The 55258-nt window shown below is 69.4% G+C and carries 55 protein-coding genes and 1 pseudogene (2 of these 56 only partly in view); 29 read left to right on the top strand and 27 right to left on the bottom strand.

Going from position 1 to position 55258, the window contains the following annotated elements; translation table 11 throughout:
- From motB to msrB, 3 genes are all read right to left on the bottom strand, one after another.
- On the bottom strand, nucleotides 1-475 hold the start of the coding sequence (gene motB / locus CQ393_RS08620; protein WP_153191151.1) for a flagellar motor protein MotB. Its footprint begins 488 nt before the window's first position; the window shows 475 of its 963 coding nt (coding positions 1-475); the start codon lies at nucleotides 473-475; its stop codon lies beyond the left edge, outside the window.
- Nucleotides 476-478: 3 nt separating this feature from the next.
- Nucleotides 479-1333 (bottom strand): flagellar motor stator protein MotA, encoded by an 855-nt coding sequence (gene motA, locus CQ393_RS08625; RefSeq protein WP_153191152.1) that lies wholly within the window; start codon nucleotides 1331-1333, stop codon nucleotides 479-481.
- A 71-nt stretch (nucleotides 1334-1404) separates the two neighbouring features.
- The gene (msrB, locus tag CQ393_RS08630; RefSeq protein WP_153191153.1) at nucleotides 1405-1872 is read right to left on the bottom strand and encodes a peptide-methionine (R)-S-oxide reductase MsrB; all 468 of its coding nucleotides are present in this window, start codon (nucleotides 1870-1872) and stop codon (nucleotides 1405-1407) included.
- A 125-nt stretch (nucleotides 1873-1997) separates the two neighbouring features.
- Between msrB and CQ393_RS08635 the strand changes: the two genes are divergently transcribed.
- Nucleotides 1998-2372, top strand: a complete 375-nt coding sequence (locus CQ393_RS08635) for a classical arabinogalactan protein 4 (protein WP_153191154.1) — start codon at nucleotides 1998-2000, stop codon at nucleotides 2370-2372.
- Nucleotides 2373-2524: 152 nt separating this feature from the next.
- Nucleotides 2525-2695, top strand: a complete 171-nt coding sequence (locus CQ393_RS08640) for a hypothetical protein (RefSeq protein ID WP_153191155.1) — start codon at nucleotides 2525-2527, stop codon at nucleotides 2693-2695.
- 66 nt (nucleotides 2696-2761) lie between these two features.
- Here CQ393_RS08640 and CQ393_RS08645 read toward each other — a convergent pair whose 3' ends face one another.
- Nucleotides 2762-3241: a winged helix-turn-helix transcriptional regulator gene (locus CQ393_RS08645; RefSeq protein WP_153191156.1), complete on the bottom strand. Its 480-nt coding sequence runs from the start codon at nucleotides 3239-3241 to the stop codon at nucleotides 2762-2764.
- Nucleotides 3242-3439: 198 nt separating this feature from the next.
- Between CQ393_RS08645 and CQ393_RS08650 the strand changes: the two genes are divergently transcribed.
- Nucleotides 3440-4708, top strand: coding sequence for a D-amino acid dehydrogenase (locus tag CQ393_RS08650; protein WP_153191157.1), 1269 nt, complete (start codon nucleotides 3440-3442; stop codon nucleotides 4706-4708).
- Nucleotides 4708-5784: an alanine racemase gene (gene alr / locus CQ393_RS08655; RefSeq protein WP_153191158.1), complete on the top strand. Its 1077-nt coding sequence runs from the start codon at nucleotides 4708-4710 to the stop codon at nucleotides 5782-5784. Before CQ393_RS08650 ends, alr begins: the two co-directional genes overlap by 1 nt.
- A gap of 70 nt (nucleotides 5785-5854) precedes the next feature.
- Here the strand turns inward: alr and CQ393_RS08660 are convergent, their stop codons facing one another.
- Nucleotides 5855-6424, bottom strand: coding sequence for a DUF3016 domain-containing protein (locus CQ393_RS08660; RefSeq protein ID WP_153191159.1), 570 nt, complete (start codon nucleotides 6422-6424; stop codon nucleotides 5855-5857).
- A gap of 181 nt (nucleotides 6425-6605) precedes the next feature.
- Here CQ393_RS08660 and CQ393_RS08665 point away from each other — a divergent pair, with 181 nt between their 5' ends.
- The 4 genes from CQ393_RS08665 to CQ393_RS08680 all read left to right on the top strand — a co-directional run bounded on the left by CQ393_RS08665 (nucleotide 6606) and on the right by CQ393_RS08680 (nucleotide 11135).
- On the top strand, nucleotides 6606-8624 hold the full coding sequence (locus tag CQ393_RS08665) for an ATP-binding protein (protein WP_153191214.1): 2019 nt from the start codon (nucleotides 6606-6608) through the stop codon (nucleotides 8622-8624).
- A 77-nt stretch (nucleotides 8625-8701) separates the two neighbouring features.
- The gene (locus CQ393_RS08670) at nucleotides 8702-9754 is read left to right on the top strand and encodes a class I SAM-dependent methyltransferase (RefSeq protein ID WP_153191160.1); all 1053 of its coding nucleotides are present in this window, start codon (nucleotides 8702-8704) and stop codon (nucleotides 9752-9754) included.
- Nucleotides 9751-10458: a pseudouridine synthase gene (locus CQ393_RS08675; RefSeq protein ID WP_153191161.1), complete on the top strand. Its 708-nt coding sequence runs from the start codon at nucleotides 9751-9753 to the stop codon at nucleotides 10456-10458. Before CQ393_RS08670 ends, CQ393_RS08675 begins: the two co-directional genes overlap by 4 nt.
- On the top strand, nucleotides 10455-11135 hold the full coding sequence (locus CQ393_RS08680) for an HAD family phosphatase (protein ID WP_343199898.1): 681 nt from the start codon (nucleotides 10455-10457) through the stop codon (nucleotides 11133-11135). Before CQ393_RS08675 ends, CQ393_RS08680 begins: the two co-directional genes overlap by 4 nt.
- A gap of 238 nt (nucleotides 11136-11373) precedes the next feature.
- Here CQ393_RS08680 and CQ393_RS08685 read toward each other — a convergent pair whose 3' ends face one another.
- From CQ393_RS08685 to CQ393_RS08700, 4 genes are all read right to left on the bottom strand, one after another.
- Nucleotides 11374-11781, bottom strand: a complete 408-nt coding sequence (locus CQ393_RS08685) for a DUF1801 domain-containing protein (protein WP_153191162.1) — start codon at nucleotides 11779-11781, stop codon at nucleotides 11374-11376.
- Nucleotides 11782-11810: 29 nt separating this feature from the next.
- Entirely contained in the window at nucleotides 11811-12359 is a 549-nt protein-coding gene (locus CQ393_RS08690) for a DUF1415 domain-containing protein (RefSeq protein WP_153191163.1), read from the bottom strand.
- Nucleotides 12360-12532: 173 nt separating this feature from the next.
- Nucleotides 12533-13018 (bottom strand): YajQ family cyclic di-GMP-binding protein, encoded by a 486-nt coding sequence (locus tag CQ393_RS08695; RefSeq protein WP_153191164.1) that lies wholly within the window; start codon nucleotides 13016-13018, stop codon nucleotides 12533-12535.
- Between the two features lie 60 nt (nucleotides 13019-13078).
- Nucleotides 13079-14179, bottom strand: a complete 1101-nt coding sequence (locus CQ393_RS08700; RefSeq protein WP_194269624.1) for a serine hydrolase domain-containing protein — start codon at nucleotides 14177-14179, stop codon at nucleotides 13079-13081.
- A gap of 78 nt (nucleotides 14180-14257) precedes the next feature.
- Here CQ393_RS08700 and CQ393_RS08705 point away from each other — a divergent pair, with 78 nt between their 5' ends.
- From CQ393_RS08705 to CQ393_RS08725, 5 genes are all read left to right on the top strand, one after another.
- Nucleotides 14258-15169, top strand: coding sequence for a DMT family transporter (locus tag CQ393_RS08705; protein ID WP_153191166.1), 912 nt, complete (start codon nucleotides 14258-14260; stop codon nucleotides 15167-15169).
- A gap of 118 nt (nucleotides 15170-15287) precedes the next feature.
- The gene (locus CQ393_RS08710; protein WP_343199899.1) at nucleotides 15288-16295 is read left to right on the top strand and encodes a methionine ABC transporter ATP-binding protein; all 1008 of its coding nucleotides are present in this window, start codon (nucleotides 15288-15290) and stop codon (nucleotides 16293-16295) included.
- Nucleotides 16292-16981, top strand: coding sequence for a methionine ABC transporter permease (locus CQ393_RS08715; protein WP_153191168.1), 690 nt, complete (start codon nucleotides 16292-16294; stop codon nucleotides 16979-16981). The genes CQ393_RS08710 and CQ393_RS08715 overlap by 4 nt, the downstream gene beginning before the upstream one ends.
- A 107-nt stretch (nucleotides 16982-17088) precedes the next feature.
- A complete protein-coding gene (locus CQ393_RS08720; RefSeq protein ID WP_153191169.1) occupies nucleotides 17089-17889 on the top strand; it encodes a MetQ/NlpA family ABC transporter substrate-binding protein in 801 nt (266 codons plus the stop codon).
- 248 nt (nucleotides 17890-18137) lie between these two features.
- A complete protein-coding gene (locus tag CQ393_RS08725; protein ID WP_153191170.1) occupies nucleotides 18138-18899 on the top strand; it encodes a YiiX/YebB-like N1pC/P60 family cysteine hydrolase in 762 nt (253 codons plus the stop codon).
- A gap of 204 nt (nucleotides 18900-19103) precedes the next feature.
- Here the strand turns inward: CQ393_RS08725 and CQ393_RS08730 are convergent, their stop codons facing one another.
- Complete coding sequence (locus CQ393_RS08730; RefSeq protein WP_153191171.1) at nucleotides 19104-19751, bottom strand: OmpW family outer membrane protein; 648 nt, start codon at nucleotides 19749-19751, stop codon at nucleotides 19104-19106.
- 198 nt (nucleotides 19752-19949) lie between these two features.
- Here CQ393_RS08730 and CQ393_RS08735 point away from each other — a divergent pair, with 198 nt between their 5' ends.
- The 4 genes from CQ393_RS08735 to CQ393_RS08750 all read left to right on the top strand — a co-directional run bounded on the left by CQ393_RS08735 (nucleotide 19950) and on the right by CQ393_RS08750 (nucleotide 24999).
- Nucleotides 19950-20489 (top strand): DNA-deoxyinosine glycosylase, encoded by a 540-nt coding sequence (locus tag CQ393_RS08735; RefSeq protein WP_343199900.1) that lies wholly within the window; start codon nucleotides 19950-19952, stop codon nucleotides 20487-20489.
- 196 nt (nucleotides 20490-20685) lie between these two features.
- Nucleotides 20686-22059 (top strand): dihydrolipoyllysine-residue acetyltransferase, encoded by a 1374-nt coding sequence (locus CQ393_RS08740; protein ID WP_153191172.1) that lies wholly within the window; start codon nucleotides 20686-20688, stop codon nucleotides 22057-22059.
- A gap of 16 nt (nucleotides 22060-22075) precedes the next feature.
- Entirely contained in the window at nucleotides 22076-24232 is a 2157-nt protein-coding gene (gene lpdA / locus CQ393_RS08745) for a dihydrolipoyl dehydrogenase (protein ID WP_153191173.1), read from the top strand.
- A 59-nt stretch (nucleotides 24233-24291) separates the two neighbouring features.
- Nucleotides 24292-24999 (top strand): DUF6624 domain-containing protein, encoded by a 708-nt coding sequence (locus tag CQ393_RS08750; protein ID WP_153191174.1) that lies wholly within the window; start codon nucleotides 24292-24294, stop codon nucleotides 24997-24999.
- A 193-nt stretch (nucleotides 25000-25192) separates the two neighbouring features.
- Here the strand turns inward: CQ393_RS08750 and CQ393_RS08755 are convergent, their stop codons facing one another.
- Complete coding sequence (locus tag CQ393_RS08755; protein WP_194269627.1) at nucleotides 25193-25996, bottom strand: hypothetical protein; 804 nt, start codon at nucleotides 25994-25996, stop codon at nucleotides 25193-25195.
- Between the two features lie 433 nt (nucleotides 25997-26429).
- Between CQ393_RS08755 and CQ393_RS08760 the strand changes: the two genes are divergently transcribed.
- The 9 genes from CQ393_RS08760 (at nucleotide 26430) to CQ393_RS08800 (ending at nucleotide 33639) form a co-directional block, all read left to right on the top strand.
- Entirely contained in the window at nucleotides 26430-26795 is a 366-nt protein-coding gene (locus CQ393_RS08760; RefSeq protein WP_343199901.1) for a hypothetical protein, read from the top strand.
- Nucleotides 26796-26821: 26 nt separating this feature from the next.
- Nucleotides 26822-27619, top strand: coding sequence for a F0F1 ATP synthase subunit A (gene atpB, locus CQ393_RS08765; protein ID WP_153191176.1), 798 nt, complete (start codon nucleotides 26822-26824; stop codon nucleotides 27617-27619).
- A 74-nt stretch (nucleotides 27620-27693) separates the two neighbouring features.
- Nucleotides 27694-27996 (top strand): F0F1 ATP synthase subunit C, encoded by a 303-nt coding sequence (atpE, locus tag CQ393_RS08770; protein WP_054661978.1) that lies wholly within the window; start codon nucleotides 27694-27696, stop codon nucleotides 27994-27996.
- A gap of 111 nt (nucleotides 27997-28107) precedes the next feature.
- On the top strand, nucleotides 28108-28578 hold the full coding sequence (locus CQ393_RS08775; protein WP_153191177.1) for a F0F1 ATP synthase subunit B: 471 nt from the start codon (nucleotides 28108-28110) through the stop codon (nucleotides 28576-28578).
- 3 nt (nucleotides 28579-28581) lie between these two features.
- On the top strand, nucleotides 28582-29109 hold the full coding sequence (locus CQ393_RS08780; RefSeq protein ID WP_153191178.1) for a F0F1 ATP synthase subunit delta: 528 nt from the start codon (nucleotides 28582-28584) through the stop codon (nucleotides 29107-29109).
- A gap of 44 nt (nucleotides 29110-29153) precedes the next feature.
- Nucleotides 29154-30701: a F0F1 ATP synthase subunit alpha gene (gene atpA / locus CQ393_RS08785; RefSeq protein ID WP_153191179.1), complete on the top strand. Its 1548-nt coding sequence runs from the start codon at nucleotides 29154-29156 to the stop codon at nucleotides 30699-30701.
- Nucleotides 30702-30779: 78 nt separating this feature from the next.
- Nucleotides 30780-31643, top strand: a complete 864-nt coding sequence (atpG, locus tag CQ393_RS08790) for a F0F1 ATP synthase subunit gamma (RefSeq protein ID WP_055770518.1) — start codon at nucleotides 30780-30782, stop codon at nucleotides 31641-31643.
- A gap of 37 nt (nucleotides 31644-31680) precedes the next feature.
- Entirely contained in the window at nucleotides 31681-33087 is a 1407-nt protein-coding gene (atpD, locus tag CQ393_RS08795) for a F0F1 ATP synthase subunit beta (RefSeq protein ID WP_153191180.1), read from the top strand.
- Between the two features lie 129 nt (nucleotides 33088-33216).
- Nucleotides 33217-33639, top strand: coding sequence for a F0F1 ATP synthase subunit epsilon (locus CQ393_RS08800; RefSeq protein WP_132865768.1), 423 nt, complete (start codon nucleotides 33217-33219; stop codon nucleotides 33637-33639).
- Between the two features lie 228 nt (nucleotides 33640-33867).
- Here the strand turns inward: CQ393_RS08800 and CQ393_RS08805 are convergent, their stop codons facing one another.
- Complete coding sequence (locus CQ393_RS08805; protein ID WP_153191181.1) at nucleotides 33868-34251, bottom strand: GtrA family protein; 384 nt, start codon at nucleotides 34249-34251, stop codon at nucleotides 33868-33870.
- A gap of 337 nt (nucleotides 34252-34588) precedes the next feature.
- Between CQ393_RS08805 and glmU the strand changes: the two genes are divergently transcribed.
- Together glmU and CQ393_RS08815 are read left to right on the top strand one after the other, a co-directional pair.
- The gene (gene glmU, locus CQ393_RS08810) at nucleotides 34589-35956 is read left to right on the top strand and encodes a bifunctional UDP-N-acetylglucosamine diphosphorylase/glucosamine-1-phosphate N-acetyltransferase GlmU (RefSeq protein WP_153191182.1); all 1368 of its coding nucleotides are present in this window, start codon (nucleotides 34589-34591) and stop codon (nucleotides 35954-35956) included.
- A gap of 24 nt (nucleotides 35957-35980) precedes the next feature.
- On the top strand, nucleotides 35981-36499 hold the full coding sequence (locus CQ393_RS08815) for a hypothetical protein (protein ID WP_153191183.1): 519 nt from the start codon (nucleotides 35981-35983) through the stop codon (nucleotides 36497-36499).
- 28 nt (nucleotides 36500-36527) lie between these two features.
- On the opposite strand, the gene CQ393_RS08820 is transcribed toward CQ393_RS08815, so the two are convergent.
- The 14 genes and pseudogenes from CQ393_RS08820 to CQ393_RS08880 form a co-directional block, all read right to left on the bottom strand.
- Nucleotides 36528-37874 (bottom strand): HAMP domain-containing sensor histidine kinase, encoded by a 1347-nt coding sequence (locus CQ393_RS08820; RefSeq protein WP_153191218.1) that lies wholly within the window; start codon nucleotides 37872-37874, stop codon nucleotides 36528-36530.
- Entirely contained in the window at nucleotides 37871-38149 is a 279-nt protein-coding gene (locus tag CQ393_RS18360; protein ID WP_265588084.1) for a hypothetical protein, read from the bottom strand. Before CQ393_RS18360 ends, CQ393_RS08820 begins: the two co-directional genes overlap by 4 nt.
- Nucleotides 38150-38310: 161 nt before the next feature.
- Nucleotides 38311-39225: pseudogene (locus CQ393_RS08825) on the bottom strand (sigma 54-interacting transcriptional regulator); the annotation flags it as partial.
- A gap of 112 nt (nucleotides 39226-39337) precedes the next feature.
- Entirely contained in the window at nucleotides 39338-40606 is a 1269-nt protein-coding gene (locus CQ393_RS08830; protein WP_153191185.1) for an FtsX-like permease family protein, read from the bottom strand.
- Between the two features lie 11 nt (nucleotides 40607-40617).
- Nucleotides 40618-41949: an ABC transporter permease gene (locus tag CQ393_RS08835; RefSeq protein WP_343199902.1), complete on the bottom strand. Its 1332-nt coding sequence runs from the start codon at nucleotides 41947-41949 to the stop codon at nucleotides 40618-40620.
- Nucleotides 41946-42437 carry a nuclear transport factor 2 family protein gene (locus tag CQ393_RS08840; RefSeq protein WP_153191186.1) on the bottom strand — a complete coding sequence of 164 codons (492 nt, stop codon included), beginning with the start codon at nucleotides 42435-42437 and terminating at the stop codon, nucleotides 41946-41948. Before CQ393_RS08840 ends, CQ393_RS08835 begins: the two co-directional genes overlap by 4 nt.
- A gap of 18 nt (nucleotides 42438-42455) precedes the next feature.
- The gene (locus tag CQ393_RS08845) at nucleotides 42456-43673 is read right to left on the bottom strand and encodes an FtsX-like permease family protein (RefSeq protein WP_153191187.1); all 1218 of its coding nucleotides are present in this window, start codon (nucleotides 43671-43673) and stop codon (nucleotides 42456-42458) included.
- Between the two features lie 13 nt (nucleotides 43674-43686).
- Nucleotides 43687-45000 carry an ABC transporter permease gene (locus CQ393_RS08850; RefSeq protein WP_153191188.1) on the bottom strand — a complete coding sequence of 438 codons (1314 nt, stop codon included), beginning with the start codon at nucleotides 44998-45000 and terminating at the stop codon, nucleotides 43687-43689.
- Between the two features lie 169 nt (nucleotides 45001-45169).
- Entirely contained in the window at nucleotides 45170-46393 is a 1224-nt protein-coding gene (locus CQ393_RS08855; protein WP_153191189.1) for an FtsX-like permease family protein, read from the bottom strand.
- A 95-nt stretch (nucleotides 46394-46488) separates the two neighbouring features.
- Complete coding sequence (locus tag CQ393_RS08860; RefSeq protein ID WP_153191190.1) at nucleotides 46489-47793, bottom strand: ABC transporter permease; 1305 nt, start codon at nucleotides 47791-47793, stop codon at nucleotides 46489-46491.
- A 20-nt stretch (nucleotides 47794-47813) separates the two neighbouring features.
- Nucleotides 47814-49031 carry an FtsX-like permease family protein gene (locus CQ393_RS08865; RefSeq protein ID WP_153191191.1) on the bottom strand — a complete coding sequence of 406 codons (1218 nt, stop codon included), beginning with the start codon at nucleotides 49029-49031 and terminating at the stop codon, nucleotides 47814-47816.
- Nucleotides 49032-49039: 8 nt separating this feature from the next.
- The gene (locus CQ393_RS08870; RefSeq protein ID WP_153191220.1) at nucleotides 49040-50362 is read right to left on the bottom strand and encodes an ABC transporter permease; all 1323 of its coding nucleotides are present in this window, start codon (nucleotides 50360-50362) and stop codon (nucleotides 49040-49042) included.
- A gap of 18 nt (nucleotides 50363-50380) precedes the next feature.
- Entirely contained in the window at nucleotides 50381-51103 is a 723-nt protein-coding gene (locus CQ393_RS08875; RefSeq protein WP_153191192.1) for an ABC transporter ATP-binding protein, read from the bottom strand.
- Between the two features lie 175 nt (nucleotides 51104-51278).
- Nucleotides 51279-52547 (bottom strand): efflux RND transporter periplasmic adaptor subunit, encoded by a 1269-nt coding sequence (locus CQ393_RS08880; protein ID WP_153191193.1) that lies wholly within the window; start codon nucleotides 52545-52547, stop codon nucleotides 51279-51281.
- Between the two features lie 218 nt (nucleotides 52548-52765).
- On the opposite strand from CQ393_RS08880, the gene glmS reads away from it, so the two are divergent.
- On the top strand, nucleotides 52766-54598 hold the full coding sequence (gene glmS, locus CQ393_RS08885; protein ID WP_153191194.1) for a glutamine--fructose-6-phosphate transaminase (isomerizing): 1833 nt from the start codon (nucleotides 52766-52768) through the stop codon (nucleotides 54596-54598).
- A gap of 333 nt (nucleotides 54599-54931) precedes the next feature.
- Here the strand turns inward: glmS and CQ393_RS08890 are convergent, their stop codons facing one another.
- A protein-coding gene (locus CQ393_RS08890) for a winged helix-turn-helix domain-containing protein (protein WP_153191195.1) crosses the window boundary here: on the bottom strand, nucleotides 54932-55258 show its 3' end. The gene runs 1914 nt beyond the window's last position; 327 of the gene's 2241 nt are visible here — the last part of the coding sequence; the start codon falls outside the window, past its right edge — the gene reads right to left on this strand; the stop codon is at nucleotides 54932-54934.

The raw sequence follows: 55258 nt of genomic DNA on the forward strand, positions 1-55258 counted from the left end.
TGATGTCCAGCAGCAGCTGGTCCTTGAACGGTTCCAGCGCCTGGCTCTTGCTGATGGCTTCCTCCAGCTCCTGCTTCAGCGCCTCCAGCTGCTTCTTCTCGCGCTCGCGTTCGTCCACCGGCGTGGGGATGGACTCGCGCTGGTTCTGGAAGGGGTCGTTGCTGTCGCCGCGGGAGATGTCCGTGGCGCCGCCCAGCTTGATCATCGAGGTGCTGGCGCCGCCGGGGCCGGCCATGCCCGGCGCCGGGGTGCTGCTGGTGCCGCTGAGCGGGCTCGGGTTGCGGAAGTACTCGGAAATGGCCGCCCGCTCGGGCTTGGTGGTGGCGGCCATCAGCCACATCACCAGGAAGAAGGCCATCATCGCGGTGACGAAGTCGGCATAGGCCACCTTCCACGAACCGCCGTGGTGGCCGCCGCCCTGGATCTTCTTCACCCGCCGCACGATCACAGTGGGCTTGGCATCGTTGCTGGCCATGGCTTATTTGACCGACTTCAGGTGCTGCTCGAACTCGCTGAACCCCGGGCGCAGCGCCGACGGCACGGTCTTGCGCGCGAACTCCAGGGCGATCTTCGGGTTGTAGCCGCGCAGGCAGGCCAGCAGGGCGGTCTTGACCGATTCGTAGATGCGCGAGTCCTGTTCGGCGCGCGCTTCCACCGCGGCCGCCAGCGGGCCGATGAAGCCGTAGCCGAGCAGGATGCCGAGGAAGGTGCCGACCAGCGCGCCGGCCACGTGCGCGCCGACTTCCTTGATGTCGCCGCCGATCGAGCCCATGGTGACGACGATGCCCAGCACCGCCGCGACGATGCCGAAACCGGGCAGGCCGTCGGCGACCTTGGTCAGCACATGCGCCGGCTCCATCGCCTCGTGGTGGTGCTTTTCCAGCTCCAGTTCGAGCAGCGGTTCCAGCTCGTGCGGCTCGATGTTGGAGCCGATCATCAGCCGCAGGCAGTCGGTGATGAAGTCGATCAGGTGGTGATCGGCCTGGATCTTCGGGTAATTGGCGAAGATCGGGCTTGCGGCGGCGTTCTCCACGTGCTCCTCGAGCGACATGAAGCCCTCGCGGCGCGCCTTGTTGAGCAGTTCGTACAGCAGGCTGAGCACGTCCAGGTAGTCCTGCTGCTTGTAGCGCGGGCCCTTGAACACGGTGACCACGGCCTGCAGGGTCTTCTTCACCGTCTTGGCCGGGGTGCCGACCAGGAAGGCGCCCAGCGCCGCGCCGCCGATGATCACCAGTTCGTAGGGCTGCCACAGGGCGCCGAGTTTTCCGTGCGCGCCGATATAGCCGCCGAGCACGCTGAGGATGACGACAAGCAGACCGACGATGATGAGCATGGGACCGGGCACGGAGGGGGATAACCCGTTGTCGGCCGGCCCGGGCGAAACTGAAGCGGCAAAATGTGAACTCAGTCGGAGGCCGTCGATTCGGCGCCTCCGCGCCGCAGCGGGTCCGGCCAGGCGGCGCCGCGGTCGACGAAGGACAGCGAAACCGAGTTCAGGCAATGCCTTTCGAAGGTCGGCGGCGGGCCGTCCGGGAACACGTGGCCCAGGTGGCTGCCGCAGCGGGCGCAGGTGATTTCCGTGCGCACCATCCCGTGGCTGGTGTCGCGGATGCGGGCGATGTGCGCCGGGTCGAACGGGGCGAAGAAGCTGGGCCAGCCGGTGCCCGAGTCGAACTTGGTGCTGGAGCGGAACAGCGGCAGGCCGCACAGCCGGCAGCAGTAGGTGCCTTCGCGCTTGTTGTCCAGGAACACGCCGCAGAACGGCGCCTCGGTGCCGTGGTGCAACAGGACGCGGCGCTCGTCGTCGCCCAGGCCGGCGACCAGGGCATCGCGCTGGGCGGCATCGGGCGGGGTCAGGTCGAAAGCGGTCATGGGGCGCCTCCGTGGGGGATGGACCGCCATGGTAGGCGCCGGCCGGCGTGGCTCCAACCGGCGTGTTTACCGCGCCTGCAGCGCCGGCGGTGCATGATCGCCACACGGACCTGTGGGAGTGCCCGATGAAAAGGATTCCTCTGCTGCTGCTTGCGATGCTGGCGACAACCCCTGCCATGGCCCAGCTCAAGCCCGCGCCGCCACCGACCCAGACACGGCCGGTGAGCCTGCCTCCGCCCTCGAAGCCGGCCAGCGACGCATCCGGTCAGGCGGCCGACAACGAGCGCCTGCGCGAACGGCTGGAGCGGCCGGCGCCGGGCAGCAGACCGGCGGCCAAGCCCGCCGCGAAGCCGCAGCCGGCCCCGGTGCCGGTATACGACCATGACGGGCGACGGCTCAACGGCATGCGCCAGGCCGGCCCCGGCCGGGTGATGGATACCCGCACCGGCCGTTACCACGACACCGTGCCCAGTGGCGACGGCGTGCGCATCGTGCGCTGAGCGCAGGCGGCTTAACCGTCGGCAACGCGGCCCGCGCAGTCACCCAGGTCACGAGCGGAATCACGTTGCCTTGGCGCGTGCATAACCCGTCCCGGGCGCACTGTGCGCATGCGCAGTCGATGCGCGTCCACATGCCATACCGGAGTACCGAAATGTCCAACATGCACCACAACCAGCCGAACCAGGGACATGCCCCGCAGCGCAACGCCGGCCAGCCGGCGTCGCAGGAGCCGCAGCGGCCGTCGAAGACGGCCAGCGGCAGCGAAGCCGCCGGGAAATCGGACAAGCAGGCGCACAAGGCGCCGGAACGCGACCGCCGCTGAGCACGCGACGGGCAATGTGCGATGAGGAAGCGGCGGGCTTGTCCCGCCGCTTTGCCGTCAGGGGGGTCAATCGGCGATGGGCAGGCTGAGCGTCTCCTTCACTTCCTCCATCACGATGTAGCTCTTGGATTCGCGCACGTGCGGCAGGCTCAGCAGGGTGCTGCCGAGCAGCTTGCGGTACGAGGCCATCTCGTTGATGCGGGCCTTGAGCAGGTAGTCGAAATCGCCCGAGACCAGGTGGCATTCCAGCACGTTGGGCAGCTTGAGCGCGGCGCGGCGGAATTCCTCGAAGATGTCGCCGGACTTGTAGGCCAGGCTGATCTCCACGAACACCAGCAGCCCGGCCTTCACGTACTGCGGGTCCAGCCGCGCGTAGTAGCCGGTGATCACCCCCTCGCGCTCGAGCCGGCGCACGCGCTCGGTGCAGGGTGTGGTGGACAGGCCCACGCGCTCGCCCAGTTCGGTGAAGGAAATGCGGCCCTCGGCCTGCAGGATGCGCAGGATGCGGCGGTCGATCTTGTCCAGTTCGCGGCTGCGGGCGGCCATGACGCTCTGCTTTGCGTGAAGGAATCGGGAAATTACCCTGTTTTCTCGATCAATACGGGAAAAATCACTGGCACTGGCTGAATATACTGCGCCGTTCATGGCCCCCGCCCGATCCCGGGCAGGGAATTGATGCGGTCGGAACCTGCCGCCCTTCCCGCCGCCTTCGTGGCTGGCACGGCAGGTTCCCAGGAGAGAACGATGCGGGTTCTGATACTCGGCAGTGGTGTGATCGGCACGACCAGTGCCTGGTACCTGCGGCAGGCGGGTCACGAGGTGACGGTGGTGGACCGGCAGCCCGGCCCGGCGCTGGAAACCAGCTTCGCCAACGCCGGCCAGCTCTCCTTCGGCTACACCTCGCCGTGGGCCGCCCCGGGCGTGCCGCTGAAGGCGATCAAGTGGCTGTTCCAGGAACACGCGCCGCTGGCGATCCGTCCCACCGCCGACATGGCCCAGTACCGCTGGCTGTGGCAGATGCTGCGCAACTGCACCGCCGGCCGCTACGCGATCAACAAGGCGCGCATGGTGCGTATGTCCGACTACAGCCGCGACTGCATCAACGAGCTGCGCGCGGCCACCGGCATCGACTACGAAGGCCGCCAGCTGGGCACCACCCAGCTGTTCCGCACCCAGCAGCAGCTGGACGCCGCCGCCCAGGACATCGAGGTGCTGCGCCAGTACGGCGTGCCCTACGAGGTGCTGGACCGCCAGGGCATCGTGCGTGTGGAACCGGCGCTGGCCGGCAAGGCCGACACCCTGGTCGGCGCGCTGCGCCTGCCCGAGGACCAGACCGGCGACTGCCAGCTGTTCACCCGCCGGCTGGCCGCGCTGGCCGCCGCGGCCGGCGTCGAGTTCCGCTTCGACCAGGACGTGACGGGTCTGGAGCGCGACGGCGACCGCATCACCGGCGTGCGCATCGGCGGCCGGCTCGAGACCGCCGACCAGTACGTGGTGGCGCTGGGCAGCTACTCGCCGCCGCTGCTGGCGCCGCTGGGCATGCGCCTGCCGGTGTACCCGCTCAAGGGCTATTCGCTGACCCTGCCGATCACCGACGCGGCGATGGCGCCGACCTCGACCATCCTGGACGAGAGCTACAAGGTGGCGGTGACCCGCTTCGCCGACCGCATCCGCGTCGGCGGCATGGCCGAGGTGGCCGGCTTCGACCTGTCGCTGGACCCGCGCCGCCGCGCGACCCTGGAAAAGGTGGTGGGCGACCTCTACCCGCAGGGCGGCGATCTTTCCCGCGCCGAGTTCTGGACCGGTCTGCGCCCGGCCACGCCGGACGGCACCCCGGTCGTCGGCGCCACGCCGTACCGCAACCTGTTCCTCAATACCGGCCACGGCACCCTGGGCTGGACCATGGCCGCCGGCTCCGGCCGCTACCTGGCCGACCTGATGGACGGCCGCAAGCCGCAGATCAGCACCGAAGGCCTGGACATCTTCCGCTACGGCGGCCAGGGAGCGGGCTGATGCGCCCGGCACAGGCCCTGATCGACCTGGAGGCGCTGCGCCACAACTATCGGCTGGCCCGGCGGCTGGGCGGCGGCAAGGCGCTGGCGGTGATCAAGGCGGACGCCTACGGCCATGGCGCGGTGGCCTGCGCGCGCGCGCTGGAGGCCGAGGCCGACGGCTTCGGCGTGGCCTGCATCGAGGAGGCGCTGGAACTGCGCCAGGCCGGCATCGGCAAGCCGGTGCTGCTGCTGGAGGGCTTCTTCGACGCCGCCGAGCTGCCGCTGATCGTCGAGCACGACCTGTGGACCGCGGTGGCCTCGCCGTGGCAGGTCCAGGCGCTGGCCGCGTTCCGCACCGACGCCCCGTTGCAGGTCTGGCTGAAGCTGGACAGCGGCATGCACCGGCTGGGCCTGTCGGTGGACGAATTCCGCGCCGCGCATGCGCGGCTCTCGGCGCTGCCGCATCTGGCGCCGATGGTGCTGATGAGCCACATGGCGCGCGCCGACGAGCTGGACAGCCCGCGCACGCTGGACCAGCTGGAGACGTTCAATCGCGCCATCGACGGCCTGCAGGGCGAGACCAGCCTGTGCAACTCGCCGGCGCTGCTGGGCTGGCCGCAGGTGCGCAGCGACTGGGTGCGCCCGGGGCTGATGCTGTACGGCGCCGACCCGCTGTACCCGCAGCCGAGCGCGCATGCGGCGCAGCTGCGCCCGGTGATGACCCTGGAGTCGCGCGTGATCGCGGTGCGCGAGATCGGCCTTGGCGAACCGCTGGGCTACGGCGCGCGCTTCGTCGCCGAAAGGCCCACCCGCGTGGGCGTGGTGGCGATGGGCTACGCCGACGGCTACCCGCAGTTCGCGCCCAACGGCACCCCGGTGCAGATCGACGGCGTGCCGGGCCAGCTGATCGGGCGGGTGTCGATGGACATGCTCACCGTCGACCTCACCGACCACCCGCAGGCCGGGCTGGGCAGCATCGTGCAGCTGTGGGGGGCCGCGCCGACCATTTCCGAACTGGCGCCGCGCTGCAATACCAGCGCCTACCGGCTGCCCTGCAGCCTCAAGCGCACGCCGCGCGTCTACCTGTCGCAATAAGCAATAAGAAAGGGCCGCGTTCGCGGCCCTTTCCCTGTCCTTCCTGTTCATCGGCGCCGGCGCCGCGGCGTCAGAGCCCGGCGGTGGCGCGGTCGGTGCGCAGCTCGCGGCGCAGCCAGTCATCGAGCAGGCGCTTCTCGTAGCGCAGCGGATCGGTGTCCGACAGCCGGGTGTTGCCGTACAGGTAGGCGTTGTCCACCAGCTTGCGCTCGCCCTGGTCGATCACTTGGCCCTGCGCGTCGGTCAGGGTGAACTGCAGGCTGATCCGCGGCGGGTAGATGTCGCGCATGAAACGCACGTCGTCCATGCGCACGCCGTGCCAGGGCTCGTAATCGCCGGCGCGCTTGATGTCGGTGATGGTCACCGCCAGCTGCTGGCCCTCGGGCAGCTGGCTGGAGGCCTGCTTGCGCAGGTGCTCGGCCAGCTTGGCCACCCAGTCGCCGCGCTCGGCTTCCCAGCGGTTGTGGCTCTGGCGCAGTTCGGCGAATCCGGACGGGTCGTTCCACTGCACCTGCACGGGCCCTTCGCCGGCCAGGGCGCGCGGCGCCTGCGGATCGGTGACGGTGCGGGGGCCGGCCTGGGCGCTGCCGGCGGCGAGAAGGCCGGCCAGCACCACTCCGGCCAGGATCGTGGTTTTCATCGCAACCTCCGGTTTGGGGTGTCCCCTGCAGTGTGGGGCCGATCCGCAGGCCGGGCAATCGCCGGGCGCCGGGCGGTTGGAGCCGGGTTGCGGACGGTTCATCATCACGTGCCGTCGATAGCCGCATGCCCAGACTTTCCTTCCGCTGCCGCAACGCCGCAAAGACTTTGCCACCTTGACCATGCATCCGCCCGAACTGGAACCGTTCGTTCCGCCATCGGTTTCCCCGGTGGCCGGGAGCCTGGACAGCTCCCCGCTGTACCAGGAGGTGTTCGAGGCGGTCGGCACCGGTTTCTGCGTGATCGAGGTGCTGTTCGACGAGGCGCGCGCGGTGGATTTCGTCCACTGCAAGGTCAACGCCGCGTTCGAGCGCATCACCGGCCTGGCCGACGTGGCCGGGCGTCGCGCCACCGACGTGCTGCCGGGGCTGGACGAGTACTGGTTCCGGGTGTTCGGCCGGGTGGTCGGCGAGGGCCTGCCGGTGCAGTTCGAGCGCTACCTGCCGCAGCTCGGTCGCTGGTATTCGGTCGAGGCGGTGCGGCTGGGGCCGGCGGCCGAACGCCGGCTGGCGGTGCTGTTCTTCGACATCTCGCGGCGCAAGCAGGTCGAGACCGAGCTGGCCGAAAGCGAGGCGCGCTTCAGCGCGCTGGCCGACGGCCTGCCGATGCCGGTCTGGGTGCTGGACGACCTGGGCCACGTGCGCTTCGTCAACAACGCCTTCGGCAGCTTCTTCGGGCTGGCCGGGGACCATGCGTTCGGGCCGCGCTGGTGGGAAGGGCTGCTGCACCCGGAAGACCTGAAGGTCTTCGAGTACGCGCTGGCCGAGGCGCTGTCCAACGAGCGCGACCTGCACGTGAGCGCCCGCCTGCGCCGCCACGACGGACAATGGCGGTGGCTGGAGATGAAGGCCGCGCCGCGTTTCTCCGCCGACGGCCGGTTCATCGGCCTGGCCGGCAACAGCCCGGACATCACCGAGCGCCGCGAGATCGAGATGGCGCGCGAGGAGCTGCTCGAGGCCGAACGCGCCGCGCGCAACGCCGCCGAAGGCATGGCGCGGGTGAAGGACGAATTCCTCGCCACCCTGTCGCACGAACTGCGCACGCCGCTCACTACCATCCTGGGCTGGAGCGAACTGCTGCTGCAGCGCATGGAGGCCGAGCATCCCATGCGCCGCGGGGTGGAGGTCATCGCCAGCAGCGCGATGGCGCAGAAGCGGCTGATGTCGGACATGCTGGACCTGAGCAGCATGCTGCTGGGCAAGGTGCAGCTGGAAGTGGAAGTGCTGGACCTGGCCGAGCAGGTGCGCGAGGCCGTGCGCCTGCAGGAGCTGGTGGCGCAGGGCAAGGCGCAGGCGGTGGTGGTGAGCGTGCCGCCGTTGCCCTGTCCGGTGCTGGGCGATGCGACGCGGCTGCAGCAGGTGCTGTGGAACCTGCTGGCCAACGCCATCAAGTTCACCCCGGTCGAAGGCCAGGTCGACGTCGAGCTGCGCCAGGAGGACGGGCACTACGTGGTGGACGTGCGCGACAACGGCGACGGCATCGCGCCGGAGTTCCTCGCCCATCTGTTCAGCCGCTTCAGCCAGGCCGACGCCACCACCACCCGCCGCCACGGCGGCCTGGGCCTGGGCCTGGCGATCGTGCAGCAGCTGACCGAGCTGCACGGCGGTTCGGTTTCCGCGCACAGCGCCGGCGCCGGGCAGGGCGCCACCTTCAGCGTGCGCCTGCCGGTCTACCGCGTGGAGAACGCCGGCCGGCCGCGGCGCACGGTGCAGCGGGTCGCGGCCGGCGAGCAGGTGGTGGCCGCCCACGCGCTGGCCGGCACCCGCATCCTGGCGGTGGAGGACCAGCCCGAGGTGCTGGCCTATCTGCGGCGCGTGCTGGAGGAGCAGGGCGCCACGGTGGTGGCGGTGGCGTCCGCGGCCGAGGCGCTGGAGCTGCTCGACCTGCGTGGCCACGCCGCCTTCGACGTGCTGGTCAGCGACATCGGCATGCCCGGCATGGACGGTTATGGGCTGGTGCGCACGCTGCGCGAGACCATGGGCGTGTCCGCCGCCGAACTGCCGGCCGTCGCGGTGACCGCGCTGGCGCGCGGCGACGACCGCCGCCGCGCGCTGGCCGCCGGCTTCCAGCGGCATGTCGCCAAGCCGTACAGCGTGGCGCAGCTGGTCGGCGCGATCCGCGAGGCCTGCACCGGCGGCTGAACCCGTGGCTGCCGGCCGCCGGCCCGGTCCCGGGCGGGCCGCTAGAATGGCCGGCTACGTTCCGCTGGATACCCGCGATGGCCGCCCAAGACGCCCCGCTGCAGACGCTGTTCCTCCCGTTCGCCACCGGCGCCCTGCCATGGCCGCAGGGACCGGTGCTGTTCCTGCGCGCGCGCGAGGGCTGGCCGCTGCGCGAGCATGCCGCGCCCGGGCAACTGGTCTGCGTGCAGAGCTTCCGTCCCTTCGCGCAGGCGCTGGAACGCGGCGGCTGGGACGTGCGCGACGAGGCCGGGCTGGACGCGGCGGATGCGCGCTACCCGCTGGTGCTGGTGCTGCCGCCGCGCCAGCGCGACGAGGCGCGCGCGCTGCTGGCGCGGGCGCTGGAACGGGTGGCACCCGGTGGCGTGCTGGTGGCCTGCCAGTCCAACAACGAGGGTGCGCGCTCGGGCGAAAGCGACCTGCAGCAGCTGGCCGGACTGGGCGGCAAACTGACCAAGAACCATTGCCGCGTGTTCTGGACCGCGCCGCTCGACGGCGGCCACGACGAGGCGCTGCGCAGGCGCTGGGCGGCGCTGGATGCGCCGCGGGCCATCGTCGACGGGCGTTTCCAGAGCCGCCCCGGCGTGTTCGCCTGGGACCGCATCGACCCGGCCTCGGCGCTGCTGGTCGAACAGCTGCCGGCCGACCTCGCCGGCCGCGGCGCCGACCTCGGCGCCGGCTGGGGCTACCTGTCGGCCGAAGTGCTGGCGCGCTGCCCGAAGGTGACGGCGCTGGACCTGTACGAGGCCGAGTCGCGCGCGCTGGCGCTGGCCCGCCGCAATCTCGCCGGCAGCGCCGCGCAGCTGGATTTCCGCTGGCACGACGTCACCGCCGGCATCGACGGCCGCTACGACTTCATCGTCTCCAACCCGCCGTTCCACACGCCCGCGCGCGAGGACCGGCCGGACATCGGCCAGCGTTTCATCGCCGTGGCCGCGCAGGCGCTGCGCCCGGGCGGGCGCCTGTTCATGGTCGCCAACCGGCACCTGCCCTACGAGCAGATCCTCAACGACAGCTTCGGCCAGGTGCGCGTGGCGGCCGAGCGCGACGGCTTCAAGGTCATCGTCGGCACCCGCGGGGGCCGCGCATGAAGCTGGTCAAGCACATCGCCAACCTCGGCTACGGCAGCCGCAAGCAGGTGCAGTGGCTGTTCCGCGAAGGCCGCGTCACCGATGCCGACGGCGAGGTGCTGTACGCCGACGACAAGGTGGAGCACGACGCGATCCGCATCGACGGGCAGCCGCTGGACCCGCCGCCGGGCCTGACCCTGATGCTGCACAAGCCGGCCGGCTATACCTGCTCGACCAAGGACCAGGGACGGCTGGTCTACGACCTGCTCCCGGTCCGTTTCCGCGAGCGCTCGCCGCTGCTGTCCACGGTGGGCCGGCTGGACCGCGACACCAGCGGCCTGCTGCTGATGACCGACGACGGCGCGCTGCTGCACCGGATCGTGTCGCCCAAGTCGAAACTGGACAAGATCTACGAGGCGCGGCTGGCGCAGGACCTGCGCGGCGACGAGGCGGCGACCTTCGCCAGCGGCACGCTGCTGCTGGAATCGGACGACAAGCCGCTGCTGCCGGCCGAGCTCGACGTGCTCGGCCCGCGCCAGGCGCGGCTGACCCTGCATGAAGGCCGCTACCACCAGGTGCGGCGCATGTTCGCTGCCGTCGGCAACCATGTCGACGCGCTGCACCGCAGCCGCATCGGCGGGCTGGCGCTGGACGGCCTGGAAGAGGGGCAGTGGCGGCAGCTGTCGGCGGCCGACCTGCAGGTACTGTTCGGAGAGGCGCAGTGACGCGGTTGGCGGGACTGGCGACGTTGCCGCAGGCGGTGATCTTCGACATGGACGGGCTGATGCTCGACAGCGAGCGCGCCCTGCTCGGCTGCCTCGCGCAGGCCGGCAGCGCGGCCGGCCACGAATTGCCCGACGACTTCCTGCTGTCGCTGATCGGCTCCAGCGACACGTTCACCCGCCAGCGCATCGCCGCCCGGATCGGCGCCGGCGCGGTCGACGCCCTGCTGCAGGATTCCTATGCGCGCTACGACGGGCTGGTCGCCGCTGGCGTGCCGCACCGGCCGGGCATCGTCGACCTGCTCGACACCCTGGTCGCCCACGGCGTGCCGCGCGCGGTGGCGACCTCCACGCGGCGCCCGCTGGCGCTGCGCAAGCTCGAAAGCGCCGGCCTGCTGCCGTATTTCGAACACGTGGCGACTAGCAGCGATGTCGCCCACGCCAAGCCGGCGCCGGACATCTACTTGCTGGCCGCCGCGAAGCTCGGCGTCGAGCCGCGCCATTGCCTGGCGCTGGAGGATTCGCCCACCGGCGTGCGCGCCGCGCTGGCCGCTGGCATGACCGTGATCCAGGTGCCGGACCTGCTGGAACCGGACGCGGACGCACGCGCGCTGGGCCACGCGATTGTCGGCTCGCTGCACGAGGTGCGTGGGCTGCTGCAGCCGTTGCTGACGGCATGAATTGCCGGGCGACTGCTTGGTGGGTGATGGCAACGCCGGGCTTCCTGCGTCAGCCAGCCTGCGCGCTGCCTCCTGGTCGGCAAGCTCGATGCCGCCGTCGTAGGAGCGGCTTCAGCCGCGATGAGGCTTTCCCATTGAATCCGCGTGTGGGTCGCAGGAGCTGCGTGTAAAGCCCCATCGCGGCTGAAGCCGCTCCTACGCCGTTTCCCTGTATTTCGGGTAGCCAGCAGGGCCAACCCTATCGCTGCTGCATGCGCGTCATCGCGCCTGCGACACGCTGCACGAGGGCCGAAACGCCCAGATCGGTCAACTGCCCGAAATAAAGGCAGGACTTGTCCATCCTGTGTTTCCCGAGGTTGGCTGGCAGCGGCGTGTCGTCCTCGCCGCAATCCAGGTAAATGACAAGCTCGCGGCCGCGGCTGGCGAACCCGGCCAGCGGCGCTTCCCCGGTCCGTCCACTCTCGCAGGCATAGCGGTACGACCCGTGGCCGACGATGCCCGGCCCCACCATCGTCGGCGGTTGCCCGGTGAGCGTCTCGAACAGCGCCATCAGCGCATGGCCATCGGCCGCCTGATGGCCGTGGGTGTGCGAGGCGATGCACGCCTCCCCGCTGGCATCGGTGAACCGGGTCTTGTTTCCTGCCAATCGAGGGCTCTACGGGTCCTGCATAGGTATCAATCCCCGGCCAGCAGCGTGTTCCAGCCCTCCACGCCCAGTTTGTCCAGCGTGGCGATGTTGCGCTCGACGATCACGTCCGGGTCCGGGAACGCGGCCACCGCGCGCTCCACGCTGTCCTCGCGCAGCAGGTGCAGGGTCGGCCAGGGCGCGCGGTTGGTGTAGTTGCTGACGTCGTCCGGCGCGGCGCCGGCGAACTGGTACTGCGGGTGGAAGCTGGCCACCTGCAGGATGCCCTGCAGGTCCAGCGCCTCCACCGCCGCGTCGGCGTTGTCGAGGAAGTCGTTGTAGTCGAGGAAATCGGTGAGCACCTGCGGGTGCACGATCAGCGTGGTGTCGATCTGTTCGGCCGGCGTGTCGCGCAGGCGCAGCAGTTCCTCGGCCAGTTCCTCCAGCAGCGCCTCGGGCGTGGTGGCGTCGCTGAGCACGAAGCGCACCTGCTCCTTGACGTACACCGCCTTGGCGAACGGGCACAGGTTCAGCCCGATCACGGCCTTCTCCAGCCAGCGGCGGGGGTCGGCGATGGGGTCGTGGGCGGTGTCGTTCATGGCGGCCGGGCGGGAAACGGGGCGGCCATTCTAGGGGATGCCGGTCACCAAGGCGGCGATGGCCTGAAACGCCGTAGGAGCGGCTTCAGCCGCGATGGAGCTTTCCCGGGAAGGCCCCATCGCGGCTGAAGCCGCTCCTACGGTGACATGCAGCCGGTTGCGGGCCGGCGGGCTCAATCGCGGAAGTTGTCGAACTGCAGCGGCTGCTCGAACTCGGTCTTCTTCAGCAGCGCGATCGTTTCCTGCAGGTCGTCGCGCTTCTTGCCGTTCACGCGCAGCTTGTCGCCGTTGATCTGGGTGTCGACCTTGATCTTGGATTCCTTGATCTTCGCGGCGATCTGCTTGGCCAGTTTCTGCTCGATGCCCTGCTTGACCGTGACCTGCTGGCGCGCGCCGGCCAGGTTGGTCTCGACATCGCCGAACTCCATGCAGCGGAAGTCGATGCTGCGCGCGGCCAGGCGCTGCTTGAGGATGTCGGCCATCTGCTTGAGCTGGAAATCGCTGGGTGCGGCCAGCTTGATCAGCGTGTCGCCGTCCTGCTCGAACTTCGCGTCCACGCCTTTGAAATCGAAGCGCGTGGACAGCTCGCGGTTGGCCTGGTCGATGGCATTGGTCAGTTCGTGCTTGTCGACTTCGGACACGACGTCGAAGGAAGGCATGGGGAGGCTCCTGGCGGAAAAACAGCGGCCATTCTAGGCGATCGCCCCGTGGCGCCGCCGTCAGGGCGCGTCCTTCCACTGCGCATGCAGCAGGTTGGCCGCCGCGTAGCAGGCCGGGGCGTCCTTGTTGGACAGCACGATCACCGTCTCGCCGGTGTGTGGGTAGGTGCGCACGTCGGTGCAGATGCCGTCGGCGCTGCCGCCGTGGCCCCAGCGGAAATCGCGTTCGGGCACGCCCTCGCCGTAGCCGGTGGCGAAGAAGCCCAGGCCCATGAACTCGCGCTGCGGCGTGGTCGCTTCCATGAACAGCGGCAGGGGCAGCAGCCGGCCGTCGCGCAGCGCCTGCACGAAGCGCAGAAGGTCGCCGGCCGGCGCCACCTGCCCGCCGGCGGCGAAGCCGCGCGCCGGCAGCGTGGCGCAGTTGCGCACGCGCTTGCCTTCAACCTCGACATAGCCCGCCGCCAGGTCCGGCGCCGGATCGTCGCAGTCGACGAAGCCGGTGCGGAGCATCCCGGCCGGCTTCAGCACGTGGTCGCGGATGTAGGACTCGAAATCCTGCCCGGACAGCACCTCGACCATGCGTCCCAGCACCACGTAGCCGTAGTTGCCGTATTTCTGCTGCGTGCCCGGCGCGAACTCCGGCGGGCGGTTGCCGTGCAGGGCGATGATGTCGGCCGGCGTGCGCAGCCGCGCGCGCTCGGCCGCATGCTCGGCGCCGAACAGTTCGTCCACGTCGCCGGCGCCGGCGGTGTGGGTGAGCAGCTGGCGCACGGTCACCGTGTCGGCGAAGGCGCGGTTGGGATAGTCCTCCAGCACCTCGCCGACGTGGCTGTCCAGGGTGACGCGGCCGGCGGCGACCTGCTGCAGGATCGCCACGCTGGTGAACATCTTGCCGGCCGAGGCCAGGTTCAGGCGGTCGTCGGCGCGCAGCGGCGCCTCGCCGTTCTCGTCGCGCAGGCCATAGGCCTTCTCGAACACCACCTCGCCGTCGTGCGCGACCAGCACCACGCCGGAAAAGCGCCCGGCGGTCTCCAGCCCGAGGACGAAGCCGTCCAGCCGCGCCAGGTCGGTGGCCGAAGGCGCCTGCGCCGCGGCCGTCGCGCAGGCCACGGACAGGGCCAGCGCGGCCACGGGGCGAAGCAGGGTGGAAATGGCAGGCATGCGTCCGGCTCCGGCGGAAGGTGGGACGAGCATAGCGGCAGCGCGGCGGGCGCCGGCACGGCCTGCGATAATCGGGCCATGTCCGCTTCCCCCTCGCCCGTTCCGCGCTCTCCCGCCGCCGCCGTGGCGTGGATGCTGTCCGCCGTCGCCTTCTTCTCGCTGATGGACGCCGGCATGAAGCTGCTGGCGGCCAGCTACCCGACCCTGCAGGTGACCATGCTGCGCGGCGCCGCCTCGCTGCCGTTCGTGCTGGTGTGGGTGCTGGCCACCGCCGGGCCGCGCTCGCTGGTGCCGGTGCGCTGGGGCCTGCACCTGCTGCGCGGCGCGCTGGGCATGGCGATGATCGGCTGCTTCGTCTACGCGCTGCGCAGCCTGCCGCTGTCCACCGCCTATTCGATCTACTTCGTCGCGCCGCTGCTGGTGGCGGCGCTGTCGGTGCCGCTGCTGGGCGAACGGATCGGGCCGCGGCGCTGGGTCGCCATCGCCATCGGCCTGGTTGGCGTGCTGGTGGTGCTGCGCCCGGGCGTGGACGGCTTCCTCTCGCTGCCGGGGCTGATGGTGCTGCTGGCGGCCACTGCCTATGCCATCGCCGCGGTGACGGTGAGCCTGTTGACCCGCACCGATACGCCGCAGTCCATGGTGGTGTGGTTCCTGCTGATCATGGCGGTCGGCGCCGGGCTGCTGGCCTGGCCGCAGTGGCAGCCGCTGCAATGGAAGCACGCCGGGCTGATCGCCGGCATGGGTCTGGCCGGCGCGCTGGGGCAGATCGCGCTGACCCGCGCCTTCCAGCTGGGGCAGGCGTCGATGATCGCGCCGCTGGAATACACCGGCCTGGTCTGGGTGATCGGCTGGGACCTACTGCTGTGGGGCGTGCTGCCGGACCGCATGACCTGGATCGGCGCGGCGATCATCGTCGCCAGCGGCCTGTACCTGCTGCACCGCGAGCGCGTCCAGCACGCGCGGCGGGCCGGGCAGGTGGACCACCCCTGAGCGGTCCACCGGCTCCATAGAACCAAAAGGAATAAGATTCCCCCGGCCCGTGCGGGCGCCGCGGCCGCGGCGCTGCTAGGCTTGCCGCCCCCGTCGTCCGTCCACCCGCGCCCTGGCCGTGATCGAGTTCCAGAACCTGTACAAATCCTATGCCGTGGAAGGCCGCGCGATCACCGCGCTGCATCCGCTCGACCTGACCATCGGCGCCGGCGAGGTGTTCGGCATCATCGGCCATTCCGGCGCCGGCAAGTCGACCCTGATCCGCCTGATCAACCGGTTGGAGGCACCCAGCGGCGGCCGCGTGCTGATCGACGGCCAGGACGCCACCGCACTCGACGCCGAGGGCCTGCGCGCGCTGCGCCGGCGCATCGGCATGATCTTCCAGCACTTCAACCTGCTGTCGGCGCGTACCGTGGCCGGCAACGTCGCCTTCCCGCTGGAGCTTGCCGGCACGCCGAAGGCGAAGATCGACGCGCGCGTGGCCGAGCTGCTGCGCACCGTCGGCCTTGAAGCGCATGCGGCCAAGTACCCGGCGCAGCTGTCCGGCGGGCAGAAGCAGCGCGTGGGCATCGCCCGCGCGCTGGCCACCGAGCCGAAGATCCTGCTGTGCGACGAGGCCACCAGCGCGCTCGATCCGCAGACCACCGCCTCGGTGCTGGCGCTGCTGTCCAGGATCAACCGCGAACTGGGCCTGACCATCGTGCTGATCACCCACGAGATGGACGTGATCCGCCGCGTCTGCGACCGCGTGGCGGTGCTCGATGCCGGCCGCCTGGTCGAGAGCGGGCCGGTGAGCGAGGTGTTCCTGCATCCGCGGCACCCGACCACGCGCCGCTTCGTATCCGAATCCGAGCACGTGGACGAGGGCGAGCTGTACCGCGACTTCGCCGCCGTGGGCGGGCGCATCGTGCGCCTGACCTTCCTCGGCGAGGGCACCTACGAACCGCTGCTGGGCCGCATCGCGCGGCAGACCGGGGTGGACTACAACATCCTGTCCGGACGCATCGACCGGATCAAGGACACGCCCTACGGACAGCTGACCGTGGCCCTGGTGGGCGGCGACCAGAACGCCGCCCAGGCCGGCTTCGTCGACGCCGGCGTGCACGTGGAGGAACTGCGCCGATGATCGTCGCGACCGCCGGCGGTTTCTTCCGCCATCTGGATGCCGGCAAGTGGGCCGATATCGGCCAGGCCACCGTCGACACCCTGCTGATGCTGGCCGGCTCGCTGCCGCTGACCATGGCGATTGGTCTTCCGCTGGGCGTGCTGCTGTTCCTGACCGGCTCACCGCAGCTGCGCCGCCGCCCGCTGCTGTACGGCGTGACCGCGTTGCTGGTGAACGTGCTGCGCTCGGTGCCCTTCATCATCCTGATGATCGTGCTGATCCCGGTGACGCTGGCGATGATGGGCACCTCGCTGGGCGTGCGCGGCGCGATCCTGCCGCTGGTGGTCGGCGCGGCGCCGTTCTACGCGCGCCTGGTCGAGACCGCGCTGCGCGAGGTGGACCGCGGCGTGATCGAAGCCAGCCAGGCGATGGGCGCCACCACCGCGCAGCTGGTGTTCAAGGTGCTGCTGCCCGAGGCGCGGCCCGGCCTGATCGCCGGCGCCACGGTCACCACCATCGCCCTGATCGGCTTCACCGCCATGGGCGGCGCGATCGGCTCCGGCGGCCTCGGCGACCTGGCCTTCCGCGACGGCTACCAGCGCTCGCACACTGACGTGGCCCTGGTCACCGTGGTGCTGCTGCTGGTCCTGGTGCAGCTGCTGCAGATGCTGGGCGACCGGCTGGTGCGCCACTACACTCGCCGTTGAGCCCGCGCTCGCCGTAGGAGCGGCTTCAGCCGCGAGGGGCTTTCGCATGAAAGCCTTCGCGGCTGAAGCCGCTCCTACAAGTACTACCTCACGTACTGGAATCCCCGATGAAGACTTCCCTGTTCCGTCCGCTGCTCGTTGCCGCCGCCGCGCTGGCGCTGTCGGCCTGCGGCAAGCCCGCCGCCGACGCGTCCAGGCTGGTGGTCGCCGCCACCGCCGTGCCGCACGCCGAGATCCTCGAGGTGGTCAAGCCGATCCTGGAGAAGGAAGGCGTCAAGCTGGACGTGCGCGTGTTCAACGACTACGTGCAGCCCAACGACCAGCTGGTGCAGAAGCAGGTCGACGCCAACTACTTCCAGACCGAGCCGTACCTGGATGCCTACAACCGCGACCGCAAGACCGGCCTGGTGACCGTGGTCGGCGTGCACATCGAACCGTTCGGCGCCTACTCGCGCCGCGTCAAGTCGCTGGCCGAGCTGCCCGACGGCGCCGACGTGGTCATTCCCAACGACCCGAGCAACAACAGCCGCGCGCTGATCCTGCTGGACAAGGCCGGCGTCATCAAGCTGAAGGACCCGACCAACGCGCTGTCCACCCAGCGCGACATCGTCGACAACCCGAAGCAGCTCAAGTTCCGCGAGCTGGACTCGGCGATGCTGCCGCGCGTGCTCGACCAGGTCGACCTAGCGCTGATCAACACCAACTACGCGCTGGACGCCGGCCTCGACCCGACCCGCGATGCGCTGGCGATCGAGAGCAAGGATTCGCCGTACGTGAACTTCCTGGTCGCGCGTCCGGACAACCGCGACGACGCCCGCGTGCAGAAGCTGGCCAGGGCGCTGACCGGCCCGGAAGTGAAGGCCTTCATCGAACAGAAGTACAAGGGCGCGGTGCTGCCGGCGTTCTGAGGCGGCCTTCGCACGAACGGGGCAACCCGCGCCCGCGGTTGCCCTCCGGTCCGGCGCTGCAGGAGCATTGTCGGTGACGGCCCGGGATCACAGGGATCAGCTCCTGCAGGTATGGAGCGGGGCGACGCGCCGCTGCGGCATCGCCGGACAGATCGGCGCCGGGCCATGCCGGCGCTGCATGGCGGGCGGTTGTGCACCCGCATCGGCGGGGGCTAGGCTTCCTCACACGCTTACGTGGAGGGGCATGGATGGGGTTGCTGCGTTTCGCCGGGCGCCGCATGGCGCATTTCCTGGCCCAGCCGCGGCGGCGGCAGGCACGCCCGCCGACCAGCGATCCGCACCTGCTGGCGCGCACCCTGAGGCGCGGCGACGTGCTGCTGGTGGAGGGCAACAGCCGCTTCTCCACCGCGATCAAATACCTCACCCAGTCCACCTGGTCGCATGCTGCGCTCTACATCGGGGAGGAGGCGTGGGAGCCGGGTGGGCCGCGCCGGCCGATGCTGATCGACGTGGACGTGGAAGCCGGCGTGCGGCGCGTGCCACTGGACGCCTTCGCCGAAGAACACACCCGCATCTGCCGGCCGCACGGCCTGCCGCCGACGGCCATCGACCAGCTGGTCGGTTTCATGCGCGCCCGCATCGGCTACAGCTACGACCTGAAGAACGTGTTCGACCTGGCGCGTTATCTGATCAGGCAACCGCCGGTGCCCGGGCACATGCGTCGGCGGCTGATCGCGCTGGGCAGCGGCGAGCCGACCAAGGCGATCTGCTCGACGTTGCTGGCGCAGGCGTTCGAGTCGGTCCGCTATCCGATCCTGCCCGAGATCGAGACCGTGCTCGGCCATGCCGGCGGCCGCGAGCAGCAGCGCGAGATCCTGCATATCCGCAACTACAGCCTGTACACGCCGCGCGATTTCGACGTGTCGCCGTTCTTCGAGATCGTCAAGCCGCGCCTGCAGCTGGGCTTCGATTACCGCGCGCTGCAGTGGAGCGAGGACGGCGATCCGTGATGGCGTGATTTCTCTGTTGCCGGCGGGGTCGCCCGGCATCAGGGCCAAGCCGCTCGACCAAGCGGCATGAAAGAGATGGCGCGAAGTGGATGAAAAGCAGGGCGAAAACCAGGCTGAGCCGTTGATAGGCGCATGGCTGTGCCCCGAACCTCGCCCAAACCCCTCTCCCGGAGGGAGAGGGGCTTTGTCAGGCGGAGCCCTGGATCAGAAGCGGGCGCCGATGCCGAAGCCCACGGTCCACGGATCCAGCTTCAGCTTCTCGCCGGTGTTGGAGCCGGCCACGCTCAGCTCCGGACGCGCATGCATGTAGCGCGCGTCGGCGCGGGCGAACCAGGTGGAGTTGATGTTCATGTCCACGCCGACGGTGCCGATCGCGCCCTTGGCGGTACGCAGGCCGACGTGGTCGCCGCTGGCGTCCAGGCCGTCGATCTTCTCGTTGCTGAAGTTGGACTCGTAGTAGCCGGCGCCCACGAACGGACGGAACACGTTGTCGGCGGCGCCGAAGTGGTACTGCGCGCTCAGCGCCAGCGGCTGCTGCTCGACGGTGCCGACCTTGCCGCCATTGGCGCGCACGCGATGGTTGAACTTGTCCGCGGCGCCCCACAGCTCGACGGCGACGTTGTCGTTGAAGTAGTAGCTGGCGCTCACGGTCGGCGCCGGGCCGCCATCGAACTTGTCGATGCCGTTGGCCGGGCCGCTCTTGGGCTGCAGCAGGGTCACGCCGCCGACGACGGCGAAGTGCTTGCCCGACGCGGTATCGGTGGACGCGGTGTCGGCGTCCTGCGCGAATGCGGCAGGCGAAAGCGCCAGGGCGCCAAGGACGGCAAGGCTCATGATCTTGGTGGTACGCATTGGGTGACTCCTCGTAGTGCTCTCGGGATTGCGTTGTTATCGAGGCCCTCGGTCGGGGCGGCCACATCCTCGCCGCGGCAGGATGAATCGATCCGCACGCACGGCGCGCCGCAGGCGCACGCGTTCAGGGAAAATGGCCGCGCGCCCTGTAGAACCTGCAAACGCCGGGGAAAGGACATTCATGGAGTTGTGTCGCGCGTGACGAACGAAACGGTGCTGCAGGGCCTGCCTGCGCAGGTGAATGGGCAATGCCGCGTGCTCGTGCTCGGCTCGATGCCGGGCATGGCCTCGCTGCAGGCGGCGCGTTACTACGCGCATCCGCGCAATCGTTTCTGGCCGCTGATGGGCGCGTTGTGCGGCTTCGATCCGCAGCTGGACTACGCGCAGCGCATGGCCCGCCTGCAGGCGGCCGGCATCGGGCTGTGGGACGTGATCGGCCGTTGCCGGCGGCGCGGCAGCCTGGATGCGGCCATCGTGCGCGGCAGCGAGACCGCCAATCCGCTGCCGGCGCTGGTTGCGGACCTGTCGCATCTGCGCGCCATCGCCTGCAACGGCGCCGCGGCGGCGCAGGCGTTCGCGCGCCACCTGCATCCTGCGCTGCCGGCCGGGCATGGGTTGACGCTGCTGGCGCTGCCGTCGACCAGCCCGGCCAACGCCGCCTGGTCGTTCGAGCGGCTGCTCGGCGAGTGGGCGCGGCTGTCGCCGTGGTTGCCGGCGGCGGAACACTCCGTCTCCTGAGCGACTGACCGTACCGGACAGGCCGGGACAGGCGGCAAGCCAGCGGGGCGCGGGGCAGGGCGCGCGCGCCCATGGACGGCGGGGCATGACGTGCCTTGTCCACGGACATACGTAGGCGAATCCAGCGGCGGCGGTTGGCGCTGCGGCGCGCTGGCGCCACAATAGCGGTTTCCCTCACTGTTGCTGGAGTTGTTTCATGGCCGAAATCAAGGAAGCAGTTGTCCCCGATATCGGTGACTACAGCGACATCCCGGTGATCGAGGTGCTGGTCGCCGTGGGCGACACGGTGGCCAAGGACCAGGGCCTGGTCACGCTGGAATCGGACAAGGCGACGATGGAAGTGCCGTCGGCCTTCGCCGGCGTGGTCAAGGAGATCAAGGTCAAGGTCGGCGACACCCTGTCCGAGGGCAAGGTGGTGGCGCTGATCGAAGTGGCCGCCGAGGGCGCCAAGCCCGCCTCCGCTGCCGCGCCGGCCGCTCCGGCCAAGGTCGAGCCGACCGCCGAGACCGGCGCCAAGGTCGAGCCGGTGGCCGTGGCCCCGGTGCCGGACAAGCTGGCCCAGCGCGAGATCGTGCAGGAAGCCGTGCTGGCCCCCGGCAAGCCGGCCAGCCCGCCGGTGCAGTTCAACGCCGAGGGCGTGCTGCCGTCCAACGTGCCCTACGCCAGCCCGGCGGTGCGCGTGTTCGCCCGCGAACTGGGCGTGGACCTGGCCCAGGTGGCCGGCACCGAGAGGGGCGGCCGCATCACCAAGGCCGACGTGCAGAAGTTCGTCAAGGGCGCGCTGAGCGGCGGCGCTGCCGCCGTGGCCGGCGCCCCGGTCGCCGCCGGTGGCCTGAACCTGCTGCCGTGGCCGAAGGTGGACTTCAGCAAGTTCGGCGAGACCGAAGTGCAGCCGCTGTCGCGCATCAAGAAGATTTCCGGTGCCAATCTGGCGCGCAACTGGGCGATGATCCCGCACGTCACCCAGTTCGACCAGGCCGACATCACCGACCTGGAAGCCCTGCGCGTGGCGCTGAACAAGGAGAACGAGAAGGCCGGCATCAAGCTGACCATGCTCGCCTTCCTGATCAAGGCCAGCGCCGCGGCGCTGAAGAAGTTCCCCGAGTTCAACGCCTCGCTCGATGCCAGCGGCGAGAACCTGACCCTGAAGAAGTACTTCCACATCGGCTTCGCCGCCGACACGCCGAATGGCCTGGTCGTGCCGGTGATCCGCGACGTGGACAAGAAGGGCGTGGTGCAGATCGCGCAGGAAACCGGCGAACTGGCCAAGAAGGCGCGCGACGGCAAGCTCGGCCCGGCCGACATGAGCGGCGGCTGTTTCTCGATCAGCTCGCTGGGCGGTATCGGCGGCACCGCGTTCACGCCGATCGTCAATGCCCCGGAAGTGGCGATCCTGGGCGTGTCCAAGTCGTCGATCCAGCCGGTCTGGAACGGCAAGGAGTTCGCGCCGAAGCTGCTGCTGCCGCTGTCGCTGAGCTACGACCACCGCGTCATCGACGGTGCGCTGGCCGCGCGCTTCACCACGTACCTGTCGCAGGTGCTGGCCGACATGCGCCGCGTGCTGCTCTGACCCGAGGACTTGAAAGATGGCGAACACGATTGAAGTCAAAGTCCCCGATATCGGCGATTACAGCGCGGTGCCGGTGATCGAGATCCTGGTGGCCGTGGGCGACACGGTGGCCAAGGACCAGGGCCTGGTCACGCTGGAGTCGGACAAGGCGACGCTGGAGGTGCCGTCCTCGGCCGCCGGCGTGGTCAAGGAGATCAAGGTCAAGCTCGACGACAAGCTGTCCGAGGGCGACGTGGTGGTGGTGCTGGAAGCCGAAGGTGCGGCAGCCGCGCCTGCGCCGGCTGCTGCCGCCGCCGCTCCGGCTCCGGCCGCGCAACCAGCCGCTGCGGCCGCTCCGGCGGCGACGAGCGCGCTGGCGGCCCCGGCCCCGGCCCCAACCGCGACCGGCCCGGTCGAGGTCAAGGTGCCGGACATCGGCGACTACAGCGGCGTGCCGGTGATCGAGATCCTGGTGGCCGTGGGCGACACGGTGGCCAAGGACCAGGGCCTGGTGACGCTGGAATCGGACAAGGCGACGCTGGAAGTGCCGTCCTCGGCCGCCGGCGTGGTCAAGGAGATCAAGGTCAAGCTCGACGACAAGCTGTCCGAGGGCGACGTGGTGGTGGTGCTGGAAGCCCAGGGCGCCGCGCCCGCGGCCGCCGCCGGCAACGTGGCGCCGGGCAGCAAACCGCCGGTGACGCCCTCGCACCGCGCGCCGGACCCGGCGGTCGCCGCGAAGGCGCTGCCGTCCACCGGTCGCACCGCCGACATCGAATGCCGCATGGTGGTGCTGGGCGCCGGCCCGGGCGGCTACACCGCCGCGTTCCGTTCGGCCGACCTGGGCATGGATACCGTGCTGGTCGAGCGCTATGCCAGCCTCGGCGGCGTCTGCCTCAACGTCGGCTGCATCCCGTCCAAGGCGCTGCTGCACGCGGCCGAGATCATCGACCATGCCGCGCATGCCGACGAACTGGGCATCGCCTTCGGCAAGCCGAAGATCGCCTTGGACAAGCTGCGCGAGTACAAGGAAAAGGTCGTCGGCCAGCTGACCAAGGGCCTGGCCGGCATGGCCAAGCAGCGCAAGGTGCGCACCGTGCAGGGCGTGGCGAAGTTCGTCTCGGCCAACGAGTTGGAGATCGCCGGCGACGACGGCAAGACCCAGCTGCTGCGCTTCGAGCAGTGCATCATCGCCGCCGGTTCGCAGGCGGTGAAGCTGCCGAACTTCCCGTGGGACGACAAGCGCGTGATGGACTCCACCGACGCGCTGGAACTGGCCGAAGTGCCGAAGTCACTGCTGGTCGTGGGCGGCGGCATCATCGGCCTGGAAATGGCCACCGTGTACAGCGCGCTGGGCGCGGCGGTGACCGTGGTCGAGTTCATGGACCAGCTGATGCCCGGCGCCGACAAGGACCTGGTCAAGCCGCTGGCCGATCGCCTGAAGAAGCAGGGCATCGAAGTCCACATCAAGACCAAGGCCGCCGGCGTCAGCGCCGACAAGAAGGGCATCACCGTGACCTTCGAGGCGGCCGCCGAAGGCGAGAAGCCGGCGCTGGAAAGCGCCACCTTCGACCGCGTGCTGGTGGCCGTGGGCCGGGCGCCGAACGGGAAGAAGATCGACGCCGACAAGGCCGGCGTGGAAGTGACCGACCGCGGCTTCATTCCGGTCGACCGGCAGATGCGCACCAACGTGCCGCACATCTTCGCCATCGGCGACGTCGTCGGCAACCCGATGCTGGCGCACAAGGCTACGCACGAGGGCAAGCTGGCCGCGGAAGTGGCCTTCGGCGAGAAGAAGGAATGGGTGGCGCGGGTGATCCCGTCGGTGGCCTATACCAACCCGGAAATCGCCTGGGTCGGCGTCACCGAGACCGAGGCCAAGGCCAAGGGGCTGAAGGTGGGCGTGGCCAAGTTCCCGTGGGCGGCCAGCGGCCGCGCCATCGGCATCGGCCGCACCGAAGGCTTCACCAAGCTGGTGTTCGACGAGGAAAGCCACCGCGTCATCGGCGGCGCCATCGTCGGCGTGCATGCCGGCGAACTGCTGGCGGAGATCGGCCTGGCCATCGAGATGGGCGCCGAGGCCGAGGACATCGGCCACACCATCCACGCCCACCCGACCCTGAGCGAGTCGGTGGCGATGGCCTCGGAGATCTACGACGGCACCATCACCGATCTGTACATCCCGAAGAAGAAGTGATCCACGCGACGCCCCTTCACCGGGGCGTCGTCGTTTCCGGCGTTTGAAGGAGGGCGGTAATGCGGCGAGCGATGGCGCTGATCGCGATGCTGGGCCTGGTGGGCAACGCCTGGGCCGGGGAGGACGATCCGGAGCTGGCCGCGGCGCTGGCGAAGTGCCCGGGCGCCGCGGCGTTCGTCAGGGCGGACGAGCAGCACCGGCAGGCGCTGGCGCAACGCCTGGCCGGCAGCGTGCCCACCGAGCCGCGGCTGCGGGAACGGCTGCTGGAGATGGAGCGCATCGACCAGCAGGCGCGCGACGGCGACTGGTCGCCGCCCATGATCGAGAAGATGCTTGCGGTGGACGCAGCAAACCTGCCGGAGATCAGGAGCATCGTCGCCGACCATGGCGGGCTGCCGCGCGCGCGGCAGGTCGGTGCCGACGGCGTGGCGGCGGCCTGGTTGCTGGTGCAGCATGCCGACGGCGATGCGGATTTCCAGCGTCAGGTACTGGACGGGATCATGCCGCTGGTGGAAAGCGGCGAGGTCTCCGCTCACGATTTCGTGCTGTTGACCGACCGGGTGCTGGTGAATGCCGGCAAGCCGCAGCGTTACGGCAGCCAGCTGGCGGCGGTCGGCGGGAAATGGCAGCCCAGGCCGATGGAGGCGCCGGAGCAGGTCGACCAGCGCCGCGCCGCCGTGGGGCAGATGCCGCTGGCCGACTATCTCTGCGTGGCGTCGCGCATGTTCCCGGCGCCGCCCGCCGACGCGGACGGCAACATCCGCTAGACCGGCGTGGCCGCGTCGCGCGCTGCATGCGCGGCGACCGCGCCGATACCGTGCAGCGTGAACCGAAGCGCGAACCGGCGCGGATCTCCGGCCGCGCTGGCGCAGGGCGGCGCGCCCAAGCGCGCACGACCAAGGCCGGGCGCCATCCGCGTCACGGATCGCGCCCGCCGCGCACCGCGTCCCGTGCAGGCGATCAGAACGACAGGCTCACGCCCGCCAGCGGTCCTTTGAACTCCTGCTTCAGGCCGATGACGCCATCGCTTCCCTTCTTGTCGGCGTCGAGCTTGAACCAGTCGTAGCCGGCGAAGATGCCGAAGTTCGGGTTGAAGTTGTACTGCACGATGGCATTGGCGCGGCTGAGGTCGCCCTTGTAGTCGTCGAAGCTGCCCCAGCGCGTATTGAGGTACTGGCCCTGCAGGTTGATCAGCCAGTGCTCGGACGGGGTGAAGGTCAACCGCGCGCCGACCACCGGTGCGATGCCGTCGGTCTTCTCGTCGAGGAAACGGCCCTGGTAGAGATCGCCGAGCTCGGCGTAGGCGTTCGCGTTGACCTTGGCGTACTCGGCGCCCAGCTGCAGGCCCAGGTCGAAGCGGTCGCCATCGACCACCGAGTAGTCGTAGACGAGGCTGGCGACCTGGTACTTCAGTTCGCCCTTGACGAAGCTGCCGGCCGGCACGGTGGTGCCGTCGAAGCTGACGCTGTCGCCGAGCACCTCGCGGCGGTCCTTGTCGTACTTGAAGTAATCGAATATCAGCCGCTGCCGGTCGCTGAGCCGGAACAGGCCGTCCACGCGCGGCTCCCACTCCTTGCCGCCAAGATCGAAGTCCTGGTTGAACGCGAAGTCCCGCCCATCGACGCTGGTGTTGCCGCGCAGGGTGTTGGACGAATCGATGTTCATCGCGCCCAGGCGCAGGGTGAAGCGCGGATCGCCGTCGGCGGCGCTGGCCGGCGCGGGGTGCAGGAGGGAGAAGGCGAGCGCGCAGGACGCGCAGGTCATCAGGTGAGGGGAAAATCGCATCGTTCGGGTTGCTCCGCGTGTTGGATCCGGAGCGGCTACCTTGGACGAGGCGGCGTACCACCTGCGTGACCGCAAGGTGCAGGGAATGTGTGCAAAGTGCGGCGAGGTGGCCCGGTTGCGGGCCACCTCGCCCGTTGCGCCCGCCGCGCACATCGACGAGGTAATGGCGGCGGACGTGGAACTGTGACCGCGCGCCGGCGCCGGAGTTCCCCATGTTGCGGCGCAAAAGAGCGGTTTCCGGCCGGCGCCCCGGCCCGGCTGAAAAATCCAGTAAATGCCGCAACTTGCGATCCGCCGGGGGCGGCTTGTGGCGGTTGTCTCGCAAAATGTCCCGCTGCTATACTTTGGCGGCTCGACGAGGCGCCCCCGGCGCCGCCCAGATCTCCTTGTTCCATGAAGCAGGACATTCCACGTGCTGAACTCCGTTGAAGCGGGTCGGCGGCTGATGCTGCGTGCCGCGGTCTACCCGCTGGCCGCGGTGGTTGTCCTGGCTCTGGCCTTCCTGCTGGTGGGGCCGAAGTACGCCCTCGGCGCGCTGGTTTCCGGCGTGGCGGTGGTGGCGGGAACGATCCTGGCGGCATGGGTGGGGCTCGGCGGCGGCGTACAGGCCGCCGGTTCGGCGATGATCCGCATGTTCCTGGGGTTCGCGCTGAAGATCGTGCTGATTGTCGCCGTGCTGGCAATGGCGTTCGTCTGGTGGCGGCTTCCTCCCTTGGCGCTGCTGGCGGCGATTCCAGTGGCGCTGATGTTCCAGGTTCTGGCTCTGGCCAGGCGTTGATCGAATTCATAAAAGGTTCCGGACTCATGGCGGGCGAGGCTCTAACCCCTACCACCTATATCCAGCATCACCTGCAGAACCTGACCGCCAAGGTCGGGGACGGCGGCAGCTTCTGGACCATCCACGTCGATACCATCGTCACCGCGGTGCTGCTGGGGCTGCTGATGGTGTTCGCCTTCTGGATGGCCACCCGCAAGGCGACCGCCGGCGTGCCGGGCAAGTGGCAGGCCTTCGTGGAGATCTGCCTGGAGTTCGTCGACCGCCAGGCCAAGGACACCTACCACGGCAAGAGCAAGCTGGTGACGCCGATCGCGATCACCATCTTCTTCTGGATCCTGTTGATGAACCTGGTCAAGATGATCCCGGCCGACTTCATCGCCAAGCCGCTGGAATGGGCTGGCATCCACTACTGGAAGCCGGTGCCGACCGCCGACGTCAATGCCACCCTGGGCATGTCGATCAGCGTGTTCTTCCTGATGCTGTTCTTCTCGCTCAGTTCCAAGGGCCTGGTCGGCTTCGTGAAGGAGTTCCTGACCGCCCCGTTCGGCAAGTGGATGATGCCGTTCAACCTGATCCTCAACATCGTCGAGTGGCTGAGCAAGCCGATCTCCCTGGCGATGCGACTGTTCGGCAACATGTTCGGCGGCGAGATCGTCTTCCTGCTGATCTGGGTGCTGGGCGGCGCCGGCTTGTTCGGTGCTGTTGCCGGTGGCGTGTTCGGCCTGGGCTGGATGCTGTTCCACCTGCTGGTGATTCCGCTGCAGGCCTTCATCTTCATGATGCTGTCGATCGTGTACCTGAGCCTGTCGGAAGACAGCCACTGAGTTGCAAGCTTCATCCAGTTCCAACCTTCATCCGTTTCATCACCCTTAGCTACCCATAGTTCTCGGAGAAAACCATGTACTTCGCCGTCCTGACCAATCTCGCCCAAGTTCAGAGCTCCACCGCCCTTGCCGTCGGCATCATGATCGGCCTGGCCGCGCTGGGCGCCGGTCTGGGTCTGGCCATCATGGCTGGTAAGTTCCTGGAATCGGCCGCCCGTCAGCCCGAGCTGATCCCGGTGCTGCAGGTCCGCATGTTCATCACCGCCGGCCTGATCGACGCCGCGTTCATCATCTCGGTCGCCGTCGGCCTGCTGCTGGCCTTCGCCAACCCGCTGGCCGCTGCCCTGCTGGCCGAAGCCGCCAAGCTGGCAGGCTGATCCAGCTGAAGTGAGACGGCCGGATGCCTGACGGCATCCGGCTTCGGATGAAGGTCCGGCTGCGCCGCCTGCGGCGGCGCAGCCACCCCGACACCAGCGATCGAGCTAACCATGAATATCAATCTCACCCTCTTTGCACAGGCCCTGGCCTTTGCCGCGCTGATCTGGATCATCGCGACCAAGATCTGGCCGCCGCTGATGAAGGCCATCGAAGAGCGCCAGCAGAAGATCGCCGAAGGCCTCGCCGCTGCCGACCGCAGCCAGAAAGATCTGGCCCAGGCGGAAGTGAAGGTCAACGAGGCGTTGAAGGAAGCCCGCGGCAAGGCCAACGAGATCATCGACCAGGCCCACGCCCGGGCGAACCAGATCGTCGAGGCCGCCAAGAACGAAGCCATCGCCGAGGCCAACCGCCAGAAAGAACTGGCCCAGGCCGAAATCGACGCTGCCGCCAACCGCGCCCGCGAAGACCTGCGCAAGCAGGTGTCCGCCCTGGCCGTGACCGGTGCCGAGAAGCTGCTCAAGCGCGAAATCGACGCCAACGCCCACAAGGCGCTGCTCGACGAGCTGGCCGCGGAGATCTGATAGATGAGCCAGGCCCTCACGCTTGCCCGCCCGTACGCCCGCGCCGCGTTCGCGATTGCGCGCGAGGACGGCAAGTTCGCGCCGTGGTCCGAAGCGCTTGCGTTCTCCGCCCGCGTTGCCGCCGATCCGCGCGTGTCGGCCCTGCTGTCCAATCCGGAGCTGGCCCGCGGCGATGCCGTCGCCCTGCTGGCCCCGGAAGCGGCGGGCGAAACCTACGGCCGCTTCCTGACCCTGCTGGCCGAGTCGCACCGCCTGCAGCAGCTGCCGGAGATCGCCGGCCTGTTCGACCAGCTGCGCGCGGAAGCCGAAAACGTGGTCAAGGCCACGGTGACCTCGGCGGCCGATCTGTCGGCCGACGAGCTGGAAAAGATCAAGGTCGCGCTGCGCAAGCGTTTCGGCCGCGACGTCGAGGTCTCGACCGCGGTGGACGCTTCGCTGATCGGCGGCGCCGTGATCGATGCCGGCGACGTGGTCATCGATGGTTCGCTCAAGGGCAAGCTGTCGCGCCTGCAGACCGCGCTCGCACACTGAATTCACTTATCGTCCGGCTTGATCGCCGGCACTAGGACTTGACGATGGCTACCACGCTCAACCCCTCCGAAATCAGCGAACTGATCAAGAACCGCATCGAGAAGGTCGCCCTGTCCGCGGAATCGCGCAACGAAGGCACCGTGACCTCGGTGTCCGACGGCATCGTGCGCATCTACGGCCTGGCCGACGTGATGCAGGGCGAAATGATCGAACTGCCGAACAACACCTACGCGCTGGCGCTGAACCTGGAGCGCGACTCGGTCGGCGCCGTGGTGCTGGGCGACTACGAGCACCTGCGCGAAGGCGACGTGGCCAAGACCACCGGCCGCATCCTGGAAGTGCCGGTCGGTCCGGAAATGCTCGGCCGCGTGGTGAACGCGCTGGGCGAGCCGATCGACGGCAAGGGCCCGCTGGGCACCTCGCTGACCGCGCCGGTGGAGCGCGTGGCCCCGGGCGTGATCTGGCGCAAGTCCGTCGACCAGCCGGTGCAGACCGGCTACAAGTCGGTCGACTCGATGATCCCGATCGGCCGCGGCCAGCGCGAGCTGATCATCGGCGACCGCCAGACCGGCAAGACCGCGATGGCCATCGATGCGGTGATCAACCAGAAGGGCACCGGCATCAAGTGCGTGTACGTCGCGATCGGCCAGAAGGCCTCGACCGTGGCCAACATCGTGCGCAAGCTGGAAGAGAACGGCGCGCTGGGCCACACCGTGGTCGTGGCCGCCACCGCCTCCGAGTCGGCCGCGATGCAGTACATCAGCGCCTACTCCGGCTGCACCATGGGCGAGTACTTCATGGATCGCGGCGAAGACGCCCTGATCGTGTACGACGACCTGTCCAAGCAGGCCGTGGCCTACCGCCAGATCTCGCTGCTGCTCAAGCGCCCGCCGGGCCGCGAAGCCTACCCGGGCGACGTGTTCTACCTGCACTCGCGCCTGCTGGAACGCGCTGCCCGCGTGTCCGAGGAATACGTCGAGAAGTTCACCGAAGGCAAGGTCACCGGCAAGACCGGTTCGCTGACCGCGCTGCCGATCATCGAGACCCAGGCCGGCGACGTGTCCGCGTTCGTGCCGACCAACGTGATCTCGATCACCGACGGCCAGATCTTCCTGGAAACCGACCTGTTCAACGCCGGCATCCGCCCGGCCGTGAACGCCGGCATCTCGGTGTCGCGCGTCGGCGGTTCGGCCCAGACCAAGATCATCAAGAAGCTGTCCGGCGGCATCCGCATCTCGCTGGCCCAGTACCGCGAGCTGGCTGCCTTCGCGCAGTTCGCCTCGGACCTGGACGAAGCGACCCGCAAGCAGCTCGAGCGCGGCCAGCGCGTCACCGAGCTGATGAAGCAGAAGCAGTACGCACCGATGTCCATCGCCGACCAGGCGCTGTCGATCTACGCCGTCAACGAGGGTTACCTGGACGACGTGCCGGTCAACAAGCTGCTGGCGTTCGAGGAGGGCCTGCACGCCCACTTCGCCAACACCGCCGGCGAGCTGACCGCCAAGATCAACGCCACCGGCGCCTGGAACGACGAGATCGAAGCCGCCTTCAAGAAGGGCATCTCCGAGTTCAAGACCACCGGCAGCTGGTAAGCCGCATGTAGAGCGGGGCGCACGCCCCGCTTCACTGTGACAAAGCGGGGGACAGCCCCCGCGCTACGGGAATAAGAGATGGCAAGCGGACGCGAAATCAAAACCAAGATCAAGAGCGTGCAGAACACCCGCAAGGTGACGCGTGCGCTCGAAATGGTCTCGGCCTCCAAGATCCGCAAGGCGCAGGATCGGATGAAGACCTCGCGTCCGTACGCGCAGGCGATGAAGCAGGTGATCGGCCACCTGGCCCAGGCCAGCACCGATTTCCAGCATCCGTTCCTGGTCGAGCGCGAGAACGTCAAGCGCGTGGGCTACATCGTGATCTCCTCCGATCGCGGTCTGGCCGGCGGCCTGAACAACAACCTGTTCCGCAAGGCCGTGGCCGAAATGCGCGGCTGGCAGGACAAGGGCGCCGAGATCGACATGGTGACCGTCGGCCAGAAGGCCAGTGTGTTCTTCCGCCGCGTCAACGTGAACATGGTCGGCAGCGTCACCCACATCGGCGACCAGCCGAAGCTGGAAACGCTGATCGGCGTGATCAAGGTCATGCTCGACGCCTTCACCGAAGGCAAGGTCGACCGCGTGTACCTGGTCTACAACCGCTTCATCAACACGATGACGCAGAAGGCGTCCTTCGACCAGCTGCTGCCGTTGCCGGCCAGCGAGACGCAGGTCGCCTCGCACGACTGGGACTACCTGTACGAACCTGATGCCGCGACCGTGCTCGAGCACGTGATCACGCGCTACATCGAGTCGCTGGTCTACCAGGCCGTGCTGGAGAACGTTGCTTCCGAGCATGCGGCACGCATGGTGGCGATGAAGGCGGCAAGCGACAACGCGAACAAGCTGATCGGAACCCTGCAGCTGGTCTACAACAAGGCCCGCCAGGCAGCGATCACCCAGGAAATCTCCGAAATCGTCGGCGGCGCGGCAGCAGTCTGACGCGCACAGTCAAAGCACACATTTAGAGGATGCAGCAATGAGTCAGGGCAAGATCGTTCAGATCATCGGCGCGGTCGTCGACGTCGAATTCCCGCGCAGCGACGTGCCGAAGGTGTACGACGCGCTGAAGGTCGAGAACACCGACATCACGCTGGAAGTCCAGCAGCAGCTGGGCGACGGCATCGTCCGCGCCATCGCGCTGGGCTCCACCGACGGCCTGAAGCGTGGCCTGGTCGCCAACAACACCGGTCGCGCCATCTCGGTGCCGGTCGGCGCCGGCACCCTGGGCCGCATCATGGACGTGCTGGGCCGCCCGATCGACGAGGCCGGCCCGGTCGCCGCTTCGGATTCGTGGGAAATCCACCGCGCCGCGCCGTCGTACGAAGACCAGTCCTCCTCGACCGAGCTGCTGGAAACCGGCATCAAGGTCATCGACCTGATGTGCCCGTTCGCCAAGGGCGGCAAGGTCGGCCTGTTCGGCGGCGCCGGCGTCGGCAAGACCGTCAACATGATGGAACTGATCAACAACATCGCCAAGGCGCACAGCGGCCTATCCGTGTTCGCCGGCGTGGGCGAGCGTACCCGCGAGGGCAACGACTTCTACCACGAGATGAAGGACTCCAACGTCCTGGACAAGGTGGCGATGGTCTACGGCCAGATGAACGAGCCGCCGGGCAACCGCCTGCGCGTCGCGCTGACCGGCCTGACCATGGCCGAGTACTTCCGCGACGAGAAGGACGCCAACGGCAAGGGCAAGGACGTGCTGCTGTTCGTGGACAACATCTACCGCTACACCCTGGCCGGTACCGAAGTGTCGGCGCTGCTGGGCCGCATGCCGTCGGCGGTGGGCTACCAGCCGACCCTGGCCGAGGAAATGGGCGTCCTGCAGGAACGCATCACCTCGACCAAGACCGGTTCGATCACCTCGATCCAGGCCGTGTACGTGCCCGCGGACGACCTGACCGACCCGTCGCCGGCCACCACCTTCGCCCACCTGGACTCGACCGTGACCCTGTCGCGCTCGATCGCCTCGCTGGGCATCTACCCGGCGGTCGATCCGCTGGACTCGACCTCGCGCCAGATGGACCCGCAGGTCATCGGTTCGGAGCACTACGACACCGCCCAGCGCGTCCAGCAGACCCTGCAGAAGTACAAGGAACTGAAGGACATCATCGCCATCCTGGGCATGGACGAGCTGTCCGAGGAAGACAAGCAGGCCGTGTCGCGCGCGCGCAAGATCGAGCGCTTCTTCAGCCAGCCGTTCCACGTGGCCGAAGTGTTCACCGGCTCGCCGGGCAAGTACGTGCCGCTGAAGGAAACCATCCGCGGCTTCAAGGGCATCGTCGACGGCGAGTACGACCACCTGCCGGAGCAGGCGTTCTACATGGTCGGCGGCATCGAAGAAGCGGTCGAGAAGGCCAAGAAGATGGCCGAAAAGGCCTGAGGAAGGCTGGAGCGGGAACGGGGAGACGGGAACAGGGAATGAAGTTTCCCTGTTCCGGACACCCTCCATCGCGGCGCCGCCGCCTTCCCCGTTCCCTGTTCCCCGTTCCCTGCTTTCGAGAACCAAACCATGAGCACCATCCGTTGCGACATCGTCAGTGCCGAGCAGCAGATCTTCAGCGGCGAAGCGACCCTGGTCGTGGCCACCGGTGAGCTGGGCGAGCTGGGCATCGCGCCCAAGCACGCGCCGCTGATCACCCGCCTGAAGCCGGGCAAGGTCGTGGTCACCACCGCCGCCGGCGAGCACCTGGATTTCGCCATCTCCGGCGGCATCCTGGAAGTGCAGCCGCAGGTCGTGACCGTGCTGGCCGACACCGCCATCCGCGCCACCGACATCGACGAAGCGGCGGTGCGCAAGGCCAAGGAAGAAGCCGAGCGCGTGCTGGCCAACCGTGGCGAAGCCATGGAGCTGGCCGAAGCGCAGCAGCGCCTGGCCGAGGTCACCGCGCAGCTGCAGGCGCTGGAGCGCCTGCGCCGCACCCTCAAGCACTGAGCGCGCGAGCGCGGTATCGCCGAAGAACGCCGGGCCAGCGCCCGGCGTTTTTCGTTGCGGCAGCCGGCGCCACGGTGCACGCGCCGACCCTCCCATCGCCCGCCATCCGGTAGGAGCGGCTTCAGCCGCGACCGGAGCCTGGCCGGGAAATCCCCGTTCGCGGCTGAAGCCGCTCCTACGGGATGGCGGGCAACGGTGCCGCATGCCGCTGCTCCAGCGCGATCAGGTTCAGCGGTAGACCACGTGCCGCAGCAGGAAGAAATTCAGCATCGCCAGCCCACCCTCCACCAGCGGCTTGGCCAGCCAGGCCATCTGCAGCCCGAGCGCGTGCGCGGCCCAGGCCAGCAGCCAGCTGCTGAGTGCGGTCATCAGCAGCCACAGGGCGAGGAAGCGCGCGAAGTGCTTCCAGCCGTGGCGGCGCCCGTCCTCGCGCGGGAAGGTGTAGCGGCCATTGAGCCAGAAGCCCAGCAGCGCGCCGCTGGCGCGGCCGAGCAGGTTGCCGGGCACGGTGGGCATGCCGGCGGCGGTGGCCGCGACGAACACCAGCCAGTCCAGCAGCAGCTGCATCAGGCCGGCGGCGACATAGCGGCCACCTTGTCGCAACAGGGTCATGGGAACGGGGCGGACCGGGAAAGGCGCCCATGCTACCCATTTCGGGCCGGCGCATGTCACGACCGATTGCCACGCATGCCGGGTGCGGGCGACGCAGGGGTGGCGATGCCAGCGTGCCATCCCCGCGCTGGTTTCCTTGGTGGTGGCGGGAAGGACGGGCAGGCGCAGCGTCGCGGTCCGCAGCGGCATGCGCCGCTTTTCAGCGCGCTTTCCTGCGCCGGTACGGTCCCCAGTGGTGCGCCGGCGAACCGGGCGCCGCACCGCGTGCGGCGGCATCGCGCTCGACGGTTCATGGGCGCGTTCTTAGAATCCGGACATCGATCCCAGGAAGCCTCCGATGAGCCAACCGCTGCACGTGATCATCCTCGCCGCCGGCGCCGGCAAGCGCATGAAGTCGGCCCTGCCCAAGGTGCTGCAACCGGTGGCGGGGCGGCCGATGCTGGCGCACGTGATCGAGACCGCGCGGCAGCTGCAGCCGAGCGGCATCCATGTGGTGCACGGCCACGGCGGCGAAGCGGTGCGTGCGGCCTTCGCCGGACAGGACGACCTGACTTGGGCCGAGCAGGTGCAGCAGCTGGGCACCGGCCATGCCGTGCTGCAGGCGATGCCGGACGTACCCGACACCGCGCAGGTGCTGGTGCTGTACGGCGACGTGCCGCTGATGCGCGCCGACACCCTGCGCGCGCTGCTGCACGGCGCGCCGCGGCTGGCGGTGCTGGTGGCCGAGCTCGACAACCCCGCCGGCTACGGCCGCATCGTGCGCGACGCCGAGGGCAAGGTCGCGGCCATCGTCGAGCAGAAGGACGCCGACGACGAGCAGAAGCGCATCCGCACGGTGAACACCGGGATCATCACCGCCGAATCCACCGCGCTGCGGCGCTGGCTGTCGGGCCTGTCCAACGCCAACGCGCAGGGCGAGTACTACCTGACCGACGTGTTCGCCGCGGCCGCGGCCGAATACACGCCGGCCACGCTGGTGCACGTGGCCGATCCGCAGGAAGCCGAAGGCGCCAACGATCCCTGGCAGCTGGCGCAGCTGGAGCGCGCCTGGCAGCTGCGCGCGGCCAAGGCGCTCTGCGAGCAGGGCGTGCGCCTGCTCGACCCCGCGCGCCTGGACCAGCGCGGCACGGTAAAGGCCGGCCGCGACGTGCAGATCGACGCCAACGTGGTGCTGGAAGGCCAGGTCGAGCTGGGCGACGGCGTGCGCATCGGCGCCTTCGTGCGGCTGAAGGACGTCCGCCTCGGCGCCGGTACCGAGGTGCGCCCGCACTGCGACCTGGAAGGCGTGGTGAGCGAGGGCGCGGCGCAGATCGGCCCGTTCGCGCGGCTGCGCCCGGGCACGGTGCTGGCCGACGGCGTGCACGTGGGCAACTTCGTGGAGACCAAGAAGGTCACGCTGGGCAAGGGCAGCAAGGCCAACCACCTCACCTACCTGGGCGACGCGGTGGTCGGCAGCGGCACCAACATCGGCGCCGGCACCATCACCTGCAACTACGACGGCGTGAACAAGTTCCAGACCACCATCGGCGACCGCGTGTTCGTCGGTTCCAACAGTTCGCTGGTGGCGCCGGTGACGCTCGGCGACGGCGCCACCATCGCCGCCGGTTCGGTGGTCACCCGCGACGCGCCCGCGGACCGGCTGACGGTGGCGCGCAGCCGCCAGCAGACCATCGACGGCTGGAAGCGGCCGCAGAAGAAATCCTGACCCGACGCCCAGGGACCACCGCACATGGATGGCTTTGACCAGCAACTGGCGGCATGCAGCGCGTTCTTCATCGCCACCGCGCAGATCGGCGGCGGCCTGCTCGGCCTGGTGTTCGTGGCGATGACCTTCGACCGCGACCGCCGCGGACTGGGCAGGGACGGCGCGATGCACGCCCTGGCCCAGCAGGTCTACCTGGATTTCCTCGGCGTGCTGGTGTGCTCGCTGCTGCTGATCGTGCCGGTGCTGGGGCGGGTCAACCATGGCGTGCTGCTGCTCGCCGTGGGCGGGGTGCTGGCGGTCCGCACCGTGCGCGGCATGCGCGCGCTGCGGCGCGAGCTGCGGTCGCGGCCGCTGCTGCTGCAGCGTTTCGGCCTGTCGATCATGGGGCAGCTGTTCTTCCTGGCCGCCGGCGCGCTGCTGGTGCTGTCGCGCGTGCCGGAGGCCTTCGTGCTGGCGATGTGCGCGGCGCTGGCGCTGCTGGTGGCGGGCAGCCGCAGCGCATGGCTGCTGGTGGCCACGGACGAGGCCGGGCCGCGGGCCTGAGCCGCGCCGGGCGCGCTTATGCCCTGGGTCAGTTGCCGGCCGGCAGCAGGATGGTCACGCACAGGCCGCCGTCGTTGCGGTTCTGCAGCGAGATGCGGCCGTCGTGCGCCTCGACGATCTCGCGGGTGAGCGCCAGGCCCAGCCCGGTGCCGTTGCGTTTGGTCGAATAGAACGGCATCAGCGCGTTCTGCAGCACCGCCTCGTTCATGCCGCCGCCGCGGTCCAGCACCTCGATGCGCAGCCAGTGCGGCAGGCGCGCCAGCCGGACTTCCACCGCGTCGTCTGTCACGCCGTTGTCGGTACTGGCCTCATGCGCGTTTTTGAGCAGGTTGAGCAGCGCCTGCGAGAACTGCGCCGGATCGATGCGGCTGCACAGGTCCTCGGGCGGCGGCACCATGCGGAACGGGATCTGCTGCTGCAGGCCGCCGAGGAACGGCGCCCAGACGATGGTCTGCAGCTGTGGCTGCGGCAGCTTGGCGAAGCGCGCGTAGCCGCGGATGAAGCCTTCCAGGTGACGCGCGCGTTCCTCGACCGTGCCGAAGATGTCCTCCAGCCGGTCGGTGCGGCCGCGCCGCACCAGTTCGGCGCCCGAATGCGCCAGCGAGGCGATCGGCGCCAGCGAGTTGTTGAGCTCGTGGCTGATGACGCGGATGACCTTCTTCCAGGTCTGCACTTCCTGCCGGCGCAGTTCGGCGGTCAGCAGGCGCAGCAGCAGCAGGTCGTGTGCGCGGCCGTTGAGGTGGAAGCTGCGCCGGGACAGGTGGTAGATCTGCTCGTCGTCCTCGTCGCCGTCGGCCTCGCGCACCGCGAACAGGCTGTCGCCGCCGCGGGCGATGGCGTTGCGCAGTTCCACCGGCATGTTCTCCAGCAGTTCGTGCATGCGCTTGCCTTCCAGCTTCCAGCCGCCGTGCAGCAGCTTGCGCGCGGAAACGTTGGAGAACGCCACGCGCTGGACGCCGTCGCCGCCGTCGGCCAGCAGCAGCATCGCCACCGGCGTGTTCTGCACCATGGTGTCCAGCAGCAGTTCGCGCTGCACCAGCGACTGGCGCTGCTCGCGCAGCACGTCGCCGAGTTCGGCGTGCGCCTTCACCAGCTGCGCCAGTTCGTCTTTGCCGCGCCAGTGCACGCCGAAGTTGTACTCGCCGTCGCGGTAGCTGCTGGTGATGCCGGCCAGCGAGCGCAGCAGCGAGCGGATCGGCGCGGTGGCGCGGCGCAGCGTCCACCACATCAGTACCAGCAGCAGGACCGTCGAAACCAGGGCGACCACCCAGCCGCGATCCATCCAGTAGGCCAGCAGCCACGGCAAGGCCGCGGCCAGCCCCAGCACCGGCAGCAGGCGCAGGAACAACTGGAAGGTGAAGGAGCGTGTCTTCAGCATGGCCGTTTCATTCGCGCGGGATGCCGTGGCGGTCCATGCGCCGGTACAGCGCCTGCCGGCTCAGGCCGAGGTCGGCCGCGGCCTGGGCGATGACGCCGCCGGCGCGTTCCAGCGCGGAGACGATCCGCGCGCGGTCCGGTTCGTCGGCCGGCGCTGCGGGACGCTGCGGCGCGCGCGGCAGGTTGAGGTCGGCCGCTTCGATGCGCGGCCCCTGCGCGAGCAGGCTGGCGCGCTGGATCACGTTGCGCAGCTCGCGCACGTTGCCCGGCCAGGTGTGCCGCTGCAGCGCCTGTGCGGCCTGTGGCGACAGCGGCTTGCCCTCGTTGCCGAGGAAGTGGCGTGCCAGCGGCAGGATGTCCTCGCGGCGCTCGGCCAGCGCCGGCAGGGTCAGTTCCACCGTATTGAGGCGGTAATAGAGATCCTCGCGGAAGCTGCCGTCGCGAATCATCGCCGGCAGGTCGGCGTTGGTGGCGCTGACCACGCGCACCTTCACCTGGCGCTCGCGGTTGGAGCCCAGGCGCTCGAAGCGGCCGGTCTCCAGCACGCGCAGCAGCTTCATCTGCCCGGTCAGCGACAGGTTGCCGATCTCGTCCAGGAACAGGGTGCCGCCATCGGCCGCCTCGAACTTGCCTTCGCGCGCCTTGTTGGCGCCGGTATAAGCGCCGGCCTCGGCGCCGAACAGCTCGGCCTCGATCAGCTCGGCGGGAATCGCGCCGCAGTTGAGCGCGACGAACGGGCCGCCGCGCTTGCCGGAGTTGGCCTGGATGATCTCGGCGATCTTCTCCTTGCCGGCGCCGTTGGGGCCGGTGATCAGCACCGGCAGGTCCGAACGCGCGACCTGGCAGGCCAGGCTGATGACGCGCTCGCTGGCGGGGTCGGCGAACACCACGCCGGCCAGGTCGTAGCGCTCGTGCAGGCTCTGCCGCTGCTTCAGTTCGCGCTGGCGGCGGCGGCTCAGTTCGCGGCGGGTCTCAGCCAGTTCCAGCAGGTTGTTGACCGTGGTCAGCAGGCGCCCGTCGTCCCACGGCTTGGCCAGGTAGTCGGCGGCGCCGGCCTTCACCAGCTCCACCGCGCTGTCCAGGTGGGTCCAGGCGGTGAGCAGGATCACCGGCAGGTCCGGCCAGTTGTCGCGGATCTGCCGGAACAGCACCTGGCCTTCCTCGCCGGAGGTGGTGTCGGCGGTGAAGTTCATGTCCTGGATCACCAGGTCGAACTCCTGTTCGGCGAGCATCGCCAGCCCCTGCGCGGGCGAGCACGCATGGCGCGTCTCGATGTCGTGCAGCGAGAACAGCACGTCCAGCGCGGTGGCCACGGCGGCGTTGTCGTCGATGATCAGAATCTGCGGCATCACGGTTCGGGCAAGCGGGAGGGAAAGGGAAGCGCAGACCTTACACGCTGCGCGTTGTATCCGCAGGTGGCGGATGCCATCTGGAAAGATGCATCGCGGGCGTCTTCCTGCATCATGCGCTGCGCGTGGCCACGGCCGGGGGAATCGCCGCCGCGCGGTGGGCCGGGCCGAACACCGCGAGCTGGCCGGTGAGCAGCAACGCCGCCGCACCGATCGGCAGCCATTGCAGCGGCAGGCGCGGCAGTTCGTGGTAGTGCATCAGCAGCTGGTTGATCGCCAGCGCCAGCGGCAGCCCGAGCGCCAGACCGGCGCAGGTCAGCAGCAGGTTTTCCCAGCGGAAATGGCCCAGGATCTGCCGGCGGGTAGCGCCCAGCGCGCGGCGGATACCGATCTGCCGGGTACGTTGCTCGATCCAGTAACCGCTGAGGCTGGCGATGCCGATCACGGTGATCAGCGTGACCACCACGCAGACGGTGCCGAGCAGCCAGACGGCCGCACGCCGTTGCGCGAAAGCGTCGCGCCGCTGGCTTTCGTAGTCGACGATGGCGGGCGGCACGCCGCGCATCAGACGCCCGCCGAACTGGCGTGCCAGCAGCGCGGGGATGGCCTTGGCCACTTCGTCCCGGCGCTGGGGATCGGTGCGCACCACGTAGGACATGACCGGCAGGTTGTCGAACTTGCGTGCCGGGTAGAGCATCGAATACTCGGCCTGGCCATCGTCCAGTTCGCCGAGCTGGTAGCGCAGCAGGTGGCGGACGGTGCCGACTACCACGTAGTAGCTGTCGTCGTCGGGGCCTTCGTCGCCGCCCAGCCGGCCACCGAGCGCGCCGCCATCGGGGAACAGGTGCCGGGCCAGCGCTTCGGTGATCACCACCGGCACGGTGTTGTTGCGGTTGCCATCGCCGAACAGCGCGCCGGTGGTGGCGTACTCTTCGTCGCTGAAATCCCGGCCCTGCACGATCTCAAGGCCCAGTGCCTGCACCAGCCCGTCGCCGGCATAGCCGGTGGCGGCTACCGCGACGCCGGCCTGGCTTTTCACCGGCAATTCGAAGGTCATCACCTGACGCATCGGCACGCCGGTGGTCGGCGCGACCGCGCGCACGCCGGGAAGCGCGCGCAGGGCTTCGCGGGTGGCCTGCACTTCGGCGGTGCTCCAGCGCCCCTTGCCCAGGATCAGCTGGTCCACCAGCAGGACCTCGTTGCGGACGATGCCATCGTCAACCAGCAGCGGCGCCAGCTGCCGTTGCAGCAGGAACAGGGCGTTGGTCAGGATGGCGCAGGCCAGGGCGATCTGGGCGATGACCAGCAGCGGCATCAGCCGATGGCGGCGCAGCCCCGAGACGATCGGGCCGATGGCAGGCAGGGTGAAGGCGGTTCCCATGGTCATTCCCGTCAGAGGCTCTTCACTTGCAGCGCCGGTTCGATCCGTGTCGCCCGCCATGCCGGCAGCGCGCCCACCAGCAGGCCGGCCAGCACCGCCAGCCCGAGCAGGGCGAGGAACAGCAGCGGGTTCAAATGAGCGAGCTCGGTGTAGCCGCGGTCCTGCAGGCGCACCACCCACAGCCCGAACAGGGTCAGCGGCAATGCCAGCAGGCCGCCGGCCAACCCGGCGATGCCAGCCTCGGCCAGGCATTGCAGGACGATGTCGCGGCGCGACGCGCCGAGCACGCGTCGCACGCCCAGTTCCGTGCCGCGGCGCAGGAAGCGCGCGGCCAGCAGCCCGGCGACGTTGACCATGCACAGGCCGAGCAGGCCTACCGCCAGCCACAGGTTCAGGTGCACGCTGGCCGGCACCGCGCGGTTGGCGGCGAGCCATTGCCGCACGCTGTACAGCCGCGACTGCGGGGGCCGCACGAAGACGCCTTCGGCATGGCGCTGGCGGCCGTAGCCATCCAGCAGGTCGTTGAACGCGCGCACCGCCCCGGGCGTGGTCAGTTCGGCCCACAGTTGCAGGAAGCGACAGGCGCCGACGTCGAGTTCGTTGAAGCGGAAGCCGCCATGTGTGCCGCGGTCGCAGTCCTGGCTGCTCGCCGGCGTCACCCCGGCGTCCAGCGCGCTTTCCAGCGGCAGATAGGCACGCACGGCGAACTGTTTGCCCCATGCGCTCTCGTTGCCCTGCAGCGCGTAGAAGTGCGGCTGCGGGTTCCAGTGGCCGCTGATGCCGATGACCTGGAACAGCGTTTTGCCGATGCGTATGTTCTGGCCGGCGCCATTGGCGGTGCCGAGCAGTTTCAGGCTGGTTTCACGGTCGATGATCGCCACCGGGGCATGTTCGCGTTCCTCCTGCGCGGTCCAGTAGCGGCCGTGCTGCAGCGGCACCGCGAACATCGACGGCATTGGCCCGGTGGCGAGGAGCGCGCGCACCGAAGCCTGTGTGCTGCCGTCCTCGTTGTCGAGCGACAGCGAGGTGGGTACCAGCGCCGTCTGCCGCGCCTGCGGCATGGCGGCGGCAAGCGCCTGCACGTCGGACAGTTTCAACAGCCGCGGCGGTGCGCTGCTCTCGTCGTCGAGCTTGTCGCCGGCGCTGGGCGCCTGCCGCGAGTCCACCCAGGCCAGGTACAGGTTGCGGCTCTGGCCCGGCAGCGGATCGGCCGAGAGCATCGCCAGCAGGGTCAGCATGGTCATCGTCGCAGCCAGGCCCAGCGCCATCGTGAACACCGCCAGCAGCATCGTGCGCGGGTGCCGGCGCAGCCCCTTCAGGCCCAGTTCCAGCGTGTAGTTCACGGCTGCGCCGCCGGAGGGTGTGCCGCGCGGTGCCCGTAGCTCAGCACGCGGGTGATGGACCACTGGCCGTCGTGCAGGCGCCAGAGCATGACGAAGTCGGCCAGTCCCTCGCACTTGCCGCTGGCGGTGTCGCAGAAGCGGTGGCTGCCCTGGGCGATGGCGCCGAAGTCCTTGACCGGGAATACCTGCAGGCTGCCGGGCACCAGTTCGCGGGTGTAGTGGCCGCAGGCGTACCGGCGGGTGTTGTCCAGCATCGCCTCGCGGGTCCAGGTGACGCCGCCGGTGTCGTGGTAGAACTCGACCGCCGGGTCGAAATAGCCGGCGTGCTTCTCGAGCTGGGCGGGGTCCTGGCAGCGGTTGAAGCTGTCGAACACCGCGTGGTCGAGCGCGGCGATGGTGGTGGTCAGGCCGTCGTCGGCCGATGCGGCGGCGACGGGCAGGATCAGCAGCAGGGGCAGCAGGGGCAGCAGGCGGATGGCGGATTTCATGGTGTCTCTCCTGCGCCTTCAGGCGCTGCGGGTGGCGACGGCCGGCGGGATCGCGGCCGCGCGCCGCGCCGGGCCGAATACGGCGATCTGGCCCAGCAGCCACAGCAGCAGCGCGCTGGCCGGGAGGTAGGCCAGCGGCAGGCGCGGCAGCTCGTACTGGCGCATCAGGGTCAGGTTCAGGGCATAGGCCAGCAGCACGCCGAGCACGATGCCGGTGGTGGTGAGCAGCAGGTTTTCCACCTGGAAGTAGCGCAGGATCTGCGCGCGGGTGGCGCCGAGCGCGCGGCGGATGCCGATCTGGCGGGTGCGCTGCTGCACCCAGAAGCTGGCCAGGCCGACGATGCCGAAGGCGGTCACCGCCAGCAGCGCCACGCAGACGCTCACCAGCAGCCAGATCACCGCGCGGTCGCGGCTGTAGAAGTCGCGGCGCATCGCGCTCACCGTGTTCTGCTGGTCGACGATGCGGTTCGGATCGGCGCGGACGAGCGCGGCCACGGCGGCCTTGAGCACTTCGTCGCGGCGCTCCGGGTCGGTGCGCAGCACGTAGCTGCCGTTGGACACCCACAGCGGGAAGATCATGGTGTGGAAACTGTCCTCGAAGGTACGGCCGCGTCCCGGCGCGATCAGCCGGTCGACCACGCCGACCACGCGGCTGGGCTGGTCGCCCCAGACGTAGATGTCCTGGCCGACCGCGCTCCTGCCCGGGAACAGCCGCGCGGCCAGCGGGCGGCTGAGCAGCACCGCGGGTACCTGCGGCGGGGTGCCGTCGGCTTCCAGCGCGTCATGGTCCTGGTATTCGTCGGGGTTGAAGCCGCGGCCCTCGACCACGCGCAGGCCCAGGGTGGGCAGCAGCCGGCCATCGTCCATGTAGTTGGACGCGGTGACCACGGCGTCGGCCTGGCCCGGGCGCAGGTTGATGCCCGACGCCCAGACGTTGTCGCCGTAGGGCAGCTGATTGACGCTGGTGACCGACTTGACCCCGGGTACCGCGGCCAGGGCGGCGGTGTCCTCGCGCCGCATCGCGTCGCGGTTGCGGTCCGGCTGCAGGCTGCTGGCGCTGATGTAGACCAGCTCGTCCTCGGCGATGCCGCTGTCGCGGCGCATCTCGTCGGTGCGGTAGCCGATGACGAAGACCGCGTTGCAGATGATCGCGCAGCTCAGCGCGATCTCCAGCACGATCAGCGCCGCGGCGGTCCTGTGCCGCATCAGGACGGAGAGGATGGGGCGGATTTCCATGGCATTTGTCTCCTTACTGGCTCTTGAGCTGCAATGCCGGCGGTACCTGCATCGCCCGCCAGGCCGGCAGCAGGCCGGCCAGCAGGCTGGCCAGCAGGGCCAGCGCGAAGGTCAGCAGCAGCGTGCCGATGTCCAGCTGCGCCAGGCGCGCATAGTCGTCCGGCTGCTGGCGGATCAGCCACAGCCCGAGCGCGGCGAAGCCGAGGCCGAGCAGGCCGCCGGCCAGGCCGATCGCGCCGGCCTCGGTCAGGCATTGCCGGAAGATGTCGCCGCGCGCGGCGCCGAGCGCACGGCGCACGCCGATCTCGCCGCTGCGGCGCAGGAACTTGGCCAGCAGCAGGCCGACGGTGTTGACTAGGCACACCAGCAGGAAGCCGAACGCCAGCCACATCTGCATGCGCACGTCGTTGGGCACCACGCGGTTGTAGTCGAGCCAGCCCATCACGTCGTCCAGGCGCACGTTGGTCGGGCGTTCGAAGCGGCCGGCGACGCGCTGCTGGTCCGAATAGTCGGCCAGGTACTTGCGGTAGTCGGCCGCCTGCTCCGGCGATTCCAGTTCCACCCAGTACTGCAGCCAGGTGCAGGGCGCGTTGAGGCCGCGCGCGCCTTCCGGGTCGCCGTTGCTGCTGCCCCAGCAGGTCATGCTGCCCTGGATGGGCAGGCGCATGTCGCGCGAGGTGGAGAACGGCAGGAACACCTGTTCGCCGCCGCCGAAGCGGCGGTTGCTCAGGTCGTAGAAGCGCGGGTTGAGATTCCATTCGTCCATCACCCCGATGACGCGCAGCGTGCCCTGCGTCAGGCGGATCTCGCGCCCGATCGGGTCGGCGTCGCCGAACAGCTTCCCGGCCAGCTTGGCGCCGATCACCGCCACGCGCGCGCGCGCCGCGTCGTCGTCCGCGTTCCAGGCATGCCCTGCGCGCAGCGGCGCGTCGAACATGGCGAAGAAATCGGCCGAGGCGTAGCGCGATTGCGCGCGGAACGGCTGCGCGGCGGTACCTTCGGGCAGGATCGTCACGGACCCGGCGCTCATCAGCGCCTGGCGCTTCCCGCGCTTCTGCCGCAGCAGTTCCTCGGCATCGAAGCGGGTCAGCTGCTCCATCGGTTCGGCGTCCAGGCTGGTATCGCGGCCGAGCGTGCGCGGCTCCAGCCGCGGGTAGAACAGGCGCGCGCTGCGGTCCGGGATCGGGTCGCCGGACAGCACCTTGTACAGCGTGAGCGTGGTCATCGCCGCGCCGATGCCGATGCCGATCGTCACCACCATCAGCGCGGTCAGCACCTTGTTGCGGCGGAAGCTGCGCAGTGCGAGCTGCAGGTAGTAGCCGAGCATGGGGGCTCCAGGATTTCCGTTTCCTTCTCCCCGCGGGACCGGCCTGCGGGGCGGAAGATGGCGCGAAGCGCCGGATGAGGGCGGGGAGCCGGGCCGGATCGGTTCCGGCGTACCCGCTCCCCGACCCCTCTCCCGGCGGGAGAGGGGGCTTTCAGGCAAGGGTCCGGGATCAGGTGCTGCGGGTGGCGACGGCCGGCGGGATCGCCGCGGCGCGGCGCGCCGGGCCGAACACCGCGAGCTGGCCCAGCAGCCACAGCGCGCCCGCGCCGACCGGCAGGTACAGCAGCGGCAGGCGCGGCAGTTCGTAGCGCCCCATCAGCCACTGGTTCAGCAGGTAGGCCAGCAGCATGCCGATGACGATGCCGATCGTGGCCAGCAGGAAGTTCTCGGTCAGGAAATAACGCAGGATCTGGCCCTTGGTCGCGCCGAGCGCGCGGCGGATGCCGATCTGCTTGGTGCGCTGCTGCACCCAGAAGCTGGCCAGGCCGACGATGCCCAGCGCGGTCACCAGCAGCAGCAGGCCGCTGACGATCAGCAGCAGGCCGATCATGTCGCGGTCGTTGGCAAAATACTTGGCGCGGCCTTCCTCGAAGGTCAGCTTGCGCCACACCAGGCGGTTGGGATCGTTCCTGTCCAGCGCGGCCAGCGCCTGCTCGAGCACCTCGGCGCGGCGCGACGGGTCGGCGACGCGGACCAGGTAGCGGCCGCCGTTGGAGAAGTTCATGCGGATCGGGAAGATCACCGAGAACGTGCGGTTGTTGCTCTGCATGTTCGGGCGCAGCAGGGTGTCGACCACGCCGACGATGGTCAGCGGGATGTTGGCCATGTACACGGTTTTGCCGACCGCGCCGCCTTGCGGGAACATCGCGTCGGCGGCCGGCTTGCTGACGATGATCGCCGAGCTCATGCCGCTGACGTCCTCGATCTCGCGCAGGGCATCGTTGCTCTTGTATTCGTCGGCGGTGAAGTCGCGGCCGGCGACCAGCTTCAGGCCCATGGTCGCCAGGGCGCCTTCGCTGACCATGTACTGGGTGGCGTTGAGGGTGGGCACTTCCTGTTCGGGGGTGAGCGAGAGCGAGGTGTTCCAGCTGCCGTTCTGGAACGGCAGCTGGTTGGTGATGGCCGCGCGCTCCACGCCGGGGATGGCGCGCAGCGTGGCCAGGTCCTCGGCGCTGCGCGCGTCGGCGTCGGTCTGCTGGCCGATGCCGCTCAGGGCGATCTCGATCAGGCGGTCGTCGTCGATGCCGCTGGCCAGGTTCAGGGTTTCCAGGCGCTGGGAGACGATGAACAGCGCGTTGCAGATGATGGCGCAGCTCAGCGCGATCTCCAGCACGATCAGCGCGGCCGCCATCTTGTGGCGCGCCAGCGTGGAGAGGATGGGGCGGATTTCCATGGGGTTCTCCGGAAGCGGAAATAAAAAACGAGGAGTGGGAAGTGAGCGGAGAGCCGGTTGTTTCGCCCGCTCCCACTCCTCCAGTTGTTCCAGCTTTATTGGCTCTTGAGCTGCAGCGCCGGCGTCACCTGCATCGCCCGCCACGCCGGCAGCATGCCGGCCAGCAGGCTGGCGGCGATGGCCATGGCGAAGGTGAGCAGCAGCATCGAGCCGTCCAGGTGCGCCAGCGACGCGTACTCGGCCGGGCGCTGGCGTACCGCCCACAACCCGCCGAGCGCGAACAGCAGGCCGAGCAGGCCGCCGGCCAGGCCGATCGTGCCGGCCTCGACCAGGCACTGCTTGAAGATCTCCATGCGGCTGGCGCCGAGCGCGCGGCGCACGCCGATCTCGCCGCTGCGGCGCAGGAACTTGGCCAGCAGCAGGCCGACGGTGTTGACCAGGCACACCAGCAGGAAGCCGAACGCCAGCCACATCTGCAGGCGCACGTCGCCGGGCACCACGCCGCGCTCGTCCAGCCATTGCATCACGTTGCGCAGGCGGGTATTGGCCGGGCGCTCGAAGCGACCGGCGGCGCGCTGCTGGTCGGAGTAGTTGTCCAGGTAGGCCTTGAACGCGGCGGCGTCGCCGGCCGAGTCCAGCTCCACCCAGTACTGCACCCAGGCGCAGGGCACGTTCAGTGCGGTCGCATCGTTGACGATCTCGCGGCCGAAGCAGTTCATGTTGCCGTTGCGGTCCAGCTGCAGGTCGCGCGAGGTGGAGAACGGCACGAACACCTCTTCCTGGCGGTCGTAGCGGCCGGAGAACAGGTCGTAGAACTGCGGGCGCGGCGACCAGGCGTCGAGCACGCCGACCACGCGCATGGGGTGGCCTTCGAACAGCACCTCGCGGCCGACGCTGTTGGCGCCCTTGAACAGCTTCTCGTTGAGCGTGCGGCTGATCACCGCCACCCGCGCGTGGCCGGTGTCCTCGGCGCCGCTCCAGCCCTGTCCGTACAGGAACGGCGTGTCGAACATCGGGAAGAAGTCGGCCGAGGTGTAGCGCGCGCCGACGCTGAAGGGCTTGAGCGCGTCGATGCGCGGATCGACGATGCCGCCGCCGCCGGTCATCATCGCCTGCCGCGGCGCCTTCTTCTGCCGCAGCAGTTCCTCGGCGTCGAAGCGGGTCAGCTGCCACTCCGGTTCCTCGCCGGGCTTGTAGCCGTCGCGGGTATAGGGGTCCAGCTGCACGTAGAACAGGCGGTCGCTCTTGTGCGGGATGGGATCGCCGGAAAGCACCTTGAACACGGTCAGGGTGGTCATCGCCGCGCCGATGCCCAGCGCGATGGCCAGGACCATCAGCGCGGTGAGCACCTTGTTGCGACGGAAGCTGCGCAGCGCCAGTTTGAAGTAGTAGGCGAACATGGTCGGATCCTTGCGGGCGGTCACTGACCGCGGGTGGCGACGATGGGCGGAACGGTGGCGGCGCGCAGCGCCGGGCCGATGACGGCGGCCTGGCCCAGCGCGAAAAGGGCGATCGCGCCGAGCGGCAGATAGAACAGCGGCAGCCGCGCGGTCTCGAAGTAATGCATCAGCAGCTGGTTGCCGGCGTAGGCCAGCAGCATGCCCAGCACGATGCCGGCGCCGCTCAGCAGCAGGTTCTCGGTCTGGAAATAGCCCACGACCTGGCGCCGGGTGGCGCCGAGCGCGCGGCGGATGCCGATCTGCTTGGTGCGCTGCTGCACCCAGAAGCTGGCCAGGCCGACGATGCCCAGCGCGGTGACCAGCAGCATCGCCAGGCAGACGCCCAGCAGCAGCCGGGTCATGGCGCGGTCCTGGGTGAAGTAGGCTTGGCGCAGTTCGCCCAGGGGGCGGCTGTACTCGCGGTTGAGGATCGCTTCGGGCACCAGCGTCGGCGCCGCGGCCACCGCGTTGCGGACGATGCCGGGCAGGTCGCGCGGATCGGCGCGCACCACGTAGGTGCCGCTCTGCGCGTCGGTGGTCACCGGCACGATCACCGACCACTGCGCCGCGACGATGCCGCCCTCGCTGCGACCGGGATTGGGCACGGCGAAGTGCTCGACGATGCCGGCCACGCTGAAGCGCGAACTGGCCATCCAGAACTCCTGGCCCAGCGGGTTCTCGCCGGGCCACAGGTGCTCGGCGAAATCGCGGGTGATCCACACCTGCGCGCTGGCCGGCAGGAAGTTGTCGATGGGCTGGTAGTCGGCGGCGTTGAAGGCGCGGCCCTGCACCGGTACCAGCTCCAGCGCCTGGATCGCGCCCGGGTCGAAGGTGTAGAAGTGCGGCACGCCGCCGAAACGCTTGCCCTCCTGATCCAGGGTGACGCCGGCGACGCCGGCGCGCTGCGCGAACGGCACGCTGTTGACCACGCCGGCGGCCTGCACGCCGGGCTGGCGGCGCAGCAGGTCCAGCCAGCGGCCGTTGATGTCGGCCGCGTTGCAGCCTTCGCAGTCGTTCAGCGACAGCGTGGCCAGCGCGGCTTCGTCCACGCCGCTGTCCAGGCCGACCAGGTCGATGCGCGCCATCGCCATGAACAGCGCGTTGCACAGCACCGCGCAGGCCAGGGCGATCTCCAGGGTGATCAGCAGCGCCGAGACGCGATGCCGCGTCAGGGTGGCCAGGATGGGTTTGATGTCCATGATCATGTTCACAGCGACTTGACCTGCAGTGCGGGGTCGATCCGGCTCGCGCGCAGCGCCGGCAGCAGGCCGGCGACGAGCGTGGTGGTCACGGCCAGGACGAAGGTGAGGGCCAGCATCGACAGGTCCAGGTGCACCATGTCGGCGTATTCCAGCGGTTGCTGGCGCACGTTCCACAGGCCCAGCAGGGTCAGGCCCAGACCGGCGATGCCGCCGGCCAGGCCGATCAGCGCGGCTTCGACCAGGCACTGCATGAACACCATCGAGCGGGTCGCGCCGAGCGCGCGCAGCACGCCGATCTCGCCGCTGCGGCGCAGGAACTTGGCCAGCAGCAGGCCGACGGTGTTGAACAGGCAGATGCCGAGGAAGGCCAGCGCCAGCCACGCCTGCAGGCGCGCGTCGCGCGGCACCGCGCCGTTGTAGTCCAGCCATTCCATCAGGCCGGGCAGGCGCGCGTTGCCGGTCTGGCGGATGCGGCCCAGCTCGTGCTGCTGGCGTACGTAGCCGTCCATGAACTGGCGGTAGGCGGCCACCTTGGCGCTGCTGTCCAGCTGCACCCACAGCTGCAGCCACACGCAGGGCGCGTTCTCCAGGTAACCCGGGCGCTCGGGCAGGCCCCAGCAGGTGAACTGGCGGAAATTGCCGGCGTTGATCTGCAGGCCGGTGAAGAACGGCACCATCACGTCCTCGGGTTTGGCGTAATACGACGCGGTATCGCCCTGGGAGAAACGGCCGCCGGCCACCGTGTAGAACTGCGGCGAGGGCCGCCACGGCGCCAGCACGCCGACGATGCGCACGTCGCTGCCGCGGATGCGCAGCATCCTGCCGGTGCTGTCCTGGCCGCCGAACAGGTGCTGGTTGAGGTCCCAGGAAATCACCGCCACGCGCGCGCGGCGCTCATCGTCCTCGGCCGACCAGCCGCTGCCCCAGGCCATAGGCACCTGGAACATCGGGAAGAAGTCGGCGGTGGTGGAAAGCATCGTGGTCATGCTCGCCGGCTCGCCGCTTTCCGGCGCCTGCAGCTTCACCGGGCTGTCCACCACCAGCGCCTGGCGGTCGGCCTTGGCGGCGCGCCACAGGTCCACGGCCGAGGTGTAGTCCAGCATGTCCGGCGGATTGGTGCGCGGCTCCGCGCCCGGCATCGCATCCAGCTGCGGGTAGTACAGGTGCTGGCTGCGGCCGGGCAGCGGGTCGCCGGAAAGCAGGTGGCGCACGGTCAGGGTCGTCATCGCCGCGCCGATGCCCATGGCGATGGACAGCACCATCAGCCCGGTGAGCACCGGCGTGCGGCGCAGACTGCGCAGGCCCTGTCCGAGGTAGTACGGGAGCAGCGACAGCATGTCCTTTCCTCAGTCCTGCGTGGCCGCTTCGGTGGCCGCCACGCCACGGCCCAGCGACGGATCGCGCAGCAGGTCGGTGGCCTGGCCGTCGACGATGTGCACGTTGCGCTGCGCGCGCGCGGCCAGTTCCGGATCGTGGGTCACCATGACGATGGTGGTGCCCTGGGAATTGATTTCCTCCAGCAGTTCCATGACGCCGCGCGCCATCTGCGTGTCCAGGTTGCCGGTCGGTTCGTCGGCCAGCAGCAGGCGCGGGCTGCCGGCCAGGGCGCGGGCGATGGCCGCGCGCTGCTGCTGGCCGCCGGACAGTTCGGCCGGGTAGTGCTTCATGCGCGAGCCCAGGCCGACGCTGCTCAGCGCCTTCTCGATGCGCTCGCGGCGCTCGGCCGACGGCATGCCGCGGTAGCGCAGCGGCACGTCGACGTTGTCGAACAGGTTCAGGTCGGGGATCAGGTTGAAGCCCTGGAAGATGAAGCCGATCTTCTGGTTGCGCAGGCGCGAGCGGGCGTCGTCGCCGAGGTGGCTGACGTCCTGGCCGTCGAGCAGGTACTGGCCGCTGGTGAAGGTCTCCAGCAGGCCGGCGATGTTGAGGAAGGTGGTCTTGCCCGAGCCCGACGGGCCGGTGACGGCGACGAACTCGCCCTCGCGCACATGCAGGTCGAGCGAACGCAACGCGTGGGTTTCGACCTGCTCGGTGCGGAAGACCTTGGAGACGGATTGCATCTGGAGCATGGGATGACCTCTGGGAAAGGAGAAACGGGAAGCGGGAAACAGGGAGCGGGGAATGCAGGATCAGGCGTGGCGGACAGGAAGCGTGGCGAAAGGGCGGGTGCCTGCTCTTGCAGGGGCCCGGACGACTGCAGTCACGTCCATTCCCCCTTCCCTGTTCCCCTTTCCCGGCTTTGCATCAATTGATGGAAACCCTTTCGGCATCGCCGAACAGGTCGGTACCGGAAACGACGACCTTCTCGCCCGGCTGCAGGCCGGAGACGATCTCGACCTCGCCCAGGCTGCTGACGCCGAACTGCACCGGGCGGCGGCTGGCGGTGCTGCCGTTGACCACCCAGGCGTAACGGCCGCCGGACTGCTCGACGAACGGACCGCGCTCGACCTTGATCACGTCCTTGCGGGTGTCGAGCAGGATGCGCGCGCTCATGCGCTGGCTCTGGCGCAGGCCCTCGGGCTGCTTGTCGGAGAAGCGGATGCGGGCCACGACCTCGCCGTTGACCACTTCCGGCGACACCGCCGAGATCTCGCCCGGGAACGGCTGGCCGGAACCGCTGGTGAGCTGGGACGGCATGCCGATCGCCAGGTCGCGGGCGAAGCTCTCCGGCACCTTGATCTCGATCTCGAAGCGCGACAGGTCGACCACGCCCAGGATCGGCGCGTTGGCCGCGACCTGGGTGTGCTGGGTGGCCTGCACCTGGCCGACCTGTCCGTCGAACGGCGCGCGCAGGGTCAGCGCGTCGACCTGGCGCTGCACTTCGTCCACCACCGCCTGCTGGCGGTTGGCGAGCAGGCGCTTGTTGCGCGCATCCAGGTCCGCGCCCTGGCTCTGCAGCGCGGCATCGCTCTTGGCGTGCTGCAGGGTGATCTCGGCCTTCTTCAGGTCGTCCTGCGCCTTGGCCAGGTTGACCTGCGGCACCGCGCCGCCGTCGAAACCGCGCTGGTAGCGCTCCAGGTCGCGCGCGGCGGCCTGGCGGTCGATCGCGGCCTGGTCGGTGACCTTGCTGGCGGTGGCGCGGGCCAGGGTGGCGTCGAGCGCGGCGCGGCCGGCCTCGGCTTCCAGGCCGGCCAGGGTGGCCTGTTCCTGCGCCAGCTTGCTGCGCAGTTCCGGGCTGTCGATCACCGCCAGCTCCTGGCCTTTCTTGACCACGTCGCCGGCCACCACCTTCAGGGTCACGGTGCCGGCGGAAATGGCGTACAGCACCGGGCTGTTGGCGGCGATCACGCGGCCGTCGGCGGCGATGTCGCGGACCAGGTCGCCGCGGCCGACCGTGGCGATGCGCAGGCGCGCGCCGTCGAACGAGCGCGAACCGCCGAGCCAGCCCTTGGCGACGAAACCGATGCCGGCCAGCACCACGACCGCGGCCACGGCCGGCCACAACCAGCGGCGCCACTGCGGCCGGGGGTGCTGGGAAAGGGTGTGGTCCTGTGCGGAGGTGTCGCGGATCATCGTCGGCATCGCTGGCGGAGTTGGTAACGATTAAGCAGGTGCCGTGCCAACTTTCAAGCCGATGAAAACAAAGGGATATTTTTCGTGGAATGGAGTGTCCGGGTGTCCGCGGACACCTGCGCGGACAGTGTCCGCGGGGGCGATGTCCGGCTGTTGTCCAGTGGATGTCCGAACCGGCTGACCTAGAATGTCCGTCTGTGATTCCAGACGGATGGACTATGTGCGGCATTGTGGGAGCGATCGCTGATCGCGACGTGGTACCGGTACTGATCGAAGGGCTGAAGCGGCTGGAATACCGGGGCTACGATTCCTCCGGCATCGCCGTGCTGGAAGACCGGGACATCCGCCGCGTGCGCCGCACCGGCCGCGTGGCCGAGATGGAGGGCGCCGCCGCCGCCGAAGGCTTCGCCGCCACGCTGGGCATCGGCCATACGCGCTGGGCCACCCATGGCGGCGTCACCGAATCCAACGCCCACCCGCACATCAGCCACGGCGTGGCGCTGGTGCACAACGGCATCATCGAGAACCACGAGGAACAGCGCGAGCGCCTGCGCGCGCTGGGCTACGCGTTCGAATCGCAGACCGACACCGAGGTCATCGCGCACCTGATCCACCATCACCTGCAGGCCGACCACGACGACCTGCTCGGCGCCCTGCAGCGTGCGGTGAAGGAACTGACCGGCGCCTACGCGCTGGCGGTGATCAGCCGCAAGGAGCCCGGGCGCATGGTGGTCGCGCGCATGGGCTGCCCGCTGCTGGTGGGCCTGGGCGAGGGCGAGAACTTCGTCGCCTCCGATGTCTCGGCGGTGATCTCGGCCACGCGCCGGGTGATGTTCCTGGAAGAGGGCGACACCGCCGAGCTGACCCGCGCCGGCGTGCGCGTGTTCGGCGCCGACGACGCGCCGGTGCGGCGCGAGGAACGCCTGTCCGACGTGTCGCTGGCCTCGCTGGAGCTCGGCCCGTACCGCCACTTCATGCAGAAGGAGATCCACGAGCAGCCGCGAGCGCTCGGCGACACCCTCGAGGCGGCGATCGACGCCGGCGGTTTCCCGGCCGCGCTGTTCGGCCGCGACGCCGGGGCGGTGCTGGCCGGCATCGAGGGTGTGCAGATCCTGGCCTGCGGCACCAGCTACTACGCCGGCCTCACCGCGCGCTACTGGATCGAGGCCATCGCCGGCCTGCCGTGCAGCGTGGAGATCGCCAGCGAGTACCGCTACCGCGCCGCCTACGCCAACCCGAAGCACTTGGTCGTCACCATCTCCCAGTCCGGCGAAACCCTGGACACGATGGAGGCGCTCAAGTACGCCAAGTCGCTGGGTCACGCGCACACGCTGTCGATCTGCAACGTGCCGGAAAGCGCGATTCCGCGCGCCAGCGAACTGGTCTGCTATACCCGCGCCGGCGCCGAGATCGGCGTGGCCTCGACCAAGGCCTTCACCACCCAGCTGGCGGCGCTGTTCCAGCTGGCGGTGGTGCTGGGCAAGCTGCATGGCCGCGTCGACGCCGCGCGGGAAGCGGACTACGTGGAGCAGCTGCGGCACCTGCCCGGCAGCGTGCAGCACGTGCTCAACCTGGAGCCGCAGATCATCGCCTGGGCCGAGCGTTTCGCCGGCAAGTCCAACGCGCTGTTCCTCGGCCGCGGCCTGCATTACCCGATCGCGCTGGAAGGCGCGCTCAAGCTCAAGGAAATCTCCTACATCCACGCCGAGGCCTACCCGGCCGGCGAGCTCAAGCACGGGCCGCTGGCACTGGTCGACGCGGAGATGCCGGTGGTGGTGATCGCGCCCAACGACAGCCTGCTGGAGAAGGTCAAATCCAACATGCAGGAAGTGCGCGCGCGCGGCGGCGAGCTGTTCGTGTTCGCCGACCAGGACAGCAACTTCACCGCCTCCGAGGGCGTGCACGTGATCCGCACCCCGCGCCACGCCGGCGTGCTCAGCCCGGTGGTGCACACCATCCCGGTGCAGCTGCTGGCCTACCACACCGCGCTGGCGCGCGGCACCGACGTGGACAAGCCGCGCAATCTGGCCAAGAGCGTCACCGTGGAATAAGCGCTGCGCACGGCACTGGAGAAAATGACGGCCGGGGCGGCATCCGCTCCGGCCGTTTTCGTTCTGACAGGCCGGCCATGCTCGACAGCGCGCCCGCGACGCGGCAGCCGATCGATACGCGCTGGCGGCAGCTTCCCGACGCGCCGGCGCGGTATTCCGCGGCGCAGGGAGGGCGCATGGTCCACGCAGGGGGTTGGAGCGCGGCGGCCATCGCGCCTGCCCGGGCGGCGCGGCGACGGCCTGCGGCATCGTTGCGGCGGCGACATCGGCGCACGTCGATGGCCGGCATGTTTCCGCTTCCCGGGACCGAGGCGGCCGTTGTCGGCGGTACGGCTAGCGGCCGGCCACCCCGGCAGGCGCGTTCAGCGGCGTCCAGCCGACATCGATGTTGTGCTCCAGCGGCAGCGAGGCATACAGCCAGCGGCCGGCGGCATCAACGCTGCTGGAGCCGGGCAGGGCGGCCTGGCCGGCGATCAGGCAGCGGCCGTCGGCCGCGGGGACATCTTCGCCCAGCCGACGCCAGGCGGTGCGGCAGCCCGCGACCGGTCCCTCGTAGTAGAGCGTCCCGCCGGCGGTGTGCCATTCGCGGTAATGGGCGGGATCGGGGAACCGGGTGTCGTGCGCGACGACCGAGCCCAGCCCGGCGTCGGCGCACCAGAT

The organism is Stenotrophomonas sp. MYb238 (genome assembly GCF_009496535.1).
In the GTDB taxonomy this organism is placed as follows: domain Bacteria; phylum Pseudomonadota; class Gammaproteobacteria; order Xanthomonadales; family Xanthomonadaceae; genus Stenotrophomonas.

Bases quoted from the DNA above. Each gene is read 5' to 3' on its own strand.
- CQ393_RS08645 (WP_153191156.1), bottom strand. From the start codon at position 3,241: ATGGCCGCCCGCAGCCGCGAACTGGACAAGATCGACCGCCGCATCCTG.
- alr (WP_153191158.1), top strand. From the start codon at position 4,708: ATGCGCCCGGCACAGGCCCTGATCGACCTGGAGGCGCTGCGCCACAAC.
- CQ393_RS08695 (WP_153191164.1), bottom strand. From the start codon at position 13,018: ATGCCTTCCTTCGACGTCGTGTCCGAAGTCGACAAGCACGAACTGACC.
- CQ393_RS08815 (WP_153191183.1), top strand. From the start codon at position 35,981: ATGGATGGCTTTGACCAGCAACTGGCGGCATGCAGCGCGTTCTTCATC.
- CQ393_RS08720 (WP_153191169.1), top strand. From the start codon at position 17,089: ATGAAGACTTCCCTGTTCCGTCCGCTGCTCGTTGCCGCCGCCGCGCTG.
- CQ393_RS08705 (WP_153191166.1), top strand. From the start codon at position 14,258: ATGTCCGCTTCCCCCTCGCCCGTTCCGCGCTCTCCCGCCGCCGCCGTG.
- lpdA (WP_153191173.1), top strand. From the start codon at position 22,076: ATGGCGAACACGATTGAAGTCAAAGTCCCCGATATCGGCGATTACAGC.
- CQ393_RS08855 (WP_153191189.1), bottom strand. From the start codon at position 46,393: ATGGAAATCCGCCCCATCCTCTCCACGCTGGCGCGCCACAAGATGGCG.
- CQ393_RS08865 (WP_153191191.1), bottom strand. From the start codon at position 49,031: ATGGACATCAAACCCATCCTGGCCACCCTGACGCGGCATCGCGTCTCG.
- CQ393_RS08875 (WP_153191192.1), bottom strand. From the start codon at position 51,103: ATGCTCCAGATGCAATCCGTCTCCAAGGTCTTCCGCACCGAGCAGGTC.
- atpD (WP_153191180.1), top strand. From the start codon at position 31,681: ATGAGTCAGGGCAAGATCGTTCAGATCATCGGCGCGGTCGTCGACGTC.
- CQ393_RS08775 (WP_153191177.1), top strand. From the start codon at position 28,108: ATGAATATCAATCTCACCCTCTTTGCACAGGCCCTGGCCTTTGCCGCG.
- CQ393_RS08740 (WP_153191172.1), top strand. From the start codon at position 20,686: ATGGCCGAAATCAAGGAAGCAGTTGTCCCCGATATCGGTGACTACAGC.
- CQ393_RS08670 (WP_153191160.1), top strand. From the start codon at position 8,702: ATGGCCGCCCAAGACGCCCCGCTGCAGACGCTGTTCCTCCCGTTCGCC.
- atpB (WP_153191176.1), top strand. From the start codon at position 26,822: ATGGCGGGCGAGGCTCTAACCCCTACCACCTATATCCAGCATCACCTG.
- atpA (WP_153191179.1), top strand. From the start codon at position 29,154: ATGGCTACCACGCTCAACCCCTCCGAAATCAGCGAACTGATCAAGAAC.
- CQ393_RS08640 (WP_153191155.1), top strand. From the start codon at position 2,525: ATGTCCAACATGCACCACAACCAGCCGAACCAGGGACATGCCCCGCAG.
- atpG (WP_055770518.1), top strand. From the start codon at position 30,780: ATGGCAAGCGGACGCGAAATCAAAACCAAGATCAAGAGCGTGCAGAAC.
- CQ393_RS08860 (WP_153191190.1), bottom strand. From the start codon at position 47,793: ATGTTCGCCTACTACTTCAAACTGGCGCTGCGCAGCTTCCGTCGCAAC.
- CQ393_RS08850 (WP_153191188.1), bottom strand. From the start codon at position 45,000: ATGCTCGGCTACTACCTGCAGCTCGCACTGCGCAGCTTCCGCCGCAAC.
- motA (WP_153191152.1), bottom strand. From the start codon at position 1,333: ATGCTCATCATCGTCGGTCTGCTTGTCGTCATCCTCAGCGTGCTCGGC.
- CQ393_RS08730 (WP_153191171.1), bottom strand. From the start codon at position 19,751: ATGCGTACCACCAAGATCATGAGCCTTGCCGTCCTTGGCGCCCTGGCG.
- msrB (WP_153191153.1), bottom strand. From the start codon at position 1,872: ATGACCGCTTTCGACCTGACCCCGCCCGATGCCGCCCAGCGCGATGCC.
- CQ393_RS08750 (WP_153191174.1), top strand. From the start codon at position 24,292: ATGCGGCGAGCGATGGCGCTGATCGCGATGCTGGGCCTGGTGGGCAAC.
- CQ393_RS08830 (WP_153191185.1), bottom strand. From the start codon at position 40,606: ATGGGAACCGCCTTCACCCTGCCTGCCATCGGCCCGATCGTCTCGGGG.
- CQ393_RS08800 (WP_132865768.1), top strand. From the start codon at position 33,217: ATGAGCACCATCCGTTGCGACATCGTCAGTGCCGAGCAGCAGATCTTC.
- CQ393_RS08665 (WP_153191214.1), top strand. From the start codon at position 6,606: ATGCATCCGCCCGAACTGGAACCGTTCGTTCCGCCATCGGTTTCCCCG.
- CQ393_RS08650 (WP_153191157.1), top strand. From the start codon at position 3,440: ATGCGGGTTCTGATACTCGGCAGTGGTGTGATCGGCACGACCAGTGCC.
- CQ393_RS08845 (WP_153191187.1), bottom strand. From the start codon at position 43,673: ATGGAAATCCGCCCCATCCTCTCCGTCCTGATGCGGCACAGGACCGCC.
- CQ393_RS08660 (WP_153191159.1), bottom strand. From the start codon at position 6,424: ATGAAAACCACGATCCTGGCCGGAGTGGTGCTGGCCGGCCTTCTCGCC.
- CQ393_RS08780 (WP_153191178.1), top strand. From the start codon at position 28,582: ATGAGCCAGGCCCTCACGCTTGCCCGCCCGTACGCCCGCGCCGCGTTC.
- glmU (WP_153191182.1), top strand. From the start codon at position 34,589: ATGAGCCAACCGCTGCACGTGATCATCCTCGCCGCCGGCGCCGGCAAG.
- CQ393_RS08635 (WP_153191154.1), top strand. From the start codon at position 1,998: ATGAAAAGGATTCCTCTGCTGCTGCTTGCGATGCTGGCGACAACCCCT.
- atpE (WP_054661978.1), top strand. From the start codon at position 27,694: ATGTACTTCGCCGTCCTGACCAATCTCGCCCAAGTTCAGAGCTCCACC.
- CQ393_RS08755 (WP_194269627.1), bottom strand. From the start codon at position 25,996: ATGACCTGCGCGTCCTGCGCGCTCGCCTTCTCCCTCCTGCACCCCGCG.
- CQ393_RS08675 (WP_153191161.1), top strand. From the start codon at position 9,751: ATGAAGCTGGTCAAGCACATCGCCAACCTCGGCTACGGCAGCCGCAAG.
- CQ393_RS08690 (WP_153191163.1), bottom strand. From the start codon at position 12,359: ATGAACGACACCGCCCACGACCCCATCGCCGACCCCCGCCGCTGGCTG.
- CQ393_RS08840 (WP_153191186.1), bottom strand. From the start codon at position 42,437: ATGAAATCCGCCATCCGCCTGCTGCCCCTGCTGCCCCTGCTGCTGATC.
- CQ393_RS08725 (WP_153191170.1), top strand. From the start codon at position 18,138: ATGGGGTTGCTGCGTTTCGCCGGGCGCCGCATGGCGCATTTCCTGGCC.
- CQ393_RS08700 (WP_194269624.1), bottom strand. From the start codon at position 14,179: ATGCCTGCCATTTCCACCCTGCTTCGCCCCGTGGCCGCGCTGGCCCTG.
- CQ393_RS08880 (WP_153191193.1), bottom strand. From the start codon at position 52,547: ATGATCCGCGACACCTCCGCACAGGACCACACCCTTTCCCAGCACCCC.
- CQ393_RS08805 (WP_153191181.1), bottom strand. From the start codon at position 34,251: ATGACCCTGTTGCGACAAGGTGGCCGCTATGTCGCCGCCGGCCTGATG.
- CQ393_RS08715 (WP_153191168.1), top strand. From the start codon at position 16,292: ATGATCGTCGCGACCGCCGGCGGTTTCTTCCGCCATCTGGATGCCGGC.
- glmS (WP_153191194.1), top strand. From the start codon at position 52,766: ATGTGCGGCATTGTGGGAGCGATCGCTGATCGCGACGTGGTACCGGTA.